General features: G+C 40.9%; 42 protein-coding genes and 1 pseudogene (1 of these 43 running past the window's edge). 16 read left to right on the forward strand and 27 right to left on the reverse strand.

Going from position 1 to position 57,671, the window contains the following annotated elements; all coding sequences use genetic code 11:
• Window positions 1-3,015 (forward strand): non-ribosomal peptide synthetase (locus M595_RS17000; protein WP_023067603.1); only part of this gene is annotated, 3,015 nt, incomplete at its 5' end.
• A 150-nt stretch (window positions 3,016-3,165) separates the two neighbouring features.
• On the opposite strand, the gene M595_RS17005 is transcribed toward M595_RS17000, so the two are convergent.
• The 4 genes from M595_RS17005 to M595_RS17020 form a co-directional block, all read right to left on the reverse strand.
• Window positions 3,166-4,476 carry a dihydrolipoamide acetyltransferase family protein gene (locus tag M595_RS17005; RefSeq protein ID WP_040484256.1) on the reverse strand — a complete coding sequence of 437 codons (1,311 nt, stop codon included), beginning with the start codon at window positions 4,474-4,476 and terminating at the stop codon, window positions 3,166-3,168.
• Window positions 4,477-4,811: 335 nt separating this feature from the next.
• On the reverse strand, window positions 4,812-5,261 hold the full coding sequence (locus tag M595_RS17010; RefSeq protein ID WP_023067624.1) for a YlqD family protein: 450 nt from the start codon (window positions 5,259-5,261) through the stop codon (window positions 4,812-4,814).
• Between the two features lie 451 nt (window positions 5,262-5,712).
• Window positions 5,713-7,659, reverse strand: a complete 1,947-nt coding sequence (locus M595_RS17015) for an AMP-dependent synthetase/ligase (RefSeq protein ID WP_023067609.1) — start codon at window positions 7,657-7,659, stop codon at window positions 5,713-5,715.
• A 181-nt stretch (window positions 7,660-7,840) separates the two neighbouring features.
• The gene (locus M595_RS17020) at window positions 7,841-9,181 is read right to left on the reverse strand and encodes a dihydroorotase (protein WP_023067592.1); all 1,341 of its coding nucleotides are present in this window, start codon (window positions 9,179-9,181) and stop codon (window positions 7,841-7,843) included.
• Window positions 9,182-9,527: 346 nt separating this feature from the next.
• On the opposite strand from M595_RS17020, the gene lepB reads away from it, so the two are divergent.
• Window positions 9,528-10,154 carry a signal peptidase I gene (gene lepB / locus M595_RS17025; RefSeq protein WP_023067593.1) on the forward strand — a complete coding sequence of 209 codons (627 nt, stop codon included), beginning with the start codon at window positions 9,528-9,530 and terminating at the stop codon, window positions 10,152-10,154.
• A gap of 30 nt (window positions 10,155-10,184) precedes the next feature.
• On the opposite strand, the gene M595_RS17030 is transcribed toward lepB, so the two are convergent.
• The 6 genes from M595_RS17030 to M595_RS31870 form a co-directional block, all read right to left on the reverse strand.
• Window positions 10,185-11,717 (reverse strand): diguanylate cyclase domain-containing protein, encoded by a 1,533-nt coding sequence (locus M595_RS17030; RefSeq protein ID WP_023067616.1) that lies wholly within the window; start codon window positions 11,715-11,717, stop codon window positions 10,185-10,187.
• Window positions 11,714-15,493, reverse strand: a complete 3,780-nt coding sequence (locus M595_RS17035) for a PAS domain S-box protein (RefSeq protein WP_023067621.1) — start codon at window positions 15,491-15,493, stop codon at window positions 11,714-11,716. The genes M595_RS17030 and M595_RS17035 overlap by 4 nt, the downstream gene beginning before the upstream one ends.
• A gap of 117 nt (window positions 15,494-15,610) precedes the next feature.
• Window positions 15,611-16,936, reverse strand: coding sequence for a dihydroorotase (locus tag M595_RS17040; RefSeq protein ID WP_023067584.1), 1,326 nt, complete (start codon window positions 16,934-16,936; stop codon window positions 15,611-15,613).
• A gap of 82 nt (window positions 16,937-17,018) precedes the next feature.
• Window positions 17,019-18,377, reverse strand: coding sequence for a histidine phosphatase family protein (locus M595_RS17045; protein ID WP_023067594.1), 1,359 nt, complete (start codon window positions 18,375-18,377; stop codon window positions 17,019-17,021).
• 166 nt (window positions 18,378-18,543) lie between these two features.
• Window positions 18,544-19,563, reverse strand: a complete 1,020-nt coding sequence (locus M595_RS17050) for an AI-2E family transporter (RefSeq protein WP_023067627.1) — start codon at window positions 19,561-19,563, stop codon at window positions 18,544-18,546.
• 182 nt (window positions 19,564-19,745) lie between these two features.
• Window positions 19,746-19,895, reverse strand: coding sequence for a hypothetical protein (locus M595_RS31870; RefSeq protein WP_023067607.1), 150 nt, complete (start codon window positions 19,893-19,895; stop codon window positions 19,746-19,748).
• A 503-nt stretch (window positions 19,896-20,398) separates the two neighbouring features.
• On the opposite strand from M595_RS31870, the gene M595_RS17055 reads away from it, so the two are divergent.
• The 4 genes from M595_RS17055 to M595_RS17070 all read left to right on the forward strand — a co-directional run bounded on the left by M595_RS17055 (window position 20,399) and on the right by M595_RS17070 (window position 24,738).
• Entirely contained in the window at window positions 20,399-22,030 is a 1,632-nt protein-coding gene (locus M595_RS17055) for a BON domain-containing protein (protein WP_083492836.1), read from the forward strand.
• A 212-nt stretch (window positions 22,031-22,242) separates the two neighbouring features.
• Window positions 22,243-22,488 carry a DUF3134 domain-containing protein gene (locus M595_RS17060; RefSeq protein ID WP_023067599.1) on the forward strand — a complete coding sequence of 82 codons (246 nt, stop codon included), beginning with the start codon at window positions 22,243-22,245 and terminating at the stop codon, window positions 22,486-22,488.
• Between the two features lie 128 nt (window positions 22,489-22,616).
• Window positions 22,617-23,732: a phospho-N-acetylmuramoyl-pentapeptide-transferase gene (gene mraY, locus M595_RS17065; RefSeq protein ID WP_023067581.1), complete on the forward strand. Its 1,116-nt coding sequence runs from the start codon at window positions 22,617-22,619 to the stop codon at window positions 23,730-23,732.
• Between the two features lie 79 nt (window positions 23,733-23,811).
• Window positions 23,812-24,738 carry a glycosyltransferase family 2 protein gene (locus M595_RS17070; protein WP_023067606.1) on the forward strand — a complete coding sequence of 309 codons (927 nt, stop codon included), beginning with the start codon at window positions 23,812-23,814 and terminating at the stop codon, window positions 24,736-24,738.
• 175 nt (window positions 24,739-24,913) lie between these two features.
• On the opposite strand, the gene M595_RS17075 is transcribed toward M595_RS17070, so the two are convergent.
• The gene (locus M595_RS17075) at window positions 24,914-25,438 is read right to left on the reverse strand and encodes a dihydrofolate reductase family protein (protein ID WP_023067597.1); all 525 of its coding nucleotides are present in this window, start codon (window positions 25,436-25,438) and stop codon (window positions 24,914-24,916) included.
• A gap of 190 nt (window positions 25,439-25,628) precedes the next feature.
• Between M595_RS17075 and M595_RS17080 the strand changes: the two genes are divergently transcribed.
• The 3 genes from M595_RS17080 (at window position 25,629) to M595_RS17090 (ending at window position 29,476) form a co-directional block, all read left to right on the forward strand.
• A complete protein-coding gene (locus M595_RS17080) occupies window positions 25,629-26,627 on the forward strand; it encodes a zinc-dependent alcohol dehydrogenase family protein (protein ID WP_023067588.1) in 999 nt (332 codons plus the stop codon).
• A 106-nt stretch (window positions 26,628-26,733) separates the two neighbouring features.
• Window positions 26,734-27,249 (forward strand): GNAT family N-acetyltransferase, encoded by a 516-nt coding sequence (locus tag M595_RS17085; RefSeq protein ID WP_023067617.1) that lies wholly within the window; start codon window positions 26,734-26,736, stop codon window positions 27,247-27,249.
• A complete protein-coding gene (locus M595_RS17090; protein ID WP_083492837.1) occupies window positions 27,215-29,476 on the forward strand; it encodes a pentapeptide repeat-containing protein in 2,262 nt (753 codons plus the stop codon). Before M595_RS17085 ends, M595_RS17090 begins: the two co-directional genes overlap by 35 nt.
• 4 nt (window positions 29,477-29,480) lie before the next feature.
• Here the strand turns inward: M595_RS17090 and M595_RS17095 are convergent, their stop codons facing one another.
• Window positions 29,481-30,152: a phosphoribosyltransferase family protein gene (locus tag M595_RS17095; protein WP_040484257.1), complete on the reverse strand. Its 672-nt coding sequence runs from the start codon at window positions 30,150-30,152 to the stop codon at window positions 29,481-29,483.
• A 319-nt stretch (window positions 30,153-30,471) separates the two neighbouring features.
• Here M595_RS17095 and M595_RS17100 point away from each other — a divergent pair, with 319 nt between their 5' ends.
• The 3 genes from M595_RS17100 (at window position 30,472) to M595_RS17110 (ending at window position 33,249) form a co-directional block, all read left to right on the forward strand.
• Window positions 30,472-31,581: an S-(hydroxymethyl)glutathione dehydrogenase/class III alcohol dehydrogenase gene (locus tag M595_RS17100; protein WP_023067600.1), complete on the forward strand. Its 1,110-nt coding sequence runs from the start codon at window positions 30,472-30,474 to the stop codon at window positions 31,579-31,581.
• 213 nt (window positions 31,582-31,794) lie between these two features.
• The gene (locus M595_RS17105) at window positions 31,795-32,727 is read left to right on the forward strand and encodes an NAD-dependent epimerase/dehydratase family protein (protein ID WP_023067618.1); all 933 of its coding nucleotides are present in this window, start codon (window positions 31,795-31,797) and stop codon (window positions 32,725-32,727) included.
• 63 nt (window positions 32,728-32,790) lie between these two features.
• The gene (locus M595_RS17110) at window positions 32,791-33,249 is read left to right on the forward strand and encodes a KGK domain-containing protein (protein ID WP_023067608.1); all 459 of its coding nucleotides are present in this window, start codon (window positions 32,791-32,793) and stop codon (window positions 33,247-33,249) included.
• 90 nt (window positions 33,250-33,339) lie between these two features.
• Here M595_RS17110 and M595_RS17115 read toward each other — a convergent pair whose 3' ends face one another.
• Window positions 33,340-34,017 carry a class I SAM-dependent methyltransferase gene (locus M595_RS17115; protein ID WP_023067623.1) on the reverse strand — a complete coding sequence of 226 codons (678 nt, stop codon included), beginning with the start codon at window positions 34,015-34,017 and terminating at the stop codon, window positions 33,340-33,342.
• A gap of 119 nt (window positions 34,018-34,136) precedes the next feature.
• Window positions 34,137-35,654, reverse strand: a complete 1,518-nt coding sequence (malQ, locus tag M595_RS17120; RefSeq protein ID WP_040484258.1) for a 4-alpha-glucanotransferase — start codon at window positions 35,652-35,654, stop codon at window positions 34,137-34,139.
• Between the two features lie 436 nt (window positions 35,655-36,090).
• Here malQ and treS point away from each other — a divergent pair, with 436 nt between their 5' ends.
• Window positions 36,091-39,423, forward strand: a complete 3,333-nt coding sequence (gene treS / locus M595_RS17125) for a maltose alpha-D-glucosyltransferase (RefSeq protein WP_023067615.1) — start codon at window positions 36,091-36,093, stop codon at window positions 39,421-39,423.
• Window positions 39,424-39,625: 202 nt separating this feature from the next.
• Here treS and M595_RS17130 read toward each other — a convergent pair whose 3' ends face one another.
• Entirely contained in the window at window positions 39,626-40,090 is a 465-nt protein-coding gene (locus M595_RS17130) for a hypothetical protein (protein WP_023067580.1), read from the reverse strand.
• A gap of 376 nt (window positions 40,091-40,466) precedes the next feature.
• Entirely contained in the window at window positions 40,467-41,315 is an 849-nt protein-coding gene (locus tag M595_RS17135) for a M48 family metallopeptidase (RefSeq protein ID WP_023067613.1), read from the reverse strand.
• Window positions 41,316-41,974: 659 nt separating this feature from the next.
• Between M595_RS17135 and M595_RS17140 the strand changes: the two are divergent.
• Window positions 41,975-42,235: pseudogene (locus M595_RS17140) on the forward strand (EAL domain-containing protein); the annotation flags it as partial.
• Window positions 42,236-42,252: 17 nt separating this feature from the next.
• Here M595_RS17140 and M595_RS17145 read toward each other — a convergent pair.
• The 3 genes from M595_RS17145 to M595_RS17155 all read right to left on the reverse strand — a co-directional run bounded on the left by M595_RS17145 (window position 42,253) and on the right by M595_RS17155 (window position 45,254).
• Window positions 42,253-43,011, reverse strand: coding sequence for an ABC transporter ATP-binding protein (locus tag M595_RS17145; protein ID WP_023067590.1), 759 nt, complete (start codon window positions 43,009-43,011; stop codon window positions 42,253-42,255).
• Between the two features lie 421 nt (window positions 43,012-43,432).
• Window positions 43,433-44,680, reverse strand: coding sequence for an FtsX-like permease family protein (locus tag M595_RS17150; protein WP_023067582.1), 1,248 nt, complete (start codon window positions 44,678-44,680; stop codon window positions 43,433-43,435).
• A gap of 277 nt (window positions 44,681-44,957) precedes the next feature.
• A complete protein-coding gene (locus M595_RS17155) occupies window positions 44,958-45,254 on the reverse strand; it encodes an SH3 domain-containing protein (RefSeq protein WP_023067628.1) in 297 nt (98 codons plus the stop codon).
• A gap of 432 nt (window positions 45,255-45,686) precedes the next feature.
• On the opposite strand from M595_RS17155, the gene M595_RS17160 reads away from it, so the two are divergent.
• Entirely contained in the window at window positions 45,687-47,648 is a 1,962-nt protein-coding gene (locus M595_RS17160) for an ABC transporter ATP-binding protein (RefSeq protein WP_023067595.1), read from the forward strand.
• Window positions 47,649-47,666: 18 nt separating this feature from the next.
• Here the strand turns inward: M595_RS17160 and M595_RS17165 are convergent, their stop codons facing one another.
• The 7 genes from M595_RS17165 to M595_RS17190 all read right to left on the reverse strand — a co-directional run bounded on the left by M595_RS17165 (window position 47,667) and on the right by M595_RS17190 (window position 55,775).
• Window positions 47,667-50,441, reverse strand: coding sequence for a hybrid sensor histidine kinase/response regulator (locus tag M595_RS17165; RefSeq protein WP_023067612.1), 2,775 nt, complete (start codon window positions 50,439-50,441; stop codon window positions 47,667-47,669).
• A gap of 382 nt (window positions 50,442-50,823) precedes the next feature.
• Window positions 50,824-51,567, reverse strand: coding sequence for a WecB/TagA/CpsF family glycosyltransferase (locus M595_RS17170; RefSeq protein ID WP_023067625.1), 744 nt, complete (start codon window positions 51,565-51,567; stop codon window positions 50,824-50,826).
• A 143-nt stretch (window positions 51,568-51,710) separates the two neighbouring features.
• Window positions 51,711-52,799: an N-acetyltransferase DgcN family protein gene (locus M595_RS17175; RefSeq protein WP_023067591.1), complete on the reverse strand. Its 1,089-nt coding sequence runs from the start codon at window positions 52,797-52,799 to the stop codon at window positions 51,711-51,713.
• 307 nt (window positions 52,800-53,106) lie between these two features.
• Window positions 53,107-53,406 (reverse strand): hypothetical protein, encoded by a 300-nt coding sequence (locus M595_RS17180; RefSeq protein ID WP_023067619.1) that lies wholly within the window; start codon window positions 53,404-53,406, stop codon window positions 53,107-53,109.
• 221 nt (window positions 53,407-53,627) lie between these two features.
• Window positions 53,628-54,245: a Bpu10I family restriction endonuclease gene (locus tag M595_RS17185; RefSeq protein ID WP_023067604.1), complete on the reverse strand. Its 618-nt coding sequence runs from the start codon at window positions 54,243-54,245 to the stop codon at window positions 53,628-53,630.
• A 3-nt stretch (window positions 54,246-54,248) separates the two neighbouring features.
• Window positions 54,249-54,539 carry a hypothetical protein gene (locus M595_RS31875; protein WP_023067585.1) on the reverse strand — a complete coding sequence of 97 codons (291 nt, stop codon included), beginning with the start codon at window positions 54,537-54,539 and terminating at the stop codon, window positions 54,249-54,251.
• Window positions 54,540-54,575: 36 nt separating this feature from the next.
• Window positions 54,576-55,775: a TRM11 family SAM-dependent methyltransferase gene (locus M595_RS17190; protein ID WP_023067586.1), complete on the reverse strand. Its 1,200-nt coding sequence runs from the start codon at window positions 55,773-55,775 to the stop codon at window positions 54,576-54,578.
• Window positions 55,776-55,978: 203 nt separating this feature from the next.
• Between M595_RS17190 and pap the strand changes: the two genes are divergently transcribed.
• Complete coding sequence (gene pap / locus M595_RS17195; protein ID WP_023067589.1) at window positions 55,979-57,478, forward strand: polyphosphate:AMP phosphotransferase; 1,500 nt, start codon at window positions 55,979-55,981, stop codon at window positions 57,476-57,478.
• A gap of 90 nt (window positions 57,479-57,568) precedes the next feature.
• On the opposite strand, the gene M595_RS29370 is transcribed toward pap, so the two are convergent.
• Window positions 57,569-57,671: part of an IS200/IS605 family transposase coding region (locus tag M595_RS29370; protein WP_023067626.1), annotated on the reverse strand (this coding region is incomplete at its 5' end). Its footprint extends 100 nt past the window's final position; the window shows 103 of its 203 annotated nt.

Raw genomic sequence — 57,671 nt, forward strand, 5'->3', positions numbered from 1 at the left:
GAACAACCTTTTCAAGTTATTTATCGACAGGTGAACTTACCTTGGCAACAACAAGATTGGCGAAATTTGTCACCCGATGAACAGCAAGACTTATTAAAAAATCTGTTAAAAACCGATAGCCAACAAACGTTTAATCTGAAAAAACCTCCTCTCATTCGACTGAATTTAATACAACTAACTGACCAAACTTATAAACTGATTTGGACTCAACATCATTTGATTCTTGATGGTTGGTCTGCGGGATTAGTGATTAAAGAAGTGTTAGATGTTTATCAAGCCTTATCCGTTGGAAAACAGTTTTCCTTACCGAAAATCCGTCCCTATGGCGAATATATTGCTTGGCTGTACAAACAAGATTTATCAACCGCTCAACAATTCTGGAAAGAACAATTAAAATGGTTTACAACTCCGACATCTTTAAGAATAGAGAAAAATTTAAACTCTATTTCTCACGAAAACCAACCCGAAGAACAACAGGTAAAACTTTCTCAAACGACTACATCAACATTACAATCATTTGCTCAAAAAAATCAACTGACTATAAACACCATTATTCAAGGTGCTTTTGCAATACTTTTGAGCCGTTATAGCGGTGAACAAGATATTTTATTTGGTGCAACTTCTTCGGGTCGTCCGGTTGGGTTAACCGGAGTAGAATCAATGGTTGGGTTATTTATTAATACTCTACCTGTTAGAATCAAAGTTCCCGGTCAAGCGGTTTTAATTTCTTGGTTAAAAGAACTCCAAAACCAACAATCTGAAGCGTTACAATATGAATACACCTCTTTATTAGAAATTCAAAAATTGAGCGATATTCCAGCCGGTTTACCTTTGTTTAAAACCCTTTTAGTCTTTGAAAATTATCCGATAGATAAAACTTTAACACAACAAAATAAAAGCCTAAAAATTCAAGAGGTAGATTCGGTTGAATGGACAAACTTTCCCCTAACAATATTAGTCGGACTGGGTTCCGAACTTTCGATTAAACTTAAATATTCTGGTCATCTTTTTGAACCGAAAACTATCGGCAGATTTTTAGAACATTTCTGCATATTACTCGAACAAATAATAGCAAATCCTCAGCAACCCTTGGGAGAATTGAACTTCTTAACCCCAACCGAACACAAACAGCTATTTATTGACTGGAATAACACTCAAATTGACCATCCGAAAACTTTAACTATACCCGAATTATTTCAAACACAAGTTGAAAACACTCCCGATGCGATCGCACTGGTTTTTGAAGATCAATCTTTAACCTATCAAACTCTCAATTCTCAAGCCAATAAACTCGCACATTATTTACAAAAACGGGGAATTACATCAGAATCTTTGGTGGGGGTTTGTGTCGAACGTTCTCCAGAAATGTTAATCGCAATTTTAGCCATTATCAAAGCCGGAGGCGCATACCTTCCTCTCGATCCCTCTTATCCCCAAGACAGATTAGAATTTGTCCTCAAAGATGCTTGCGTTTCTACTCTCCTCATTCAAGAAAATCTTTTAGATAAAATCTCGAATACCCAAGCAAATATTATAGTTTTCGACGACAATTTAAAAGCCAAAATTGCTCAACATCCATCCTCTAATCCTCCGAACACTATCACCAACCAAAACAGCATTTATGTGATCTATACTTCCGGTTCAACGGGTAAACCGAAAGGAGTTATTAACACCCATCAAGGATTATGTAATCGCTTATTATGGATGCAAAATACTTATCAATTAATGACCGGCGATCGCATTTTACAAAAAACACCTTTTAGCTTTGATGTCTCCGTGTGGGAATTCTTTTGGCCCTTGCTGAATGGCGCTTGTTTAGTAATGGCTAAACCCGAAGGTCACAAAGATAGTTATTATTTAGTAAAATCAATTATTAATCAACAGATTACCACACTACATTTTGTTCCGTCAATGCTGCAAGTATTCTTAGAAGAAAAGAACTTGAAACAGTGTAAATCAATCAAGCAAGTTTTCTGTAGCGGGGAAGCTTTAAGCATTGAACTTAAAAACCAATTTTTTGAACAATTTGAAGCCAAATTACACAATCTTTATGGCCCCACAGAAGCCGCAATTGATGTCACAGCTTGGACGTGTATTCGTAATAATAACTTATCTACAGTTCCCATTGGTTATCCCATCGCAAATACTCAAATCTATGTGCTGGATTCTCATCTACAACCCGTCCCCGTTGGAGTACCCGGAGAATTACATATCGGCGGTATTGGACTGGCGCGAGGCTATTACAATCGTCCCGAATTAACGGCTGAAAAATTTATTCCCAATCCTTTTAATTCTCAACAAAAATCAGATCGTTTGTACAAAACAGGCGATTTAGTGCGATATCTTTCCGATGGAAAATTAGAGTATTTAGGAAGACTAGATTATCAAGTCAAAATTCGCGGACAGAGAATAGAATTAGGAGAGATAGAAGCGGTATTACAACAACACCCAAAAATCAAATCCTGTCGAGTAATCGCTCAGAATAATCGCCTAAACGATCAATATATTGTGGCTTATATCATTTTACCAGAAAAACCGAGTCAACCCGAAAATTTACATCAAAAACTACATAATTTTTTAGCAGAAAAATTACCAGAATACATGATTCCCAGTCATTTCATCACTTTAGATGACTTTCCTTTAACTCCCAGTGGAAAACTCGATCAACAGTCACTTCCTAAAGCTGAAAACCCCAATCAAAGAATATCAGTGTATGTTCCACCTCAGAACCCAATAGAAGAAAAAATAGTTACAATTTGGCAAGACGTTCTAAAAATAGAAAAAATCGGAATACACGATAACTTTTTTGAACTCGGAGGACATTCATTGCTGGCAACTCGGGTTAATTCTCGTTTGCGAGAAACCTTTGAAATGGATATTCCTTTACGCACTCTATTTGAAAAACCGACAGTCTCCAGTTTAGCCCAACGAATTTCTACCATGCAAATGACAATTCAGCAGTTTTCACAGCCTTCTACGGTTCAAGAAGAAACTCGAAAAGAAATGGAAATTTAGTAGGTTACTTAATATGAGTTCCCCCTCACCAGCTTGGAAAGGGGGTTAAAGGGAGAAATTAAAACGCTACGCACTGAGAGGTTAGGACATTTCTCAATTCTGAAACCCTTTTACAGTTTCCTATTCCCTAACCCATAACGCGATCAAACCTTACATCGTCAAAGACTGAGGATTGGTTTCAATTAAGGTGGCTAAATCTTGCAAGAAAGCCGCAGCATCCGCCCCATAAATAATCCGATGATCGCAAGTAATATTAACCTGCATTTGCCGCTTAACACCCATCATTCCGTCATCTGTCGCCACCACTTGCGGACGAGAAGCGCCAATTGCCAAAATCGAACCTTGACCAGGGGGTAAAATCGCATCAAAGCGATCCACTCCAAACATCCCTAAGTTCGATAACGTGAATGTTCCGCTATTATATTCATCCGGTTGCAGTTGTTTCGCCCGTGAACGTTCGACCAAATCTTTCCAAGTGCGAGACAGCGAATAAATATCCATTTGATCCGCATTCTTCAACACCGGGGTAATCAGTCCGCCATCGGCCATTGCCACCGCCACAGCAATATTAATACTACTACTGTATTGAATCCCCGACTCCACATAACTGGCATTTACTAATGGATGCTTCTGCAACGTTACCGCCACCGCCTTCGCCAACAGTGCCGTCATCGTCACACCTTTAGGCTTGATTTGCTTATAAAGCGCATCTAAACTGTTTGTGGTGATCGTATACCCCACATGGAACGAAGGCACTTGCAGACTCGCCATCATATTTCGCACCACTGCATTTTGCAGCGAGTTCATTTGAGCGACCTGACCCGGTGCTGCCGCTTGAGCGGGTTGAGGTGCAGGAGCGGGTGCGGGTTGCATCTGAGGCTGATGAGACACTCCAGGAGAAGAAGGAGCCGGAGTTGGTTGTTTTTGAGCCGTCTGAGACGATTTACCTGCCGCAGCTTCCACATCTTCGGCGACAATTCGACCATGAGGGCCAGAACCATTGAGTTTACTCAAATCAACCTTTAACTCTTTCGCCCGTTTCCGAGCGCGAGGAGACACCACAATACGACCATTGCGACGGCTAGGACTTTGAGCCGTTGTCGTGGCGGAGGCGGAGGCGGCTACAGGTTCAGGAGCAGGTGTCGGGGCTTGAGCCGGACTCGGAGTCGATGCAGCACTACCACTACTCGGGGCTTGCTGTTTCGCCTCCTCAATTTCGGCTTCTGTTTCCGCAATCAAAGCAATCGTATTACCCACGGCGGCCATTTCACCTTCGGGTACGAGAATCGTCGCCAAATAGCCCGAATAGAAGGCTTCTACATCCATATCTGCCTTATCGGACTCCACGACCAAGACAGTTTCTCCTTTCTCAACTTGATCGCCAGGAGCTTTTTGCCATGAAACAATTTTACCCTCTGTCATGGTTGAACTTAGGGCAGGCATGAAAACTTCGTGAATCATAGGTGTGTGGTGTTCTAGATAGTTAAACTAGGAGCAGGGAAAAATTTTCAAGGGGTGCGCTCAGTTTGTTGTCAGATGAAAACCCAACTCTCAGCACTGAGAAACCGATCTTGCGATCGCAGAACAGATTAAGTCCAGACATTTGATGCAACGTCTGATGCAACGTCTCTACAGTCCACCTCAACTGAGACTAAGGTACTGAGTAAAACAGATTGAGTCAAACCGATCTTTTGACCGCAGAACGGATGGGCGTTAACGCCTCCTCAGACGAATAAATCTATTCTGCCTAGTCTAAAGTGAATCCGTTCGCGCTCTATCTGTTGTCGTCAATTGAATTAAATCTCGCCGCGAATATCTTCAATTACGCCATCGCGCAACAAGACTTCGACCTGCATTTTCTGAATGAGATTATCACCCTTTGCTACTGCAAATACACTTTCAATTTGCCCCTGACTCACTTCTTGTTCAAGTTCAAAAGTTTGAATTTGTTGCAGTTGTTGTAAGCTCTGATTTTTTTGATCAAGAAACTTACTTTTCTGCTCATTAATCTGAAGTTGAATACTCTCAATTTGCTGCATTACTTCCGGGCCAGGAGGCTGAATTGTCTGTTTTTTTAATTCACCAATCGCCCGTTGTCCTTGCATTTCGAGCTGCTGCAACTGACTATCGAGTTGGTTAATTTGAGCTTGAAGTTGCTGTTGAGCTTCTTCTTTCCAGCGAGGGGTAACAATCGCTTTGATATTAATTGCTCGTTTGAGAAGAAGTTGATTGTTCGAGATATCCATGAGTATGTTGCCTGTCTATTGTCCTTATCCCACGAATTGATTCTCTACCTATCGGGTCAACTTAGTAATGGCTTCGGTGAAGCCTCACGGGATGTTAAGCCCTACCCTGATATGATCCTCGACTTTGCGTGGTTTTTGCGATGTGCTATGAGGTGTCATTGATCACGGATAGTCACTCGAAAAACAGATTCGCTTCCTTCTAGGCAGTAAACATTTATCTGTCCTATCGTCAGTGTCAGCCGTTTTTCAATCTAAATATCCGTTTTGATCGGGAGTATAAACGTTCAGTCAGAACGTAGGTGCAGTTGTCAGGGATGAACCGTCAGTTGCCTGTAGTCAAGGGAAAAAGCGCTTTTGTGTGAGACTCTAACCTCAGAGACAACAAGACTCAGCCCTATTGACATTGGGGACTCCCAACTGCTGACAACTTACAATTGATCCCTGACACAGCTTAATACATTGCGTTAATCATATCGCGGTAACGTTCCATTACGACAGGACGCTTGATCTTCAGAGTTTGAGTCAGCATTCCATTTTCCATCGTGAAGGGTTCCAAAATCAAGCGAAACGGCCCGATTCGATCATCAACCCGATAACTCGGACGGTTTTTCACCTCTCGGTTTAACTCTTTACGGAATAAATCCTGAACCGGAGCGCTTTCGAGATCCAATCCTTCACCGTCATTGACTAACTCAGAATGGGGTAATTTCAGCTTCAGATTTTGACTAGCTGCCCATTTTTCCAACCCCTCAAAGTTCGGCACAATTAACGCACCCAAGACTTTTTGATCTTGACCCACCAAAATCATTTGGTCAATATACGGACTGCGAACACAAGCATCTTCAATCGGTTGCGGTTCAATATTCTCCCCATTACTCAAGACAATCGTATCCTTGGCTCGCCCCGTCAACACCAAATCATTTTGTCGGCTTAACCAACCAATATCTCCAGTATTAAACCATCCCTCGGGATCAATCGCTTTCGCCGTCGCTTCTGGGTTCTCAAAATACCCCTTCATAATCTGTGGCCCTCGTGCCAACACCAAACCCTTTTCGAGTCGAGAAAGCACTCGCCGAGTTTCGAGATCAACGATGCGAATTTCAGTTTGAGGAATCGGTTTTCCGGCTGATCCTCGCAGGTTATGGTTTGGACGCCGAGCCGTTAACACCGGAGAAGTCTCTGTTAACCCATATCCCACCAGCAAATCAACCCCGACAATCTCATAAAACGTCTCTAGGTGCATCGCTAGAGAACCCCCCCCACTAATCGCAAATTTAAACATCCCTCCGGTAGCCGCTCGAATTTTTTGATAAACTAACCGATCCGCTAACTGATGTAAGGGAGTCAACAGCAGCATTTTTAGACGAGCGATCGCTTTTTGCATTCCCCCAGGCGATTGCCCATCGAGGGTTAATCCTTGAACAACTCGACGGGCTAATACATACTGTTCACTGACGCTAAAACAGAACTTGGCAATCTTTTGACGACTGGCAGGTTGTTCGCCTAATTGCTTTTGAGCGGCTTCATAAATCGATTCCCAAATCCGGGGAACACTGGTCATATAACGGGGCTTAAATTCTTTGAGATCTCGCTTAAAATAGCGAATACTACTATAAACCTGAGTACAGCCTCGCGACAGCAAGAAATATTGTCCGATGCGTCCGAAGCTATGCCAAGTCGGGAGTAAACTCAAAACATTGTCTCCGATTTCCGGTTGTACAACATCGGGAATGGTATTGAGTTGATGCACTAAATTACCATGAGTTAACATCACTCCTTTCGGTTTGCCTGTCGTTCCCGAAGTGTAGAGTAATGTCGCTAAACTCTGTTGACCATAAACCGCAGGTCTTCTGAGGGTAAAATCTCCACCATGATTGAGGAGTTGGGTAAAGTTCAGTACGGGTAAAGTTGGAATTTCACTAGAGTCGGGTTCTTCATCCGACAACAATATAATAAACTTGATCGGCAGATCTTCAATACTCGATCGCAGACGCTTGAGTAAACTGAGATCGGTAACCACTAACCCCACACTACCGCTATCTTTGAGGATATAAACTAACTCAGCCGGATCAGCCGTTGCCCCTCGTACCACATCAGCCGCCCCTGCGGTCATAATTCCTTGATCGGCGATGATCCAACGGGGACTATCATCTGCAAATAAGGCAATACGAGTCGGTAAGGCTTCTTCATGAACTGCTTCTACTCCTAAAGTTTGCAGTCCGGCGGCAAATTGTTGAATCTGAAGCCACAAATCACTATAACTGAGGATGACTTCGGGTTGACAGTGGGGATCATGCAGGGCGATCCCTTGACCCGCTTTTTTGGCTAAAATTGGCCAGATTTCAGGCAAGGCGCTAATCGAAGTATAGTTGAGATCAGATGAGGAGGATTTATTCATAGAGACTGTTTGTAATAGATAAGTTGATTTCGCAGGTCTGTCGTCAGGAGTTAGGAATTCAAATTTAGACTCAAAGAATTGGCTTGTCTTGAGTAGGCAATTGACAATTCCAGTCTTCCTTTCAACTATCCTATCTCTACTCTCAGATCAGTCTTAACCCGAACAGACAGATTTTTGGCTGTCAGTCTGTTTGGGCATCAAATCTCAAGGCTTGGCCTCGGACTTCGGTGTTTAACTGACCTCGATCATAAACCACTTGACCCCCCACCATTGTCACAACAGCCCATCCGGTAAGGTTCCAGCCTTCAAACGGACTCCAACCACATTTTGTTAACAGTTGTTCGGCTAAAACGGGACGATAGGTGTTTAAATCAACTAATACTAAATCTGCATCATAACCCGGAGCGATCGCCCCTTTATTGGGTATTTTATAATGTTTGGCAACCGCTGTAGACATCCAGTTAGACACTTGAGCGATTGTACAACGTCCCTGTTCTGCTTGAGTTAACATTAAGGCTAATGAGGTCTCAACTCCGGGCATTCCCGAAGGGGAATTGGGATAGGTTTGGGCTTTTTCTTCGAGGGTATGGGGAGCGTGATCGGTGGCGATAAAATCAATCACTCCATCCTGTAAGGCTTGCCATAAGATTTGATTGTCTTGGGGCGATCGCAAGGGGGGATTCATTTGGGCTTTTGTGCCAATCTTTTCATAGGCGCTGGTATTGAGTAATAGGTGTTGGGGTGTGACTTCTGCGGTGATCCAGGCGGGTTTTTCTTGGCGTAAATATTCGGCTTCCTCTCCGGTGGAAAGATGTAAAATATGCAGTCTACGTTGATACTTTTTAGACAATTTACAGGCGAGTTTTGTCGCTGATAATGCGGCTTGATTATCTTGAATTTGAGAATGAATTGCTGGATCAGAAATCCCGGCAAATTCTTGACGACGTTGGTTAATTCGAGCCTGATCTTCAGCATGAACGGCTATTAAGCGATCGCCTTGGGCAAAAATGGGTTCTAAAGCGGTTTCTTCATCGACTAAAAGCGGCCCTTTCATCGACCCCATAAAGATTTTAATCCCGCAGGTGGGATTCACCGTTAATAAATCCTCTAAATTTTCCCCCGTCGCCCCAATAAAAAAGCCATAATTGACGAGACATTTTTGACTAGCTCGTTGTAACTTATCGGTTAAAGCGGCTTGATTTGTCGTTAGAGGGCGAGTATTCGGCATTTCCAAAAAAGAAGTCACACCTCCCTTTGCACAAGCACAACTGGCGGTAAATAAATCTTCTTTATGTTCTAACCCCGGTTCTCGGAAGTGAACTTGGGGGTCAATCACTCCCGGTAACAATGTCAACCCTTGAGCATTAATTTCTATCGTTTCGGCGGAATCTGAATCAACAGAAAGATTTGCCCCCACTTCAACAATTTGTGAACCTTGAACCTTGACATCTCCTAACAAAAATTCACCAGTCGGGAGGAGAATTGTAGCTTGACGGATAAACAAATGAGTATGATTAGACATGGCTTTAAATAATCATCAGTAAATAGTGTAAGGGCAAGTCAAAGCAATTGATCAATTGCTGACCCGTAAACAGTGAACTGGAACCTTTGCAATCTGTTACAGTCAAGGGGCTATAGGCGATCGCCTGATCAATTTGGTACGATGGACTACATCACCTAACTAGATTGAGGTGTACAAGAGACAATAAAGACGATTGGGTTTCTCAAGAAGCTATGCTGCGATTAAGTCCAGATTTCGACAAAGTGACAATTTCTGCACTATAATTCAAGGCACACCTCAAATTATTAATTTAGAGTTTCTTGTCCGCGATATCAACCTTTCTTAAAATTGCTTGCACATACGGCCTATGAGTAGCCTTCCAAATCAAGAGCCACACAATAATCATTCACCTCAAGACCATTCAGAAAATGCCTGGGTTGAGGGGTTTAAAACGATTGGACTCAGTATTGTTTTAGCGTTGGGGATTCGTACCTTTGTGGCAGAAGCCCGTTATATTCCCTCGGGTTCAATGTTACCGACTTTAGAAATCAATGATCGCTTGATTATCGATAAGTTGGGGTACAAGTTTCAAAATCCTGATCGCGGAGATGTTGTGGTGTTCTCTCCGACTGATCAACTCAAAACCCAGTATAAAGACGCTTTTATCAAACGGATTATTGGTTTGCCGGGTGAAGAGGTTGAAGTTCGAGATGGACTGGTTTTTGTCGATGGTCAACCCTTAGATGAAAAATACATCGCTGAAGAACCCCAGTATAACTGGGGGCCGGAGGTGGTTCCCAAAGATAGCTACCTGGTTCTCGGAGATAACCGTAATAATAGCTACGACAGCCACTATTGGGGATATGTGCCTCGCGATCATATCATTGGCCGAGCGATCGTTCGGTTTTGGCCACCTAACCGGGTGGGTGGGCTTGATGAAAGTCCGTTGTATGCGTCTCCGTCTGCACCCCAACCTCAACCTCAACCTCAATAAGCTCTACTCGCTGAAATGGGTTTGTTGAACTTAAATAGCGGGCGCCACAGCATAGGTATTGCGTCCGCTTTGTTTTGCTTGGTAGAGGGCTTCATCGGCGAGTTGGATGAGGGATTGAGGAGAATCAGTAGAAGTCGGAATCAGACTACTCACCCCCAAACTAATTGTCACAATCGGGCTGATTTGAGAATCTGCATGGGGGATTTGTTGCTGTAACACTCTGGTGTGAATTCGTTCGGCGACAGAAATGGCTCCTTGGGTATCGGTGTAGGGTAGAATAATCGCAAATTCTTCTCCCCCGTAACGGGCGACAACATCTGCTGCTCGTTGGATAGACTGATAAAGGATGTGAGCGATTTGTACTAAACAATCATCTCCGGCTAAATGACCGTAACAATCGTTATATCGTTTAAAATAATCAACGTCGCACAAAATTAATGATAGAGGTAACTGGAGTCGTTGCATCCGTTGCCATTCTTGTTGTAACCGATAGTCAAAATGCCGACGATTGGCGATTTGAGTCAACCCATCAAGATTGGCTAACAGTTCGAGTTCAAGGTTAGCCCGTTGAAGTTCTTGTTTGAGTTGGGCTTGTTGGAGAGGAGAACTTAACTGAGTTGCTACGGCTTGGACTAATTCAACTGTCCGACTTTGATAGGGAACAGCTTGGGTTTGATAAAAGACTAATATTGCCAGCAACTTTTCAGACTCGACAACAGGGACACCAAAAACGGCTTTGAGTCCAGCATCGACAACCAGTTGAGTTCGCAGATAAACAGTTTCTGAACAAGTCGAACAATCTTCTATCCATTCGGGTTTATGAGATTGCCAAATTCGTCCCGGTAATCCTTCACCAGAGGCAAAAGTAATCAAGCGACTTTGCTCTTGAAATCTCCCGAAAGCAGCAGAACAACTTTTAAACTGAGGAATATATTCTAATACATCTTTGTCTGGGTTGGGTAGCCAACCCTCGCCATAGTCCCAGCCAATATTTTGACAGATGACATCTAAAATACTACTAATCGCTTCTTCGAGGGTGTGTGATTTTTCTATCGTCCAAGTTGCTTCGAGTAAAAGTTTGGTTTCATATTGCGCCTTTTGTAATTGTTTGTTTTGCTGAATTAACTCTTGATTTTTGTGTTGAAGTTGCTGTTGTAAAGATTTGAGAGAAACTTGATAACGAATCCGGGCGAGAACTTCTTCCGCGATAAAAGGTTTAGTAATATAATCACTTCCACCAACTTGAAATCCTTTGACTTTATTGGTGCCATCATCCAACGCACTCATAAAAATTACTGGAATATTTTCAGTTTCAGGATTTGCTTTTAACTGTTGACATACCGTAAAGCCATCTATATCTGGCATCATAATATCAAGTAAAATTAAGTCGGGCTGAAAACGGCTTAAACTTAATATTGCTAATTTTCCACTATTGGCAAATCGGACATTATAGCCCTGTTTAACTAACATCTCTTGCAGTAGACGTAAATTTTCAGGTAAATCATCTACCACCAGAATTTTTATGGTTTCAGACTTATTTGAAGGTTCACTTGGAGGTGTCATAAATTGTTCTCCTGGGTTTCGAGTAGTTTAAGAATGGGTTCATAGTTGAAGTTTTCAGTATAAAATTTTAGATAGTTTGCTAGTTTTTCGTGTTCGGGTAAAATTTCTTGGATGAGTTGATTAATTGCTTCTCCATCGAGTGAGAGTACCGCTTCCTCTAGCCGGAATTTCCACTCGGATGATAATGTTGTCAATTGAGACTGAATTTGTGATAAATCATTTTCCCCATTCACGGTTGGGGATGCCTGCTCAATTTTTTGATAAAGATACTGTACTCCCAAATATTCTGTCATTTTATTGAAGATCAACGTAACTTGTAAAGGCTTACAAACAAAGTCATCACAACCTGCTTCTATGGCAGCCTGTTTTTGTTCGTTAAATGCACTCGCAGTTAAAGCAATAATCACCGTTCGGGAGGAAGCAGAAGCTTGATTTTGTTGTTCAAGTTGGCGAATTTGCCGCGTTGCTTCATAGCCATCTAGAACAGGCATTTTAAAATCCATCCAAATCAAATCAGGTTGAAATGCTTGCCATTTTTCAACGGCTTCTAACCCGTTGTTGGCGATTTGTACTTCAAACCCCACGGGAGTTAAAATTTGCTCGAGAAGTTGACAGTTATAGGGTTCATCGTCTACGATTAAAATTCGATAGACAGGTTGATGGGGTTGTAAGCCAATCACTCGACTGTACAAAGAATTTTCGGGAATAACCTCTGCAAACTCAACAGGTAAAGCGGGCATCTGACAATCAAATGTGGTTCCGAGTTTGGGCTGAGAATAAACTTCTATTTTACCCCCAAACAGTTTAATATAACCATTACAAATTGCTAAACCTAAACCTGTTCCTTGCTGAGATTGAATTCCAGATTGAGTTTGTACAAATGGACGGAACAAATCATCGATTTCGTCAAGTTCGATGCCAACTCCAGTATCACTGATCCGAAAATGTAATTGCACCTCTGATGTGTCAGTTTTACCCGTCAAATCAACTGAGAAAGTTTCTCTCACATCCGCTTCAAAGCGAACACCACCTTCTTTTGTAAACTTGATCGCATTACTGAGCAAGTTTGTTAAAATTTGACGTAACTTCACCCGATCACTTTGAATATAACGAGGGAGGTTAGGGCTAATTACAAATGTTAATTGTAAATTTTTTTGAGACGCTTTTATTGTAAATATATTTTGGAGTTCTTCAATTAAATCCCACAAGTCAAAAGCTTCTTGGATGAAAATACTCTGTCCAGATTCTATTTTAGATAAATCCAGAATATCATTAATTAAACTTAAAAGATGCTCGCCACTACGTTGAATAATATTCAGATTATTTTGTTGCTGTGGTGTTAGGTTAGAACTTCCACTGATAACTTGAGTAAAACCAAGAATGGCATTGAGAGGAGAACGCAATTCGTGACTCATATTTGCCAGAAAAATACTTTTTGCTTGGTTGGCGACTTCAGCCGCTTCTTTGGCTTTCACTAATTCTGCTTCAGCTGCTTTGCGATCGCTAATATCAATTGCCACCCCAACAACGCGAGTGACTTCACCCTGATCATTAACAACTGCTTTCCCTTTAGCCAACATCCAAGTATTTTCAGCAAAGCCTATCAAACGATGCTCAACTTGAAACTCTCCTCTATTTTTGATCGCATTTTCTTTTGCTTCTACAGCCCGAACGCGATCTTCAGGATGAATACCTTCATGAGCAAATTCTAAGGGAAATTCCCAAAAATTTGCAGTCCAATTTTCCCCGATATTGTTACCCCAACCTCTGACTTCTTGACTGATTAAATCTTCTTCCCAACAAATAATTCGTCCGGCTTCTAGGGTGCGGTAAAGTCTTTCTTGACTGTTTTGCAAATCTATTTCAGCTTGTTTGCTAGCGCTAATATCAAGAATCACACCATCCCAAATTATTTCTCCATCGTCACGGTGTCTAGGACGTGCATTATCTAGAACCCATCGAACTTGACCGGACGGTAAAATATATCGCCATTCTTCAGAAAATGGAGTCAGGTTTTGTTTACTCATCGTAGCGGCTTGATTATGTTTTGGCAGATCTTCAGGATGAATTTTATTCAGGATTCGGTTTGCATTTGCGATCGCATCTTGGGGTTCCATTCCAAACAATTCGCGACAACCTTCACTCAGATATTCAAAAGTAAATGTACCGTCTAATCCTTCAACTAAAGTATACATCGCCCCAGGTATATTGCTAGCAATTAATTGAAGTCGTTCTTCACTTTCGCGTAGGGCTTCTTCTGCCTGTTTGAGTTTGGTGAGGTCACGAATACTGACAACAATACCTGTAATCTCTTTATCCAATTCGCGGTAAGGAGTATAGGTCAGACTAATAAATTTTGGTTGATCTTCTGAACTGTAAAACCATCTTTCATATTGAATAACTTCACCCTTTAAACAAGCTTCAAACTTAGGCTGTATGAGTTGTGTAAATAGAGGTTCTCCGATAATGTTGTTAACCTTATTTCCCACAACTTCATCAAGATATTTATGATAAAACTTGAGATAAGTAGGGTTGACCAGCTGATAAGTATAATTACAATCTACTAAACAAATCCCATCAGAGGTTGCTGCGATAATCCGTTCATATTGTCGTAGATTTTGTTCAATTTTTTTGCGTTCATTAATATCTTGAATTTGAGCAATAAAATAAAGTGGCTCTTGCTGTTCATTCCGAACCAATGAAACATTAAGTAATATCCAGATAGATTTTCCGTTTTTATGAAAATATCGCTTTTCCATTTGATAGGTGCGAATTTGATCAGCAATAAGTTGTTTAGCATAGTTAAAGTCTATTTCAAAATCTTCGGGATGAGTGATTTCTTGAACAGAGAGTGAGGCTAATTCAGATGGACTATAACCTGTGATTGTACACGTTGCCTGATTGACTTTTAACCAATTTCCTTCTAGAGAAACAATCGCCATACCAATGGGTGCATAATCAAACGCGCTGCGAAAACGTTCTTCACTTTCCTGTAGTTTTTGTTCGGCTTGTTTTCGTTCATTAATATCAGTTGCAGTTCCAATAATTTGTTTGATATTGCCTTGGGGATCTTTTAAGGGTGTTAAAGTTGTTAAAAACCAGCTTTTTTTACCTTGAAAAAATAAATATTCTTCAAAGGTAACAGTTTTTTTAGCATCTAAACAGGTTCGTAATTGATAATTACCCTTATTTGCCACGGCGGTTGGCATAAATTCATCTGCTGTTTTTCCTTTTATTTCTGAACTTGAAAAGCCGGAAAATCGTTCAGCCGCAGGATTATAACTCACATAACGAAATATTCCATTTTCTACTACATCAAGTACAAAAATTGCTTGTTCAACCCCTTCATAAATACTCTGTAAAAATTGTGTTTTTTCTGCTAATTCTTGATTGAGTTGTTGAAGTTGGGTTGGATTGGGTAAAGCTAACGCTTGAGGAATAATCGAGATTAACTGAAATGCTGTTATCATAGAAACAACAGCAGTTAAGGCTTTGGTTAATCCTGAAATCCAATAAATCGGATACCAGAGTGTAATAATACCGAGAAAGTGAGTAGTACCACAAGTAATAATAAAAGCTGCAAATAAAAACCAAACCACTCGAAAAGGTGTATCTTGGCGTTGGTTGAGTAAGCGTAGTAAAGCAATGGGAATGAAGTAATAGCTTAAACTAATCAAAGCATCTGAGATCAGATGTAAGCTAACAAGGGAAGGTTGCCAAAGATAACAATGCCCATGAGGAATATAGAGGTTAGATAATAGAATAGAGTTAAACATTATCTGACGGGTAATGATGGGAATTTAAACAAAGCACTTTTGTCTATCATTATAGATCAGAAATATAAATTCATCATCAAATAAATTTTTGTTGATAATTTTTTACAAATAAATATATTAATCAATTCTGAACATCTCTGAATCTAGACCAAAATCATTGCGGTAAGTTTTTAAGACTTTACCTGTAATGTCTTGTCTCAACCAAGATGTATTTATTGATAGAGAGTTTAGAGTTTTTGCTTCAACCTTCCAAGGAGTTTGAGGAGAAAATAACGTTAATTCCGCAGGTTTACCGTTGGCAATTCTTGTTGGTTTTTGTCCGAGACATTTGAGGGGTTTGGTACTTAAAGCTTGCCACAATTCTAACGCTGACCACTGACCCGAACTCACAAAAGTTTGCCAGAGTAACGGTAGCGCTAATTCTAGCCCAATAGAACCTGCTGGCGCATCGGCAAAAGCCACTGTTTTTTCTTCGTAGGTGTAGGGTGTGTGATCGATAGCGATCGCATCAATTACGCCAGATTTCACCCCTTGAATTAAAGCAATTTGGTCTTCAATATTTCCTAAAGGTGGATCGAGGTTTAAATTAGGATCGTAAGGGATCATTGAAAAAGGTAAACTCTTATTTTTACCACTAATAGCTTGAGTATTGAGTAATAAATGTAGCCAAGTGGTACTAGCGGTAATCGGTAATTTTCTGGCTTTAGCCTCTCGAATTAATTCTACACTTCGAGCCGTTGAAACTCGCATTAAATGAACTGGAGTTTGAGTCGCGGCGACGATTTCAAGAATTGTCGAAATAGCGGTTGTTTCTGCATAAGCAGGAATTCCGGGTAAACCACTCAAAATTGATTCATTTCCCTCTCGCATCACTCCATTACTCGCGAGTTGGCGATCGCAACCATACAAAGCAACAGGCTGATTTAATGGCTTTAAATATTCAAGTAATCGTCGTAATAACATTAAATCTTGAATCGGTTTACCATCAGCAAAACCAATAATTTTTGTAGTTGCTAATTCCGCCAATTGACTCATTTGTTTTCCGGCGACACCTTGCGTTAAAGCACCCCAAAGATAAACTTGACAAGAGGATTTTGTTTGGGCGAGACGATCAATTAAACTCACCGTTGCGGGATTGTCAACAGGCGGAATAGAATCGGGTAAAAGAGCGATGCGAGTAAATCCTCCTGCGGTGGCGGCGTCAATTAGAGAAGAAATTGTTTCTCGTTCTTCAAAACCTGGTTCTCCGGTGTGGCTATATAAGTCTACTAAACCGGGGCCTAATATTAAACCTTTGGCGTCTTGAACTTCAACATCAGACGAGGGAGAAAGATTCGTTTGAATTGCGTTAATAACACCCTCTTTAATTAAAATATCGGCAATGGTATCGGTTCCGGATTCTGGGTCAAGTATTCTAACATTTTGAAGCAGTTCATGGCTCATAATTTAAGTTTAGAGTTTAGGTTTAGAGTTTAAAGTTTGAAGAAAGAGTTTTGGGCGCAAGCCTTGCGCCCCTACGAAGATTTTATAATGCTCCGGCGGCGGTTTTATCCAAAATTCCCTCAAATAAATGAGTGGTAATATTAGAAGCTTGTAAAACCGGATCACCGTTAATTCCATTCGGATAGTCAATCACAGTTACCGCCCCATTTCCTTGTTTAAAGTTCCAAAAATGTTGAGGAGGTAAGTTAAAAACTTGAGCAAGAATGGCTTTATTAACCGCATCGTGAGCGACCACAAGTCCGGTAACAGGTTGTTGATCATAAGCTTTGACAATACGTTTCCAAGCGATTTCTACCCGATCCCAAACTTGTTTTAAATTCTCTCCTTCTGGCATTTGAACAGTTTCAGGAGCGACTTTCCATTGTTGCAAAAGTCCGGGATAAAGTTGTTCAATTTCGGCTTCAAATTTCCCTTCCCATAAACCGTGACTAATTTCCCACAAATCTGCATCAAGTTGTAACTCAAGATTAGGATGATGTTGGAGAATAATTTCAGCCGTTTCTTTCGGACGGAGTAACGGACTACTGAAGGCAAAATCGAGTTTAACAGTTTTGAGAAATTCGGCGGCTTTGCGGGCTTGTTCTCGACCGTTATCGTTTAAAGGAATGTCAATTTGTCCTTGAAATTGTCCATTGCGATTCCACTCTGTTTCCCCATGTCGAACTAATAAAATTCTCGGCCCTTGATGTTCAGGTCGAACCGAGGGAAATTGGTTTCCAACATGATTGGTGAGGTTCAGAGACTGAAGTTGAACTGAGGCGGGTTGAGGAAGTTCTCCTGGTGTAACTTCAGAAAAGTTCAAGACACTAATTCCACAGTTAGATTGTTGAATAGATTGATAATATTTGGCTTCTATTCCTAAAGCGGTAGCAATTAATGACCGATTAATTCCATTATGAGCGACAATTAAAACAGTTTGATCCTGATGACGAGTTAAAATTTCTCGCCAAAATTTTCGGGCTTGTTCAAATATTGCTAAGACTGGAAAATGCTTTCGTTCTCCTTCGGGTTCAGAAAGAACCATAAAAAATTCGTGAGGACGTTCGTGCCAACATTGATAGTCTTGGGAATATTTTTCAATCACATTTTGACGAAATAAACCCTCCCACAACGGCAGATCAATTTCCATCAAAAGTTCAGTCGGTTGTAGTTGCGGAGGTGTTTTTAAGTGGGACACCACCAGTTCAGCCGTTTGTTTAGCACGTTTGAGAGGGCTACAATAAATCGCATCAAATGTTAAATTTGCGAGAGTATCTCCCACTTGATTTGCTGCATTACAGCCTTTTTCTGTTAAAACAGAATCATCAAGGCGACCTTGAATGCGGTGTTGAGCATTGTAGGTACTCTGACCATGGCGAACAAGAATTACACGGGTTGTCATTACTCTAGATGTGTGGATGTGTGATGGTTGAACAAGGAAAGCCGATTAAAGCCAGAAGCATTTTACCTTGTTTTTGTAACTCGCTCACATCTAAAGTTCAACTCAAAAATCCGGGTACTTCTAAAAAGCAGATTTTAAAACGGATTTTTCTGAATTTGGGATTTTATTATTGATATTGATTCATCACATCTTTAACTAACATTTCTCTAAACCAAACCTGTAAGACTGCGATGAGAGGAATGGCTAAAAGTAGACCCAAAGTTCCAAAGAAGATGGTAAAGATGACTTGAGATAATAAGGTAACAGCCGGAAGTAGAGAAACCTCGTGTTTCATCACAAGAGGCGTTAAAATATTACTTTCAATTTGTTGAATGGCGATATAAAGACCAATCACCGCTAGGGCTTTCCAGGGGGCATCCATCAGGGCGAGTAAAGCGGGTGGAATCACACTAATAGTTGGGCCAATATTAGGAATAAAGGTTAAAAATCCGGCGAGTAAAGCATTGACTAAAGCCAGTCTAACGCCGAGTATCCATAAGCCAATACCACTTAGAAGTGTAATCACGGTCATATTAAATAAAAGACCGACTAAAGCACCGACTAAGTTTTCTTCACACTCATTTAAAATCTCATTAACCCGAGGGCGATAAAAAGCCGGAAATATTAAAATGAAGTTACGTCGGTAGGGCACGGGATCACTCAAGAACATAATTGTCACCGCAATTACAAGCACAACGTTTAAAGTAATTCCTAATGAAGTTGAAAATAAGCTAAAAACGTTATTAAATAATCCAAAACCCGGATCGGGTATTTGTTCAAGCAAACGTTCAGGACTTTTTAAATCACCAAAAATTCGGGAAGGAATGAGATCTTGTAAACCCAGATACCAAGTTTTAAGCTGTTCAAATCCCATCGGAACTTGTGTAATTAATTCTTGCCATTGATCTATTACTGGTGGTACAATAACAGATATAAATCCAGCTAAAACCAAGAAAATAAAAAACACAGAAATACCGACAGCTATACCTCGTTTCATTCCCTGTTTCTGGAGAAGTTTCACAATCCGGTTAATGGATGTTGCCAAAATAATAGCAGCAAACGCAAGTAAGATAACTTGTCTAATTTTCCACAAGATATAGAGGGAAATTAAGAAGCAGATAATTCCAATAGTTTTCCCAAATGTCACAGTTTCACCCTTCCCCACTCACTAAATAGTATTAATTTTAAGATAAATTTAGGGTTTTAGCCTAAATGATAAATAATCTAGAACTTGATTAAACTCATGACTCAATCAAACTAAAATCTATAAGAAAAGGAGGAAGTCACTTCAACTTAACAGTCATCGTTCTTCCTCCGCCTTGGGATAAATTATTCAGCATTGCTTTTATTCGCTGAATCTCCCTCGTAGGGTTGAAATCCGGTTTGTGGATATTGATCCGTATTACTGCTAAAGATTCGTTTTGCGCCTAACCAGATATATTCAAATACTTCCTGAAATCGTCGAGTTATATTACTCATTTTTGTATTCCTCCATTTTTAAATAATCAATCCTTCTAAATTTGTTTCTATTTTTAGGATTAAAACAAACTTTATTTAAATTCACTAAGTCAACTTAAAATAAAATCTATTTCAAACCGATAACTGACAAATCTAGAATATTTTTCAAGATTGATTTCATCATCTTTAATAACTATATTATAAGGGGTGATCGCTTTCAATTCATCTATCGAATGATAGACTTTACTCAACTTTTGACTAAAATTGAGAATACAAGTCAAACTCAGAATGCCTAAATCTGAAAATTTGCTCTTGTTTTTCTGTGAAGTTCATCGAATATTTGATAGCGTTTCAGTCCCGGTCTGAGAACTCTTTCTAGGGATAGAGGAATTACGGCGACTGATTTTTATAAGATAGAGATAAGCTGCAAGTAAGTCTATAAATTTTATTATTCTAGTTTAGTTTTTAAATTTTTCAAAGTTTTACAAGCTGCAAAAACCTGTTCAATTTAGTTGTCGGAGATTATGATGCAATTTTCAATAAACAGAACTTCTCAAAAGCAAATTTTTAGATTATTTTCTGCGGGGATGTTAGCAACCGTTTTTTCTCTCGGAATGACAGGTTGTCAGTCTCCCAGCCAAACTCTGACCAACTCCGATAACGAAGTCTTAGAAACTGAACCTGACATCAATGATACCGAAATGGTGGTGAGTGAAGATCCCTTTACCGATGCAGAAATCACAGAAGCCATTGAACGCGAGTTGGAAATTAGTCGGGGGATTTCACCTGCGAGTATTTTGGTGGCTACAAATGAAGGAATTGTCACCTTATCGGGTTCTGTCAATAATATTTTAGCTCAAGAACGAGCGGAACGAATTGCCAGTATGATTAAAGGAACCCGAGCAGTTATTAATGAGATTAATGTCGAACCTGTTCCCCGTACTGATGCCGAAATTTTAGAGAATATTAACAGTGCTTTAGTCAATGATCCCGTCACAGAAGTCTGGGAAATAGAACCCGTTGTTAATAACGGAGTCGTGACTTTAGGCGGTGAAGTTGATTCTTGGCAAGAAAAACAACTAGCCAGTCGAGTTGCGAAGGGAGTTGCTGGGGTTAAACAAATCGATAATCAAATCTCAATCAATTACAAAACTCAACGCTCCGCCCCAGAAATTGAGCAAGATATTCAGTCTGCCCTACAATGGGATGCACGAGTTGATAGTCGATTAATTAATATCGAAGTGGATGGAACTCAGGCAATCTTATCAGGAATTGTCGGTAGTGCGTTTGAGAAATCTTTAGTCATTACCGATGCTTATGTGATTGGTGTGATGTCAGTTGATGCAAATGACCTCGAAGTTGAACCTTGGGCTGATGAAGAACGGATGAGAACAGAAATCGTTCCTGAGTTGAAAGATACAGCCATTCGAGACGCAGTTCAAGATGCTTTACTCTATGACCCGCGCGTGGCGGCATTTAACCTCAATGTCGCCGTAGATGAAGGGGCGGTAACGTTATCCGGTACTGTAGATAATCTTAAAGCCAAACGCGCCGCCGCCCAAGATGCGAGAAATACAACTGGGGTTTGGCGAGTTGAAAGCAATATTAATGTACAACCCCAAACCGAACTCACAGACAATGAAATTGTTGAGAAGATCATCACCCGACTCCAACGAGATCCCTATGTCAACCGTCAAGAGATTGGAGTAACGGTGGAAGAAGGTATTGTTAGGCTCAATGGTAGTGTAGAATCTTATTTTGAAAAATGGCAAGCCGGAGATGTAGCCGCCTTAGCCCAGGGTGTAACGGGTGTGATTAACCAGTTGGAAGTTGACTATAACTTACCTGCGGAGGAAACATCTTTTTATGATTGGGACCCGATCACCGAAGACTATGACTACAATTACGACAACTCGGTTTTCTCAGATCGCAGTGATGAAGCCCTCGCCACCGCCATAGATGCTCAGTTATTGTGGTCTCCCTTTGTAGATGAACAACAAGTAGAAGTTTCCGTCGATGATGGAGTCGCCCGTTTGACTGGAACCGTTGACAGTTGGTATGAATACGCCCAAGCCACAGAAGAAGCCTATGAAGGGGGTGCAGTAACAGTGATGAATAATTTAGAAGTTTCGCCAAACTCCAACCCATTAAATTGAGTTGATTGATAAGTTGTCCGGAATTTCTTCAAACTTTCAACCACCACTTGATCGATCCCTGATCCAGTTGTGCTAATTTATGGTGGGATCGTTTGTGTGTTTTTGCAGGTTGGCTTGGTATCCATCCGGTTTTACTCTCGTCTGTGAGTAGAAAGCAATAACTACAAACCGTCTGACTGTTTACGTCTAATATTTGACATCAAATCGGATCAATGACAGAAAACAATCCTTCCTTACGCAAAATTCCCGTCCATGAACCTGCTGATGTAATTCCCTCAAAGCAGCACGTTTCCCTGTTAGAGTGGCTACAAGCAACGGGTCGTTTGATTCCTCGGGATATTGTTCAAGAATCTAGCACTAATTATGTCAACCCCGAAGAGGAGATCTCAGCATTGATTGTCGATGAGAATTCCTACGATGACGATGACGACGATGATGATGATGATCTCGATGATTAAAAAAAATCGAGTTTAGCAGGCGTTGCACTTCCGCAGTATTATTAGGATGCAACAACCGCTAGGGGTAGTCATCCAAACTTAAACTCCCGGTTTGTAGTTGGTGTTGAGGATTAATTTTATTTATTTCCGTGGATAGTTTATTTTCACCAATTCGCTCATCAAACTTATCAGGACGCCATCTCTGGGCGTTGCTGACTCTAGGGTTGAGTGCTTTGGCGATCAGTCTGGATATCACAGCAGATCGCTTTCTCAATCCTCAAACTTCTCTGTTTTTTCCTTTAGTCGTCTGTGGGTTGATCACTGCGGCTTTAGGGCATTGGGTAATTCCTCTCCTGGTTCGGATTAAAGCCGGACAATTTATCCGAGAAGATGGCCCACAAGCACACCTCAAAAAAGCAGGTACTCCCACCATGGGGGGGATCTTTTTTATTCCGGTTGGGGTAGTTGGAGGTTTAATCTGGTCTGGATTTGACCCGAATGTAATTGCTATTTCTACTTTAACCTTAGCTTACGGATTTATCGGTTGGTTGGATGACTGGCAAATTCTCAGACGAAAATCCAATCAAGGCATTTCTCCCCAAATGAAGTTAGCCTTGCAGGTGGGGTTAGCAACATTATTTTGTTTAGCATTAGCAACTCGGGGAGTGGGAAGTCTATCTCTCCAATCTTCTGAGATTTCGACGGTTGCTCTACCTTTTGGGTTAGCCTTACCTTTAGGCTGGTTATTCTGGCCATTGGCTGTTTTTGTTCCGGTTGCCGAAAGTAACGCCACAAACTTGACGGATGGTGTCGATGGGCTGATGGGCGGACTCGGGGCGATTACTCTTTTTGGGCTAGGGGCTTATCTCGCGCCGACTTCCCCAGAATTAATGGTATTTTGTGCTTGTCTGAGTGGGAGTTGTTTGGGGTTTGTCAGCCACAACCGCAATCCGGCTAAAGTGTTTATGGGAGATACCGGTTCACTGGCCCTCGGTGGGGCATTAGCGGCCGTTGCTTTACTTTCTAACACACTCTGGATGCTGCTGATTATCAGTGGGATTTTCTTAGTCGAAACGGTGTCTGTTATCGCTCAGGTAAGCTACTACAAGGCAACGAAAAACCCCGATGGCATTGGTAAGCGTCTATTTAGAATGGCACCGTTGCATCATCATCTAGAACTCTGTGGTTGGTCAGAAACTCAGGTCGTCGGAACGTTTTATTTGATTAATGTGATTTTGGTGTTGGTTAGTTTGGTTATAGCTTAGACCGTGAAACGTTTAGCGGGTAAAGAGGTTAGAATTAGACTGAAGCATACTTTCTTTCTCGAAAGAGCCAAATCTAAACATGATTAATGTTTCTGTCGTCGTACCGATTTATAATGGCGAGGCAGATCTACCGGATTTAATTCAATGTCTGCGATCGCAAACTTATCGGCCCGATCAAGTTGAGTATTTATTGGTGGATAATAATAGTCGCGATCGCACCGCTGAGATGTTGCAAGCCTTCGCAACCGATACCATTCGCCCTCTCTGGGAAAATCACATTCAGAGTTCCTACGCCGCCCGCAACCAGGGAATTCGCATCGCCCAAGGAGAGATAGTCGCGTTTACCGATGCTGATTGTCGTCCCGAACCCCAATGGTTAGAAAAATTGGTCAAACCGTTTGAGGATGCGACGATTGGAATTGTAGTTGGAGAAATTGTCGCCTTACCCGGTCAGACGTTACTGGAAAAACACGCTGATCGCCAAGATACTCTCTCCCAAAAGCATACTATTACTCACAAGTTTTTTCCCTACGGTCAAACCGCTAATCTGGCAATTCGTCGCCCTATTTTTGAACAGGTGGGTTTATTTCGTCCTTATTTAACTACTGGAGGAGATGCCGATATTTGTTGGCGAATTCAACAGCAAACTGAATATCAAGTCTATTTTGCCCAAGACGCCATCATCAAACATAAACATCGGGAAACATTGCGACAATTACGCAGTCAATGGCGACGTTATGGCGAGTCAAACCGCTATTTACACGAACTTCATGGGGTTGAGTTGATGAGAGATTTTACCCCTCAAGATTATCTCTATCGACTGGGACGTTGGTTGTTAAAAGAAATGCCCATTAACAGTATAAAGGCAATTGCTCAAAAAGCTGATTTAGTGGATTTGGTGAAAACTCCCATCGATTTATTGAATGTACAAGCCCGTTCACAGGGGCAAAAACAAGCTAAACTCTCTGAAAAAGCCAAAGAAATTGCACACCTCAAGTCATCTTAACTCAGCGAGTGATGAGTTTTAGCGTGATAGAATGAAGCAAAAAGCAAAAGCGAACAGACATTCTGTGAAACGCCTAACGGCGATTAAAGGATAGGTACAAATGATTTGTTATACAAAGCCATTGTTTTGAGATACTCGGATGTAATCATGGGTTTCAAGTTTTCCAATTTTTAGTTTAATTTTTTACCTGATAATACAAAAATACAACACCACTCTCATAAATTTTTCTGTGGGTAAGTTCTAAAGCCGTTTGTTGAATTTTACCGGAAAACAGAGGAATTCCCGAACCCATCAGAAAAGGATTTAATTTGATAATCACTTCGTCAATTAAATTGGCGGTGAACAGGGTTGTCGCTAAATTTGCACCGCCACAGAGGTAGATATCTTGACCTGTTTCTTGCTTTAAACTTGTGACAATTTCAATAATATTTTCCGAAACAATCTCAACATTTTCGTCAGGCTTTTCTTTAATTGTTCGCGAGAAAACATAACTTTTCATCATCGGGTAAGGGTTCGTTTTACCTTCTTTTAACCCAACTTCATAGGTTTTCCGTCCCATCAACACAATATCAAAGTCTTTCAATGAGTTTAAATAATCGCTGACCTGTTCACCTTCAAACAGAAAACCATCAAATGAACCATCTTCGTGTGCAATAAATCCATCCAGACTCATTGCAACATAATATTTCAATTTTCGCATTTTAAAACCTCTCCTATCAAGCTTAGAAATCTTGACGATGAAGGATGATTTCCTCTCCAATTATACTACATTAATATTACAAGCTATTTTCGACTGACTCACAAATTTTTAGTGGGAGTCCCCTCTACAGGACAGCGAAAAAGCGGTAGATTAATTCTTAGGTATTGCTCAATCAACAGATAAAATCGTTATGAAAGCCATTGTGATGACCCAACCTGGGGGGCCAGAAGTTCTCAAGCTGAAACAGATCTCAGAACCGAAAATTAAAGCGGATACAGAACTTTTGGTTCGCCTAAAAGCCGCAGGAGTCAATCCCATCGACACGAAACTCCGCAGCCGAGGAACATTTTACCCGGAAAAAATGCCCGCTATCCTGGGATGCGATGGGGCGGGTGTGGTGGAAGCAGGGGGTAAAGGAGTCGAAAAGTTTCAAGTCGGAGATGAGGTTTATTTTTGTGACGGTGGACTCGGAGATGAAACGGGAAACTATGCGGAGTTCACTGTTGTTGATGAAAAGTTTGTCAGCAAAAAACCACAATCATTGAGTTTTGCAGAAGCGGGGGCGGCGCCTTTGGTTGTCATTACGGCGTGGGAATCTCTTTATGATCGCGGAAAATTGCAACCCGGACAACGAGTTTTAATTCATGCAGGTGCGGGTGGTGTGGGTCATGTGGCGATACAATTAGCAAAGTTACAAGGGGCTGATGTGGCGACCACTGTTTCGCCGGAAAATGCCGATTTTGTGCGTCAGTTAGGTGCTGATTTAGTGATTGACTACAAACAAATCAATTTTGTGCAGCGAGTGTTGGACTGGACGGATGGCGAAGGGGTTGATTTAGCGTTTGATACAGTCGGGAAAGATACTTTTTTTAAAACCATAGAAGCGGTAAAACTTTATGGGGATTTAGTCACGATTTTAGAACCGGATACAAATTTAGGAAATTTGAAAGAAGCCCGCAAACGAAATCTAAGAATTGGTTTGGAATTAATGCTAACACCGATGTTACAAGGATTGGTTGACGAACAAAAAGATCAAGCGAAAATTCTTCAGCAATGTGCGCGTTTAATTGATGAAGGAAAGCTTAAAGTTCATGTGAATCATGTTTATCCCTTAGCGGAAGCGATGAAAGCCCATCAAAATTTGGAAGCGGGAGGAATGACTGGAAAGTTTGTGTTAACAATGGATTGATTTTTAGATTTAAACTTCTTGACGTGTTTTTTGTAAATCATTCAATTGTTCGGGGAGCGAGGAGATCGAAATTCACGCTCCTTTTCTAGTCTAGGAGAACAAATAGATGGCTCAAATATTAGTCACAAGTTATTTAGAAATGACTGATTTTGCGGAATTTAAACCTGCTATTCTTAAAGATCTTCTAGGAGTTGCTATCTTTCCCTTAGAAACACCCGATATTCAATTTTATCGCTTTTTGTACCGAGAAGTGGGGAAGGCTTGGCGTTGGCGAGATCGGTTATTATTGAGCGATGGAGAATTAACTGATATATTGGCTAATGCGGGTACAACGATTGATGTTTTATATGTCAATGGAGCGCCAGCAGGTTATATTGAACTCAGTCAGTGTGGAGTATCTACGGAAATTGCTTATTTTGGTTTACGTTCGGGTTATTTTGGTCGCGGCTTGGGGAAATATCTACTGAGTTATGGTATTCATAAAGCTTGGACTCAAAATATACAACGTCTTTGGGTGCATACTTGTAATCTTGATAGTGTTTATGCTCTTGATAATTATCTTAAACGAGGATTTAAAATCTATAACATTGAAGAACAACCTATGCCTAAACAATATCTTTAGTTCTACTCAATTTCGTGCTATTCGTCAAGGGATTAAAGTTGGAATTTTAACTTTAATGACTTTTTTGGTGTTATGTTTTCCGGTTCGGGCTGAAAGTTCGTCAACAGGACAAATTCCTTTAACGCTTGAGATCTTACAGGAAAAAGTTAAAAATCCAGTTAAGCAAGATGGTTTTTATTTTATTGATCTGCAAAACTTTATCATTGATTTACAACCCGAACAGGTAGAATTTAGTCAACAATTTTATCAACAAATTCAAGCCGCACTTAATCCATCTGAAAAATCTGAAGATACAGTGGGTTTAAATCTGAGTAATTCTCTGATCAAAGGAGATTTTATTGGGAGTAAAATTGGGGTGAGAGTTCCTTTACTTAAAGAAACATTTTTATCTGTTTTTTCTGCCGATGAATTAAAAATACTCACTTCAGAACAGTCTCAACTTTCGCTGCGAAATCAATCTCCTGAAAATACGGCGGTAACTATCCCTAAAATTACTGTGATTCGAGGTCGTTTTAAATGCAAAGATACTGAGTTTCAGGGAAATATTGATTTTAAAAAAGCTTTTTTTATCCGAGGTTTAGATGCTCAAGAGGCAATATTTAGCCAAAAAACAAATTTGAATGAAACTATTTTTAATGAAGTTGCTAACTTTAACAACGCCATATTTAAAGATAAAAGTAACTTTAGTTATGCAATATTTTTAAGCCCAGCAAAGTTTAATAAAACAAATTTTCAAGGATTTATTAATTTTGAGGATAGTCATTTTAATGAGGTTAGTTTTAATCAAGCTCATTTTCAAGAATTTGCTAATTTTAAAAGTATTACTTTTGATGGAGAAACTGATTTTAGTGAATCTTGGTGGCAAGGAAGAACTGTTTTTTCCAAGTCTAATTTGAGTCATTCTATTAGTTTTCAACAGGCTATTTTTGAAGAATCTGTTGATTTCCGGGATACTCGGTTTAACCAAGGGCTTAGTTTACGAGAAGCCAGTCTTCAAAGTGCAATTGATTTTAGTGATGCAGGATTTGGTCGATTAACAAAAATTAATTTTTCTGACTTCATGTTTGATTCAAATTCGGCTCAAATTATGGGCGATCCGGGTATTATTGGTACAGTTATTTCTGTGAAAACATTACAAGGAAATGAAAACTTACTTCGCAATTTAATTCAAAACTTTCGTCAACAAGAACAGATTGAGGATGCTAATAAAATTGAATACCTCAGAGCGCAGTTAATGCTGAAACAATTTAAGCGAAATATTTTTGGAGTAGACTTAAATACTGCTTCTATGTCTCGATTAATTTATGCTGGATTTACTCGAGAACAAGCAAATGAAATTTTAAATTTAAGAATCAAACAACCTTTTCGGAACTTAACTGAAATTTTAAAGCTAGATAAAATTGATTTGGCAACCTATATTAAAGTTTATGATCGTGTGGTTGCGAATCGTTACCAGGGAGAACAAGACAAAGATACAAAAACAGGATGGAAAAAAGTTGTTTTTGATAATTATATTATTCCATTGTTCAACAGTATTAATACGGCTTTACATTGGCTTGAATTGAGTGTACTTTTACTCTTGAGTGGTTATGGAACCCGTTTTGAATTAGTTGCGGGAGTCGGTATTGTTGCTATTGCTTATTTTGGCTTAGTCTTTTGGTTTGTAGATCGAGTTCGGCGACAACATCCCACACCCATTTTACCCACATCTTCAGAAACAATTTGGATGTTAACCAGTTATGGAATATTAACTTCTATTGGTTTAACTCAAATCTTTAGGGGATCGAGTCATCCAATTTTAACCTTACTCTGTTTAGCTGTTTTTATTGTTCCGATTCCCGGTTTTTTAGTTGGATTTCTGTATTACCGAGGGCGTCATCACAACTTATTAGATTCATCTTATCTTACAGAAGATGCTAGCCAGCGACAACTGCGATTAATGATTGGGCGATTACCCTTAATGCCACGATTTATTTTCTTTCGCGATCGCTATATGCCGATTCTTTGGGATAGAGGTTGGAGTTGGTTAAATTATTATGATTTCAGCCTGAATAATTTTCTCAAATTTGGCTTTAATGATCTCCGCCTCCGAGATGAACACCTACCGGGAATAATCGCTAATTTAGTCTGGTATCAGTGGAGTTTAGGGGTTCTTTATCTGATTCTTATATTTTGGACACTTTCTCGTACAATTCCGGGATTAAATCTCCTAATTTATCTCAAGTAATCATCTAGTTTAAATGAGATAGAGTAGATAATTCTTGCTGAGATTTTGAGAGGAGTTCTTGCACTTCTACATCTGAAGTTTGAGAAAAATCTTCATACCAAAAACTAATCGCTTTTAGCAATTTTGGTTGAACTAAACAGATCACTTGACTGACTTGATATTCCAACTGTTGATAAGTGCTTGGAGGGGCGACAGGAACCGCGACAACAATTGCTTTAGGGTGATGCGATCGCATCACTTCAATTGCTGCAAAGAGTGTGGAACCCGTCGCGACTCCATCATCAACTAAAATTACAATTTGATCTTCTACATTTAAAGGTAAATCTCTACCCCGATAAAGATGATAACGTCGTTGTAATTCTTGTTTTTCTGTCGCTAAAACTTGCTCAAAAGCAGGCTGAGAAACATCCCAAGACTTAATAATTTCTGGATTGAGTTTCATTGCATTTCCTTGTCCAATCGCACCCATTGCCAGTTCTTTATGTGCAGGAACTCCTAGTTTACGAACTAAACACACATCCAAAGGAACATGAAGTGATTTGGCGATTTCATAGGCAACTGGAACCCCTCCACGCGGCAAACCTAAAACGATTACATCAGAACGATTTGCATATTTTATCAGTCGAGATGCGAGTAACTGTCCCGCTTCAGTTCGATTTTTAAATTGCATATTCATATTGACTCACCTCTAAGTTGATCTCTATTCAATATTAAATTTTTTAGAGTAAATATTTATTGATCTACCAACCGATAGATGACAAAATTCTAATCAAGTTATAACCAGCAATTCAAAATAAACTTGATGTAGCGTATAATAACTTCACTCTATCTCTAGATTTTATTTTAACAAATTTCATCATCTATTGAGTGGATAATCAATAATCTCAACTCATTAACCCCGTTTCTCAAACCAAATTTTAAGTTTTTTAAACTCATCTTGCCATTGAAGCAAGTAACCCAGTTCCCTATAATCAAAATGCAGCAAAAAATTGATTATGGATGTAAAAGCCGCCATTGCTTGGGAAGCGGGCAAACCGTTAAGTTTAGAAACTGTTCAACTCGAAGGCCCCAAAGCCGGAGAAGTTTTGGTCGAAATTAAAGCCACAGGTGTTTGTCATACCGACGCCTACACCCTCTCCGGTGCCGACCCTGAAGGGCTATTTCCGGCGATTCTCGGCCATGAAGGGGCAGGAGTTGTCGTCGAAGTCGGGCCTGAAGTCAAAAGCCTCAAACCGGGTGATCACGTTATTCCTCTCTACACACCCGAATGTCGTCAGTGTGAGTATTGTCTGAGCATGAAAACCAATCTTTGTCAAGCAATTCGTTCAACTCAGGGTAAAGGATTAATGCCCGATGGAAGTAGTCGGTTTTCGATAAATGGTCAGAAAATTTATCACTACATGGGAACTTCTACCTTTTCAAATTATACCGTATTGCCAGAAATTGCAGTGGCAAAAATTCGGGAAGATGCCCCTTTTGAGAAAGTTTGTTATATCGGTTGTGGCGTAACCACAGGAGTCGGCGCTGTTGTGAATACGGCTAAAGTTGAACCGGGATCAAATGTCGTTGTTTTTGGGCTGGGTGGGATTGGTTTAAATGTAATTCAAGGCGCGAAAATGGTCGGGGCGGATATGATTGTTGGCGTTGATCTTAACCCCGGAAAACGAGAAATTGCTGAAAAATTTGGCATGACTCATTTTGTAAATCCCAAAGAAATTGAAGGGGATTTAGTGCCTTATTTAGTAGAGTTAACTCAAGGGGGTGCTGACTATAGTTTTGAATGTATTGGCAATGTTAATGTCATGCGTCAAGCCTTAGAATGTTGTCATAAAGGTTGGGGCGTTAGTATCATTATTGGTGTGGCAGGTGCAGGACAGGAAATTAGCACTCGACCCTTTCAGTTAGTCACCGGGAGAGTTTGGAAAGGTTCAGCTTTTGGCGGGGCGAGAGGACGAACAGACGTTCCTAAAATTGTCGATTGGTACATGGATGGGAAAATTAATATTGATGATTTGATTACCCATGTTTTACCCATTGAACAAATTAACGATGCGTTTGATTTGATGCACAAAGGCGAATCAATTCGGACTGTTTTAACCTTCTAAAAAAAGATTCATTTCCCTAAATTTCCAACCCCCGTGACCCCGCCCCCAAACCCCAAAAATTTGATGTGTAGGGAGGTAGGGAGATAGGGAGGTGGGGAGGTTAGAAGATTTTTATTAACAATAGGAGAGATAAAACATTAGTCGCAAATAATTTAAGGATTTCATAGTAAAATCAACACAGACCCAAAAACACAACACAAACAGGACATCAAAATGCGAATTTTAATCATGGGTGGAACCCGTTTTATCGGGGTTTACTTAACTCAAATGTTAGTCGAACAAGGTCACGAAGTCGTTTTATTTAACCGAGGAAACAAACCCGCACCTGTGGACGGAATTAAACAAATTCATGGGGATAGAACCGACGCAAGCCAAATCAAAGAAAAACTCGCTAATGAAAACTTTGATGCCATTTTTGATAATAACGGACGTCAACTCAGCGATACTCAACCCCTTGCAGATTTATTCAAAGGAAAAGTCAAGCATTTTGTTTATATGAGTTCGGCTGGAGTCTATTTAAAATCTCCTGAAATGCCTCATATTGAAGGGGATAAAACAGATCCAAAAAGTCGTCATTTAGGCAAATACGAAACCGAAACTTACCTACAAGAACAGCAATTACCCTGGACATCTATTCGCCCCACTTATATTTATGGTCCTCTAAATTATAACCCCTTAGAATCCTGGTTTTTTGACCGCATTGTTGCTAATCGTCCGATTCCTATTCCTGGTAACGGACTCCATATTACTCAGTTGGGTCATGTGAAAGATTTAGCAAAGGCAATGGTTGCCGTTTTAGGGAATGAAAACGCCATCGGTCAGGTGTATAATATCTCTGGCGAACGTTACGTTACCTTCGACGGTTTGGCGGGTGCTTGTGCGGTGGCTGCGGGGAAATCGGCAGAAGATTTAAACATCGTTCATTACGACCCCAAACAGTTTGATTTTGGCAAGAAAAAGCCTTTTCCGTTGCGGGTTCAACACTTTTTTGCAGGTGTTAACAAAGCGATGAATGAGTTAGATTGGCAACCGGAGTTTGATTTGATTTCGGGGTTGAAAGATTCGTTTCAAAATGATTATCAGACGACAGAAAAAGCTGAGGTTGATTTTAGTTTAGACGACGAAATTATCAAAGCTGTTCAATAGGTTGGGTTGATAAATTTAGGGCGCAAGCCTTGCGCCCCTACGGATGATTTTCCAGGGTTTAATATGAGTCAGTTTGAATTATTAAATGATGACACCGCTATCTTGATGATTTATCAGGATACTTTTACTGTTGCTAGGTTGAAAGAATTAGCTTCCAATAAACTTAATTCTTATCTGACAAAAAAATATGGAAATAGTGGTATTAGTCTTACCGATTTATTTTGCAATTCAAATCTTTCTATTATTGAAAGTGAAGTTAAAATTAGTATGAACGATATTCAACTGATATTTCCTACTGATGGGATAGAATGTAAACTATTAAATTTTGACACCAGACAATGGACAGCAGGTAAAATAAAAATAATAGCTGATGTAAAATTTTCTTCCAGTTTTCTTGGAAATGATCATTATAGAAACGTCAAAATCAACGAACTTAAACTAGAATTTGCAACAGACGAACCACCGCTATCAGACATCGAAACATCATTAGATGAATTTAGAAAACAAAACCAAGAATCATAAACCGTAGGGGCGTAAGGCTTGCGCCCTCTCCTTTTTGTTGGGCTTCAGCCCTATTTTTTAACCCTAATTTATGCGCTAAAGCGCAACAACTTATGAACGTTGATATTGTAGACGTAATTGTACAATTCCCGGTTTATCTTCTTCGATGAAAGTATCGCGGCGAATTTCTTCTAAACCTAACTGTTGAAACTGGGATAATTCCCCCTCCGATAACGGCCAGGGCGGGCCATCAGGTTCGGTTTCACTATCACGATAACGAGTAACAACTAATAATATACCCTTCTCCCCAACTAACGAAGAAATCACCTCAATCGTTTGCGATCGCATTTTCAAAGGTAAAGCTTGAATCGTGCGACATTCAAACACAAAATCAAAACTCTGTTGTAAACTAGAATCAAGGTTAAACAAATCCCCCACAAAATAATTAACCTCTGAATCAGGAAAACGTTCTTGACACCAAGAAATAGCAGTGGGAGAAATATCAAACGCAGTCACTTTAAAGCCTAATTTCGCTAAAGCTTCTGCATCATCGCCCAACCCACAGCCAATTACTATCGCCGTTTTTCCTTCGGTTTGGGGTGGATATTTTTCTAACCAATCTTGTAGATAAGGATGAGTGGTTGATTTCGCCCAAGGAACTTGAGAACTATCGCCTTTGGCGTCAGTATACACCGTTTCAAACCATCCCGTTGCATCATCTTTTTGTAGGGATTCGGTGGCGAGATCAACAATTTTATTTCTGAGGGTTTCGAGGTTATTTTCAGACATGATCGGTTAATACTCTTGGTGTTTTTATCCCCCCCTGGCCCCCCTTTGAAAGGGGGGTGATGTAGTTTCAAAAAAGGGGGAGAATTTAATACAGCCTGAATGAAAAATTGCAGACTGAATTATCGGTTATACGACTTCGTTAATTCCAGTAAGCGATCGCTAATTTGGGAAGTCAGTTGATCCGAACTTTGATAACGCCAACGCCAATTTCCAGCATTGATACTCGGATCATTCATGCGCCCGTTATTATCCAACCCGAACAAATCTTGGAGAGGAACAATCGCTTGATTCGCCACAGATTTTAAGGCTAAACGAATGAGTTCCCAATTAATTTCTTGAATCTCCCCAGGATGAGAATACCCCAGATATTTCGCAACGTGTTGTTTTTCCGGTTCTCCGGCACGATGCCACCAACCGACAGTGGTATCATTATCGTGAGTTCCCGTATAAACCAGACAATTTTCGACAAAATTGTGAGGAAGATAGGGATTTTTGTCATCATCTGCAAATGCAAATAACAAAATTTTCATCCCCGGAAAATCAAAGTGATCGCGGAGTTTTTCGACTTCAGGAGTAATAATTCCCAAATCTTCCGCCAAAACGGGTAAACTCCCTAAACCACTGCGAATGGCTTCAAAAAATTCCTGGTCAGGGCCTTTGACCCATTCCCCATTCATGGCAGTTTCTTCGCCGGCCGGCACCCGCCAATAGGCTTCAAATCCTCGGAAATGATCGATCCGGACTAAATCTGCGTAGGCAAGGGTGGCTTTAAAGCGTTCAATCCACCACTTGTAGCCCGTGCGTTTTAGCTCATCCCAATCATAAACCGGATTGCCCCAAAGCTGCCCAGTCTCACTAAAATAATCGGGCGGAACCCCAGCAATATAGGCAGATTCGAGCGTTTGAGGATCGAGTTGGAAAATATTCGGCTGCGCCCACACATCAGAACTATTGTGACAGACATAGATCGAGATATCCCCAATGATGGAAATGCCTTTATCATTGGCGTAACGGCGCAGATTTCGCCATTGTTCAAAAAACTTGAATTGAAGGAACTTATGATAGAGAATGCGATCAGCAAGTTCAGAGGATTTGGCTTTCATCGCCTCGGGTTCCCGACGAGCGATCGCGGAGTCCCATTTATTCCAGGGTAAGCCGTCATAGGCTTCTAACAAGGCCATAAATAGGGCATAATCTTCTAACCAGGCTGATGTCTCCTGACAGAAGGATGTAAACTCCGGATTAGCATTGCCAGACAGAGACTCCCGAAAGCGTTCAAAAGCCCGTTGAAGAAACTGTGTCTTATGGGGGATGACACGATCAAAATTAACCCGGTTGGGGACAACATCCTCACTGGGGGGTAAGGGGGTTAATTCATCCGCATTCAGTAGCCCTTGTTCGACTAACTGATCCAAACTAATCAGTAAAGGATTTCCAGCAAAGGTGCTAAAGTTCATAATATAGGGGGAATGCTCATACCCTGTCGGGCCAAGCGGCAAAATTTGCCAAAGCGTTTGACCGCTTCTATCCAAGAAGTCGATGAACTCATAGGCAGATTGCCCTAAATCGCCGATCCCATACTGACTGGGTAAGCAGGTCGGGTGCAATAGAATCCCACTTGCACGTTTAAACGTCATAACTAAAATACTGAGTTTGGATTATTTCAACATCATATATACTAAGCTCCTTTGAACGGTATATCCTCAATAAAAAAATTTGGGAAAAATCCTAATCCTTTTTCCCACTTTTTCCGAGAATCCCAACAGTTCTAAAGGTCATCGCGAATGAGGAATGAAAAATTGAGCGGAGTGATTTGATCCAGACTGAGGACTTTAATCTGATGTTGATTGTAATCAACAAAGACTTTTCTCAAAATCTATCTTAAGTTAGAGGAAAGTTAGCGCAAACGATGATGGAACCACACCTACGCCCTATGGGTGTATAACTTCAGGTAAGTGCAGTCAAACAAGCGCGAAGTCTCAGTAGAGGCATCTAAACATTTGTGACTTTGTGTTTGTCCAATGGCTTTTAGATGATTGTGTGATTTGTAACTCAGACTAAATATTCGAGAATATGCAACATTCCAAACTTAGTAACGATCCCCTCTGGTTTAAAGATGCCATTATTTATGAGGTGCCGGTTCGCGCCTATGCTGATAGTAATGAGGATGGTATTGGTGATTTTCTGGGTTTAACCGAAAAGTTAGACTACCTACAGGATCTAGGAGTCACTGCCATCTGGGTACTGCCATTTTTCCCTTCACCGTTGCGCGATGATGGGTATGACATCTCCGACTACATGAATGTCAACCCCATTTATGGCACCTTAGAAGACTTTCAAACCCTGCTGGATGCCGCCCACGAACGGGGAATTCGGGTGATTGCAGAACTTGTTGTCAATCATACTTCCGATCAGCATCCTTGGTTTCAACGGGCCAGACGAGCGCCCAAAGACAGCAAAGAACGGGATTTTTATGTTTGGAGTGATACCCCGGACAAATATTCAGATGTTCGGATCATCTTCCAAGACTTTGAAACGTCGAACTGGGCATGGGACCCGGTAGCCAAAGCCTATTACTGGCATCGGTTTTATTCTCACCAACCCGATCTCAACTACGATAACCCCGAACTCCAAAAGGCGGTATTAGATGTTCTTGACTTTTGGATGGAGATGGGGGTTGATGGAATTCGTCTAGATGCCGTGCCATATCTGTTTGTTCGCGAGGGAACGAACTGTGAGAACTTACCGGAAACTCACGGGTTCCTCAAAAAACTACGGAGTCATCTCGATTCTAAATTTGACAACCGGATGATGTTGGCAGAAGCCAACCAATGGCCAGAAGATGCGGCTTCCTATTATGGGGAGGGAGACGAATGTCACATGAACTTCCACTTCCCCCTGATGCCCCGTCTGTTTATGTCATTGCGGATGGAAGACTGTTTCCCCATTATTGATATTCTTAACCAAACTCCCGCGATTCCCTCTAACTCTCAGTGGGCGTTGTTCCTACGAAATCATGATGAACTGACTTTGGAAATGGTCACAGATGAAGATCGTGATTATATGTACAAAGTCTACGCCCAAGATCATCAAGCTCGCATCAACTTAGGGATTCGTCGTCGGTTAGCCCCCCTACTCGGCAATGATCGCCGTCAAATTGAGTTGCTCAATAGTTTGCTGCTCTCGCTGCCCGGAACGCCTGTATTGTATTATGGCGATGAAATTGGCATGGGAGATAACATCTATATTGGCGATCGCAACGGGGTACGGACACCGATGCAGTGGAGTCCAGATCGTAATGCCGGATTTAGTCGCGCCAACCCGCAAAAGCTTTATCAACCCGTTGTTGTAGACTCAGAATATCACTTTGAAGCCGTTAACGTCGAAGCCCAAAGCGCGAACCCCAACTCGTTGCTGTCGTGGATGAAGCGTCTGATTGCCATGCGGAAGCGGTTTCAAGCTTTTGGTCGGGGAACCTTTGAGTTATTGCACCCGGAAAACCGTAAGGTGTTGGCGTTTATTCGGACTTATAGCGGTGAACATATTCTCGTTGTGGCTAACCTGTCTCGGTTTGTCCAAACAGTAGAATTGGATATGTCTGCCTTTGTCGGCATGGTACCGGTGGAAATTTTTGGTCGAACTCAATTTCCTCGGATCGAAAAGTCGCCCTATTTCATCAGTATCAGTCCCTACGGCTTTTTCTGGTTCATGTTACAACTCGATCCGAGTGTTCCCAAAGAACCCCTACCGCAGAAAAAACTGCCTGCTTTAGCGGCCGTCTCTCAAAGTTGGAAACAAGTCCTTGAGCGTTCTGAGTATAAAAGCCAACTCGAAGCGATTTTAACCGAATATCTGCTCAGTTGTCGCTGGTTTATGGGCCGTTCTCAAGTGATCCAGTCGGTTCATATTAGAGATGTTATTCCGATTCTGCACCAGGAAACAGAAGCGGTAATTTCTTTAATTCAGGTTGAATATACCGAAGGATTTCCCGATACCTATGTACTGCCTCTGAGTTACGCAACCGAAGAACAAGCTGAAGAAATTCAGGAGTCGATGCCCCAAGCGGTTGTGGCGTCGCTGAAAGTTGATGATCAAGCCGGAATTTTGTTTGATGCGATCGCATCGGAGAATTTCATGGGTGCCTTGCGACAGATGATTGTCAATCGAGGCACTTACCCCGGCAAGAAGGGTCGTCTAATTGCCACCAGCTCTGATTTGATTAATAAAGAAGGTGATACGCTACAAGGCAGCTTTGAGACTTCTCTGGAAAAAGGCAATCGGATTAATACGCTCGTTGTCTACGGAGGACGGTTTGTGTTTAAACTGTTCCGGCGTGTAGAAGAAGGGATTAACCCAGAACTAGAAGTCCGTCATTTCCTCGGAACTCGCGCCCCTCTAGCTCATATTGCTCCTGTTGTGGGAGGGTTAGAATACCATCGTCAACGCTCAGAAGCAATGACCATTGGGGTTTTACAGCCTTATATTCCTGATGCGACCAATGCTTGGACTTTTACTCTTGATATTCTCCGAGATTATTTTGATCGCGTCGGTGTTGAACAAGCGACTTTAGAAGAAATTCCGCTTCCCACCGAAGAATTAGTTGATTTAGTTGAACAATCTGTTCCAGAATTAGCCGCCCTCACGATTGGTTCCTATCTCAGTAATGCCGAACTTTTGGGTCAACGAACGGCAGAAATGCACATTGCATTATCGGGTGATTATGAAAATCCTGACTTTTCACCTGCCCCGTTTACCTCTCTCTACCAACGTTCGATTTATCAATATTCTCGTAACCTCACCGGACAGGTCTTCCTGCGGTTGAAAAAGCTGCTTCCGACTCTCCCCCAGACGACTCAAACCCTTGGGCGTCAATTACTGACTCGCAAAGACTATTTACTCGCCCGACTGCGACAAGTCCTCGATCTCAAGATTACCGCCATGCGAACTCGCTGTCATGGAAACTATTGTCTTGATGAGGTTCTGTTTACCGGGAAAGATTTTGTCATCCTGGATTTTGAGGGAGAAGCCTACCGCACTTTAAATGAACGTCGGATGAAGCGTTCACCCCTGCGAGATGTTGCCGGAATGCTACTTTCGTTTGATTATGCGACTCGGGTTGCTTTACGCAATGAAGTCGAAAATGGCACGATTCGTGAAGAAAATCTCTTGCAAATGCAGGAATGGGGACAGTTTTGGTCGGCTTGGGTGAGATCTGCTTTCCTCAAGAGTTATCTGGAGACTGCCGCGAAAGACTCATTTCTTCCTAGCATTCGTAATGAATTGGAGGTGTTATTAGAGTGTTATCTGCTTGAAAATGCCATTCAAGATTTAGGTAATGATCTGCAAGAATCTAACGATATGCTGGATATTTCGATTCAGCTTTTGATTGATTTAGCTGCGACTTAATTTCTTGACTGTAGAAACCCGATATCTCCCATTAATCGGGTTTCTCGGCTAGGGTTTAATCTATTTAATCTGAAATGTTGATCAGCCGTTGACCAAAAACTTAGCGTTTTTTAGCTTGAATATTCTTTCCCTTTTCACAAATCTTTTTTAAGTTTCGATTCAGGGGGTTAAAATAAAATATAGAGTCGTTTAAGTCTAAAGATTAGAATTCGTCTGTAAACTCAATTCCACTCAAAGCAAAACTAAAAAAATCGGGAGCTAAACGAACTAATTGTTTGATCATTTCGTCATTAACCCAGAGAACAACCGGAAACCGGAAGTGACAAAACTCCTCCCGTACATAGTTCGTCGCAATCAAAAGTTGCTGGAGATGACGAACTGACTCGAAACCATCAACCATAACCGCATCCGGGGAGTTGTGGCTAAAATGACGAGCAATTGTGCTGTAGAGGGTTTCCGTTGAACAATCTAGGGTGAGTTCTTCGAGGTGAACCGAACACAATTGATGTAGCTGCTTGATCATCTGGTGTCGGAGTTCGCGACGGTTACAACAGGCTAAAATCAAGCAAAATTCACCTTGAGACAAGGTAATCGAGCGAGCAAGTTGTTTTAAAGAACTGACGTTCTGGGGGTTAAGAAGTTGAGTTACAGAAGCAGAAGTGACCATCGGTATAGATCTCCTAGTCCAATCCAATACATTTATATCTAGAGATAGAGCCAGCCTGAGAGTTTCAAGGGGTAAACTTCTCTATAAGTAGAATATCAAGACACAGAGCGCTCAGACATCGCCCCAGAGAGTGGATCGTATCAACCGATAGTCTACTCTGAGCTTAATTTATAGAAATATCAAACCTAATAGTAGTCTACCTTTTAACAAACTTTTTGAACAGATCGTATTTATACAGATGCTCTGGGTAACACCGTAATTAATATTTTCTGTAAATTTTCTGAAGTTGCTCAGTAGATATTCCGGGCTATGGATACACTTAGACAATAAAATCGGGCGAGTATGACCTCACCCGAGTAATTTTTTGAGCTAATTGTTAAGATAATAAACGTTGCATCTTCGACTGATAAGCGGCGTTATCCATCCCGGAACCGTTATTAGCGAAGCTCGGATTGATCATGGCTTCGAGGGCAGAAATCCGGTTATTTGTGGCGGGGTGAGTGCTTAAAATCGTGGGAACAGAACCCCCTTGCAGGAGTTTTTCCATAAAGTCAACTGCTGCTCTTTGATCATATCCCGCTTTTCCGAGATTATTAATCCCAAACTGGTCGGCTTCGTATTCTGCTTTACGACTATTCGGACGGCGGAGAGCTAATTCTACCCCAATTTGAATGGCGAGGCTTTGATCAAGTCCAGCAGCGGAGGCTACCCCTTGCGCCACAGCCATCTGACGCATTTGTTCAACGGAGTGACGCCCGACAATATGACCAATTTCGTGGGCAATCACACTGGCGAGTTCCGCTTCATTATCGGCGGTTTCCATTAACCCGGTATTGACATAAACAAAACCCCCCATTGTCGCAAACGCATTAATACTCGAATCATTGACGACTTGAAAGGTGTAGGGAATATTAGAACGTTCGCTAACTTGGGCTAAACGTTGACCAATTTGATTAATATATTCTGTGGCTTCTGGGTTGCGAAGGAGTTTAACTTCCTTTTTTAATTGTTCATTAATCTGACGACCGAGCGCTACTTCTTGTTGATTAGAAAGCGTTGTCAGTTGAATAACTTGAATCCCTCGAAAGATCAAATCTCGCCAAGAAATTGCCTGAGTAGCCGGGGCGGAACTAATCCAGAGACTAAAAGCAACGGTAATTGAAATCAGGGGATAAAACCAAGAACGAGAGGAACGTCGATGTATAAAGGAGAAAGATTTAAACATAGTCAACGGGTGTGAAAATCGTGATTAAAGCAGGCTTAGAAACGACCTGTGATTGGATTGATATCCTGTGTTAAATCTGTAGACGTATTTTGTTGCCTCGAAGTTCGGGCAGTATTACTATTACATACCGATCTCAACAAAGCCATCCCGGAAAGTGCGACTCATATCAGTTTTTTAATCAATCAATCTGTCAGTTGACCTGCTTGCTTGCCTCACTCCCCTAGAGTCAATGATTCACAAGCTTTCATCTCAGACCAGTATAGCGACTTTTTCCGATGATCTCCAGTCTATGCGATTGTCTGACCTTTGAATGTTAATTGCTTAAACGACAGGAATAGAAAGGTTTGACCATTCGTTGTTAACTGAAGATGAGGTTAGAGTCAGGAAGTTTTGAGGAAGTTTTGAGAAAAATATTAAATAGGTTTATAACAATATGAGATCATAAATAACTATTCGGGTGAGGGGCAAATTGATAGTAAAGCCAACTCCAGAAACCTAAAATATTAGGGATTGCTTGTTTTTGTAAATCGTCTAGACAATCGGAGATTATTTCAAGTTATTGGATAGATTGTTAAAATTTTAAATAATAATTTTTTAAAAAATAACTAAAAAGACAGTGTTGATCATAAAAGTTATTAGTCGTTTACAACTTACATCAATTTCCTGTAGATATCCTGAAAATTGATCGGTCTTTTGTGCGTCGTCTTGAGGAGTCTCAGAAAAATCATGAAATTGTCCGAACGATTATTGCTTTAAGTCATAATATGTCTATTGCGGCGATCGCTGAAGGAATTGAAACCTCCCAACAACTGGCTCAACTCAGAAATTATCGCTGTGAATATGGTCAAGGATACTTTTTTGCTCGACCCTTAGATGCAGTTGCGGCGACTGATTTCATTGCTCAGATGCGTCAATGGTAGCTTGAAGCGTTTGAAACTTATTCCGATTTGATCATGCCATCTTCAAGCTCAAGAATGCGATCGGCAACATCGACAATACGAGGGTCATGCGTCACCATCAACACCGTTGCGCCTTCTCCTTTTGCTAGTCCTTTCAGCAAATCAATCACCGCTCGACCACTACTGGAGTCTAAGGCAGCCGTGGGTTCATCAGCCATAATCAGAGGAGGATGGCCTGCCAAAGCCCGAGCGATCGCCACCCGTTGTTTTTGTCCACCGGACAGGTCACGAGGAAGATGCTTACCCTTTTCGCCCAAACCCACCTGTTCAAGCAAATAGACTGCTTCCTCTTTCGCTTTGCTGCCCTTAATGCCCTTAATATTGAGAGCCACTTCAATATTTTCAATAGCATTCAATGCCGGAAACAGGTTAAACCCCTGAAAAATAAACCCAATATTACGAAGTCGGAAATTGGCCAACTGAGAACGAGACATTTTGGTGATATCCTCTCCTCTGAGGAATACCTGTCCACCCGTTGGCGTGAGGAGTCCAGCCAGAATCGAGAGTAAGGTTGTCTTCCCGGAACCACTAGGCCCCATCAACAGTTGAATATCACTCTGTTGTACCTGCAAGTCTATCCCTTTGAGAACCTTAAAGCTTTGACGCCCAGATTGATAGGTCATTTCCACTCCCAAGCCCTCAATTGCAATCGGCTTAACTGGGGCATAAACTGAACCATCCACTGCGTGAGTGGGGGTTTTCTTGAGGTTAGCCCAGTTCATTTTTGAACCTATCATATTTTTATTATCGTCTGATGGGGGCATAAAATTGCAAGCCAGACTAAGACTTCTCGCGATAATTGACAAGCATATTATCACTTCCAATTCTAGTTTGATTTTGTGTGGCTTGGGAATCAGCCTTGTGAGTACCGAAGTACGATTGAGGCGGTCGAGGGAAATACTCGCTCAAAAGAAAGACTGGGGAAGTCAGTTCAATGCGATGGCACGAACCCCAGGAATCAGCAACAAAATCGCCCGTGAATTTAGGGGTTTAGCCGTTCTTTGGCTTGAAATTTGTCAACACCCTAGCACACACCTCTCAATGATTGGTGAAAAATCGCCTGAGAAGTTTGGCTCAAGCTTCTGACTTTTTCTAATCTACAATCGAAATTCAAAAATGCCCAACGTCCTCAAATCCCATCGGGTTGAGTTGAATAACTTACGCTTTAAAGACGATCGCGGGATCAACTTGAGTAACCTTCTGAATTGCAAAGATCGCCGATCCCGCACACATGATCACCGTTAACCCAAACACCATCACAGCAGAAGTCGGTGTAATCAAAATTAAAATTCCTTGAGTCGCCGAAGCCCAGTTCGTGACCCCCATACACAACGCCATCCCCGGAATATAGCCGAGTAATGCCATCCAGAGAGATTGTTCTAAAATCACACTATAAATCACTTTATCGGGCGCTCCCATCGCTTTGAGCGTGCCAAACTCCTTCAAGTGATCGGAGACAGACGCATAAAGAATTTGAGCCACCACGATCATCCCCACCAAAATTCCCACGCCAGCACCCAAACTGAGAATAAATCCAATTCCGGTGCGTTGCTTCCAATAAGATTGAGTTCGCTCAGACATTTCTTCGCCAGTATAGGTCTTAACGTTGGGTAAAGTTTCCTCTAGGCGTTGTCTGAGTTCATCGATATCTTGACCCGGTGCCACTTCAATCAACACAAATGAGATCGGATCAGTCAGGGTTAACTGTTTAGGCGCTGAAGAAATCACCTGCTTCTCTGCGGGGTTTGTATCATCGAAGATATTGACACATTTCAAGTCACCGTCTTCTAACTTACAACGGGTACTCGTTTCTAAACGCGCATTCACATAGGCGTTAGCATTTTTTAAGGAAGTAAAAATTAATTTATTATTAATAATCGGTTGAGTGCCTTCAACCACTCCGACCAAACGCGCCTCCAAACCCCCCAAAGTGGAAACATCTCCCAGTTCAGTCACGCCCAATGACTCTAAATTGGTTTCATCTATGATCACCCCATAGGGTTCTTTGAGACTACTAATTTCTCCTTGAATGATATTCCAAGGTGCGAAAAGTGTTCCCTCTGGGGTGGAACCTACCACTGTTACCGCATGAATTTGACCCGATGGATCTCGCCAACGCGCACTGCGAAAAATCAGGGCTTCTGCTCGTTTGACTCCCTTGACTTCACGGGCTTGCACCATATACTCTAAAGGCAAAGGCATAGTCAATTCCATGTGGATCATATCCGCAGAAGCAACCCAAAGTTCGGCACTTGAGTTGTCAATCAGTAGAGAAGAAGACTTAACAAACCCATTGAGAATACCGTTTTGAATCGTTACGAGACTGACCGCGAACATAATACCAGCCTGCGCTGCAATAAAACGGGGAAGATCTTCAAACAGGTTCTTGCGGGCGATAGAAGCCATAACGACTCAATTGTTATGTAATCAGACTTTAGATGCTATCATACCCTAGATATAGATTCGGGTTTAGTTCACCATAGACAGTGAGCGCTAACCAAAAGAATTGATTTTATGGATAAATTTCGTGAAGAATCTTCATAGAGACGTGCAGGTTTGATCGAGGTAATCTTGAAGATAGATGTCTAGTATTTAGTCTCAAAAGCTAAATATTTAAACAACAAAAAACCCCCTTTTTGCAAGAGAGGGGGAGAGAAGAGATTAAAATAATAGTTACATAAAGTTACTGGAAATATAGAAAGTCCGCACGAACCCAACCTTCAGCATTAGATTGATAAAATCGAACATAATACCAAATATATCCATCTCCTCCGTCAGAGGAATTCAACACCTCTACCCAATCTCCCTCTACGCCATAATGAGGAGCATTAGCTTTAGTCGTTGGTGCAGTCCGAACGTTAATTTGAGAACCCGGATCACTTGCCGTTAAACGAGCAGAAGTCGCCAGTCCAGGTAATGCAGTCGCCGCACATAAGCTAACAGCAGCAGTGAGAGTCAACACAATTTGCTTTAATTTCATGGGTTTATCCTAATGTTAAATTAATGATTTTGGTTCAAGTAAATTTTTTTTTAATTTGGAAGCAAGCTCGATATTTTTTTGTTAGTTTTTTTATATATTTTTGCTTCCTTAACTTCATTATGGCCTCTAGAAACAGTAATGTCATCAGTAGTTATTCGGAAAAACAAAAAACATTTCTTTGATCAAGTTCAGTATTTACACTGAGGTCAAATCCAATAAAAGTTTGCGATCGCCTCACCCCAATATCAAAATCCAACTTTGTACAATAGGACTCATGACCTCTCAACACCCGTAACCGCGCCTTTGATCGCAGTGGAAACCCCATATCCTTCAACTCCCCAGTCAGTTAAGCTATTGTGTAGTCAATGATCTATCTCTACGACCGTGGGCTGATAGAATAAATAAAATTTATAGGTTGAGTTTTAAGTCTTCATGGAAAATCTTGTTTTAGATGTCAAAAATCTGCGAGTTCAGTTTGAAAGTGACGAAAAAGTTGTTCAAGCAGTTAACGATATTTCTTTTCAAGTCAAACGCGGACAAACACTCGGTATTGTGGGTGAATCTGGTTCAGGAAAATCAGTCACCTCTCTGGCGATTATGGGATTGCTTTCTCCCGATACCTCTCAAGTCAGTGGAGAAATTTTATTTCGCTTCAGCAACAATCTCAACGAATCTCAACCTGATTCTAAACTGATTAATTTACTTCAACTGTCACCTCAAGAGAAACAAGAATATCGAGGCGGACAAATTGCTATGATTTTTCAGGAACCGATGAGTTCTCTTAACCCAGTTTATACGATTGGGTTTCAACTGATAGAAGCGATTAAACAACATGAACAAGTTTCTCCTCGACAAGCAATGTGGAAAGCAACTTCCCTACTTCAAGAGGTTAAACTTCTCCCTTCAGATGAAGAATTACTCGCCCGCGTAGAAACCGAACTTGCTGCAACAAATACAGCTAATAATATTCAAAACATTACTCCAGAAAAACGGAATGAAAAACGAGAAGTAATGCAGCAGGTTAATGATCAAAAACGAGCCATGCTTGATCGTTATCCCCACGAACTTTCTGGCGGTCAACTGCAACGGGTAATGATTGCGATCGCCATATCTTGTAACCCCACTTTATTAATAGCAGATGAACCAACAACCGCCCTTGATGTGACCGTTCAGGCGACCATTCTGGATTTATTACGAGAGTTATGTAGTCGTCGCGGAATGTCGATGATTTTTATTACCCATGATTTAGGAGTTATTGCTAAAATTGCAGATACAGTCGCCGTTATGTATCGGGGTAAAATTGTTGAATATGGTACAATTCAAACTCTGTTTTTAAAGCCCCAACATCCCTACACTAAAGGTTTATTAGCTTGTCGTCCTCCTCTTGATATTCAAGTTGAACGTCTCCCGACTATTTCTGATTTTATGGAAGTCGAAACAACAGCAACCGGAGAGTTAGAAATTCGTGAAAAGAACATTAATATTAATGACATTCAAGCCTCCAGTTCACCGACCCCCGAGAGACAACCTTCGACAACGGCTTCACTCTCTGTTGAACATCTGCGAGTCGGCTTTAAAGTTTCGGGAGTATTTGGGGAAACAAAACGTCTATTAATGGCGGTGAATGATGTTTCTTTTGAGGTGTATCAAGGTGAAACTTTAGGGTTAGTCGGAGAGTCTGGTTGTGGTAAAAGTACATTAGCTAGAGCGTTATTACAACTTATTCCTGTCGTGAGTGGAAAGGTGACATTTGAAGGCGAAGATATTACAAAACTTTATTCACAAGCGTCTACATTTGAGAAAATCAAAAATTATAAAAAGCACAAACAATATCATCAAAAGCGACAAGAATTAAGACGAGAAATGCAAATTATATTTCAAGATCCCTTTAGTTCTGTCGATCCTCGGATGACAATTGGGGATACAATTATGGAACCCATGTTAATTCATGGAGTCAGTAAAGCCGGAAAAGAACGCCGCGATCGCGTTGCTTATTTATTAGAACGAGTGGAAATGAAACCGGACTGGATGGGACGTTATCCCCATGAATTTTCCGGTGGACAACGACAACGAGTTTGTATTGCGAGATCTTTGGCTTTAAACCCTAAGTTTATCATTTGTGATGAATCTGTTTCCGCTTTAGATGTTTCGGTTCAAGCCCAAGTTTTAAACTTATTAAAAGAACTTCAAGCAGAATTTGGATTAACCTATATCTTCATTTCCCATGACTTGAGTGTGGTCAAATTTATCAGCGATCGCATTATGGTAATGAATCGTGGTAAAATCGAAGAAATTGGTCAGGCTGAAGATATTTATCACCGTCCCCAAACGGAATATACTCGTCAGCTTATTGCTTCAATTCCAACAGGAAATATTAAACCAATCGCCAGTTAATTTCAGGCAATTTTTCCATCAAACTTTATGCTTAACTTGAATAAACTGTTCAGTTAATTTCAGCAATTCTCGTTCTTGAAATCCGTTAGCCAGTTTTTCAATTTTTTGGGCAAAAGGTACATATTTGGGATCAAGTTGCTTAATCGTATTAGCCTGTTTGAGAATTCCCCTAATATGACCTTGCATGACTAAATTGTATAATTCATCTAACTCTTTTTCAGGAGGAGGAATCAGATCGGCAGTTGCGCTCAAATCATTTGACGGTTTTGAAACTGTAATATCTTCATAAATCCACTCTAAATTGAGATGTTTTTGGAGTTGTTGCATTAACTCTTGTACTTGAACAGGTTTCGGTAAAAAGTCATTTGCTCCGACATCTAAACTCTGACGCTGATCAGACTCAAACACACTGGCAGAGGATGCAATAATGCTTAAATCATTGAAGTGCTGAGAAGATCGAATTCGTTGAATAAATTCAAATCCATCCCACTTAGGCATGACTAGATCTGTAATCACTAAATCGGGATAAAAAGTTTTAATTTTGTTCCAAGCTTCCCAACCATTACTCGCTTCTTCGATTTCAAATCCAATGGGTTTTAATAAAGAAATAATCACCGAACGGTTTTCCCAACGATCATCAATAATTAGAATTTTAGGCGTAGATCCTTTAATTCCAATAATATTGTTTTGAGGCGCATTCTGTTGAACTGGAATTTGTTGGGTAGCGACAGGTAAATCTAAATCCATCCAAAAAATACTACCCTTTCCCTTTTGACTCACCACTTGAATTTGACTTCCCATCAAGTTGACAATTCTCTGACTAATTGCTAATCCTAGTCCTGTTCCTTCGCTGTGTTGTTTTCCAAATCCCACCTGTTCAAAAGCTTGAAAAAGACAAGATTGTTCTTCTGGAGTCATCCCCACACCAGTATCTTGAACTTCAAAGCGAATTTGAGTTGAAACCGTTTGAGTTACCTTAAAAGTCACACAACCTTCTTGAGTAAATTTGATAGCATTACTGAGCAAATTAATTAACACTTGTCGTAAACGTTTTTCATCGGCTAGAATGCCCAGAGGTAAGTTACTATGGGCTTCATAAATAAAGGAAATTCCCTTAAACTCCGCTTTGATTCTGCACATCTCCACGACACTTTTTAAAAAGCTCGGAAAATAAAATTCTGTTTGATTCAATTCCATCTTCCGAGCTTCAATTTTTGACAAATCTAAGATATCATTAATTAGGGTTAGTAAATGAGAACCACACTGATGAATAATCTCAATTTTATTTAGATCAACTTGATTTATCGTTTGAGAACGTTGTAGAATTTGAGTATAGCCTAAAATCCCATTGAGAGGGGTTCTGAGTTCATGGCTCATATTAGCGATAAATTCACTTTTAGCTCGATTTGCGACTTCTGCTTTTTCTTTTTCACTCGCCAGTTCAGTTGTCCGTTTTTCTACTCTTTTTTCTAATTCAATATTGGATTGTTCAAGAGAATTAAAAGAAGTTTGGAGTTGTCGAGCCATATAATTAAAAGAGTTAGCCAGTTGTTCTATTTCTTGAAAACGACCATAACCTTGAACCGTTTTATCAAATTTTCCTTTGGCAATTTCTCTAGCTGCTTTATTCAGTCTTTCGATGGGTTTAGTCATCCACCGAGCAGTCAGAAGACCTGCAACGGTAGCCCCAGTTAAGGCAACTGCACACAGCCAAAACGTTGAACGAGCATTTTGGTTAATTTCTGCCATAAAATCGGACTCGGGAATAACAACTGCAATCAGCCAATCAATTCCCCGCTCATCTCGAAACGGTGTAACCTGTAAAAATTGCGGTTTCCCTTTTAAGTCAAATTTTAACTGTTCAGCTTGATTAATCTGAGTAAAACTATTAAACCTATTCTGTAAGTTTTGAGCAGCGGCTGCAATTAATTGAGTTGAACTTTGAGTTGCTTCTAGTCGAGATTTCTGGTTGTTTTCTAGTTTAATAGGATCAAGCCCGTCAGAACTTCCAATTAATTCGCCTGTCCGCTCAATAATAAAAACCTCTCCCGATTTACCCACTTTTAAACTCTCTAAAAAGTGACTGATTTCATCTAAATTCAGAATAATCGTGGCTATTCCTTGAAGTTGACCTGACTGATCATAAATCGGATGAGCAACAGTCGTAGCTAGAGAATCATTTGAAGAATGACTAATTGATAAATAAATTTCACTAAAAATAGGCTGACCTGCGGCTTTAGCCGCTTGATACCAAGGTCGCTGACGAATATCTAAGTTAGGAACTCGCAACGTGGAGTTAAGTCTACGCCTTTGTTGATCAACTTGATTACTATAAAAATCTCCTTTTGTATTAGAGTCCGCATATTCAATAAAGTATTTTTTTTCATTATTAATTTGATCGGTTGTCACCGCAATCACTGAACCCGATGACTCGCTACCAAATCCAAAACCTGTGATCGAATGATAAACTTGTAATCGATCCCAGAGTAAAGCTTCTAAAGTTCTAACATTATTGAGATCGAGATTTTCTCGTTTGATAGCAGCAACCGTATCTTGATTAATCTTAAAAGGTTGATCAATAAATGATTTTAATTCACCGTTAACTCTAGCTGTAATTTCTTGTTGTAATTGTCCTGCGAGGTCATTCACCGCTCGTTGACTATTTTTAAACGAGAGATATCCGACCCAACCAACTGCAATCATAATTTGCACAACAAATGGTGTTACAATAATGATGTGTAAGGGAATTCGAGCTAGAGAAAAACCTTTAGATTGACCAGAAGAATGAACCATAAATCCTCTTTCTTTAGTAGCAATGAATACCTCACCGAGCCTCATGCCGTCCGGCGAGATTTTTCCCGGCTATTGTATTCAAAATGATTGCAACCCTGCACATAACATCGTCTAGTTATACTGTAACGTTTTTATTCGATTTCAAAACACGCTTTGCAACAGAACTTCATAGTGCTGTTTAAAAATGTAAAGTTTAAGATTTTTTTAACTTTTTTTTAAAGAATGTGTAATCTTGAAAAGAATATACAAAATTTATTTTTTAGGGAATTTTAACCCTCACTTTTTGATCATCAATTCATCATTCATAATTTATAGGTCTGGATCAATAGAATAGGCTGTTGTAGCTTGGCAACCACTCCAGCCTTTCTTTCGACCCCTTAAATTAACTCAGTAAAGCCTTTAACGCAAACTGAGGTAATGCCAACATCCTTTTCCATCGCCAAGGCTCTTGATAGAGTCGATAAAGCCACTCTAAATGATTGTCACAAAACCAAGCCGGCGCCCGTTTTTTTGTCCCTGCCCAAATATCAAAACTTCCACCCACTCCAATCCAAATGGAATTCGGACATAAATGACGATTTTTAGCAATCCATAACTCTTGACGCGGTACTCCTAAACCCACAAAAATCACTGGGGGTTGTAAATCTTTGAGTGAATCTTTTAACTGTTCTTCTTCAGAAGCCGAAAGATAACCATGATAAGAGGCGATCGCTAAATTGGGAATTTTTTGTTGAAATAAATCAGCCGCCCGTTGAGCAATTCCCGGTTTTCCTCCATAGAAAAAAACCAGATCTGAACAATTTTGTTGACCTATTTTTTGTAAGAAAGACTCAGCCAGTTCAATCCCTGGACAACGTTGAGTTGGCTTTCCCTTCAGCCGCAGATAAAGAACAATTCCCGCCCCATCTGGAATCACAAGTTCAGCCCCCCGAATCACCTCTGCAAGATGACGATCGCGATCGGCTTGTATTGCCATTTCAGCATTCAAAGTAATCACATGAGTTCCTAACCCTTTATATAGACGGTTAAGCAACCAGTTATGATAATTATGATGCAGATGAACAGGAAGTCCTAAAACTGGAAACCTATTAGCCGTAGATTCACCCAATAGCATCACATCATTCATAAGATTTTTTTAACCACCTCACACACACTACTATTGAGACTAACCGATCTGGTATCGATTGGCTAGCATAAACGGGTTTATTGTTGGGATAGGAGAAGGGCAAAAAGCAAAAGTTCACTCTGACGGGCAATATGGATAACTGTTCACGGTAAACTGATTAATAGTGCATCCAATAAAATATCCGCCCCAAACCGAACCGTATCCGTACAGGGTAAACCCGTTTCAAGTTGAACTTGCGCGATCGCATCCTTAGCTACATCTTCCGCTAAACCATAAGTATTCAGGCTAATTCCGACAATTTTTGCAGATTCCATCGCGCCGCCCACACTGGCAACATTTTCGTATAATTCAATCACTTGAGATAGAGGAGGAATAACGACATGAGGATGATTGCGAACATGAGTTTGTCCGGCACGATGGGCTAAAATTAAATCAGTCGGTTGACTTCCTCGCAACAACGGTAAAGTCGCAGTTGAACCCGGATGAATCAGCGAACCCTGTCCTTCAACTAGAAGTAAATCACAATCTGTTCCACACCGCATCACCACCTGTTCCACCGCACCCGCGGCAAAATCGACCCGTACTGAGTCTAAAGGAATGCCATCTTCTCCTAACATTACCCCGCCTTGACCTGTGGCGATAAATTTAGACCGAATTCCCCGTTGTTTTGCGGCTTTATTAAGTTCTAAACCCGTTGACATTTTACCAATAGCCATATCGGTTCCTACGGTTAAAACTCGCCGACAACTGAGTTGACGCGCCGCAGCACTAGCAATTTTTAAACCCGGTGGTTCTTGACGAATATCCCAAATCCATTGTTGAGGTTGAAGAAATTGGTTAATATTGGTTTGATGGCGTTGTTCAACTAAAGGAATTAATTGGGTATGTAACCCATTCACAATCGATAATTCTGCTTCTAACGCCCCATCAAGATCAACCCACCATTCCTCGGGTAAAGCCCCCCCTGGCGGTGCAATTCCAATCATGAGAATATTGGGATGATAGGCTAAAGCGTCTTTAACAGAAGAAACAATCGGTATCTCTCGGTTAATTCCCGTGAGTTCAGAAAGGGACTGTCCCGCACAGTCGCGATCGATGACTGCGACAATATTAGCCTGAGAGTAGCGCAGCAAAGACAGTCCCGTTTTACCTGTCGCACCGAGAATACCTCCATGTAACAAGATGGCTAACCGCCCCGCTTGGATTTGAGATTGGGGATTTTCAGGGGTCATATCTTTGAGTTTTAAATAACTAGCGATCGCTTTAATATAGTTTCGGATCGGTTGAACTTAATCATACCGCTTGTTTGGAAGTCTGCGATCGCATATTTTACAGTTTTAGCCCGATCAAATTTCTCAGTTTAACTGACCCCAACTCGAGAATGCTAACTGTTGTCAAAAAAATCCCCGGCTTCTTTGAATCGGCCGGGGGTATCAACCCCTTGATTTCACAAATCCAATTGAAACCCAAAGTCAAGTCAATGATATGTTCTGCGGTTTCAAACAATAGAATAGTTTTGCATAAGTTTGAGGAATATTCCTATTTACAAGCGGCTGCACCATCAGCTTTTGTGATTGAAAACGCATCAAATTCTCCATCCTCAAATTCGCCCACGACAGTCACCTGCTCCCCGGCTGACAGATGACGACTCGTATTATCTCCGCAAACATCCCAAGAATCAACGGTAATTGTCCGGCTGTCACTTTGCAAGCGGAAACCATCTTCCCAAACCTGTTCGATAGTACCCGAAAAAGAATCATTATTTGCTTGAACAGCAGAAGGAAAAACAGTCGCCGCAACAATACCAAGTACAATTGTGCCGATGATTTCTAATTTCACGGGAACTCTCCAAAAAAGAATAATTTTAAACAGATGTATTGGGAAGCAGACCGTTAAGACTGGCTAACTTCTATGGTTTCTACAATATCCCGACAAGATGACAAAAAAATGACAGGCTTAAAATATTTTTCGATTTTGGGTAAAATTCGGACGGTTGGCGATCGCTTATTTTGAATTATTCGTTAACAGATCGATACCATTTAAAAAGTCTTATATTCATCTTAAAAATGTCCCCGGTTTAACACGTTCTCTATTGATGGACTGGTGTTGTCAATCAAAGCTTTAATTTTATTTATCATTCTTTGAAAGACATCGGGATAATACTGGGAAGCATCCAAAAAATCTACATATTCTTGCCGATGAAGTTGTCTGTCCTGTGACGTTCGATATTTTTGTCTAATGTTAGAAGGTAGACGTTTAGTTTTTCGCACAATCAAAACATCATCAATTTGAGTGGAAATTATGGAAACCGGGGTCATATCTAGAAATTCACAGATTAAAAAGTACAAAGAACCAGGAACAGCTATTTTTAAATCTCGACTGGTTGCTACCGCCTCTTGAAACATCGTTTTGTCTAAATTCGTTTTACATTCTGCACAGACATATCCTAGATGTGACTGAATCTGTTTATCATCTTGAAATTCTGGATCAAAGGATGATTTTAAATACAGTCTTTTACCCAGAATAAAATCTTGATTTTTCGTTCTAATCGTTGGTTCACCACCGGAACCCGGATTTCCAATAGAGGATAAAAAACTGAGTCCAGAAAATGTATCTCTTGGCCCGAGTTCAAAAGAATCATCTATTCCTCTTAGGCTGCGAAAAACGAGCCGGGGCAAGAATTATTCTAAAATGGTATTATCCAGCTTTAACTGCCCCTTCTGTCTGTATAAAAAATTTTCTGAGCTATCAAATATTAGGTCGAGTTCAATAAAACGCTTATATCGGTTTGTTGCTTCAACTAATTTTTCGACCGTATTTTCTTGACCCGGCTCAATTTCCTCTAATTCTGCGATCCATTGATGGTATTTTTTAAGAGCTTCTTGAACCCGTTCTCGATCCGCTTTAGGTAGTCGAGGATTATCGATACAGGCTGTTAGTTTATCATAATGAGGGCGGGAAAATTCGGGCATGGTTTGAGTTGATTTTCAGGGGGTAGAACTTGCGACTTAGAAAAGCGTATCGGGTTGGTATATGTCGGACAGATTATCCAATATCAATGTTCTGTTAATCTCCTGAACTTTGTCAACTGCATCTTCCAAATTTCCAAGATTTTTTGGAGATACATGAAAAAGCCCGTTTCTCAGCACGTCTAACGCTACTTTTCTGGCAACCCGTTCTGTTGTTTCTTGGTGACACCGATCTTTCAACTTACAAAAGTTAATTATATTTTCTCTAATTCGTTTTCCAAATTTGTTTTTAAACTCCCGTTTTTGTCTTAAAACCGGATTAAATAAACCCGTTTTTATCGCTATTTTATCGATAATATCGGCGTTAAAAAAAGGCACGCCAAGAACCGTCGATTCGTAGCCGATAACAAATACAACTCTGGCCCCGTCTTTCGTGACTCTGGAAAGTTCCCTCAAAGTATCTGCCATATCCAAACAATATTGTACGACCGTGTAAAAACGATTGCCTCGGTTTGCCCGGTTAGAACCAATTTCCGACTTGGCTATTTTGAGGATATCCCACCCGAGGATTTCGGCAGATTTTCGATAATTTTGATGGTAGTTAAAAACATTAATATAAGGTGGAGACGTAACAACAAAATCAATAGTTTTATCGGGTAAAGGGAGAGAGCGGGCATCGGATAAACCGACTTTGATGTTTTTTTCAGAATCGGGAAATTTATCGATAGCGTTTACCAATTCACCAAACTTTGCCTGTACAAACTCGTTGGTAATTGTGTTGTTCGCCACATCCAGCAAAATCACCAAAGCATCAAATAGCTTGATGGCTTCCGGGTCGAGCTTAATTCTGATTTTTCTTAACTTTTCAGCCAAGTTTTCAACGGGACTACCGGGGGAGAATAAAATAAAAGGAAATTCTGTATCGATTTTTTCTCTAACTTTTTTTACCGTCTCTTTTCTTTTGGGATTGTTAATCAATTCGTAGGTTCTACCGAGGATAAAAGCGGCCGGATTGATGTCAAAACCGTAAGCTTCCAGTCTCAAATTGCCCGCTTCCAACAGAACAGTTCCGCTCCCCGCAAACGGATCTAAAATAACAGAGTTGGGCGGACAGTATGCCGTTAATATCGCTTCAATAAGCTGGGGAGAAAACTGCCCCCGCCAAGCCAATCGGTTAGACCGGGTTTTCTCAACAATATTGAGGTGCGCTTGCGGAATAGGCCGATCAAACTGCTGCAACTGCTAAACGTCCTTATTTCTAAAGTCCTCTTTGCAAAACCCTGTATAGTTTAACATTTACCATACATCTTCACAGATTAATTGAGCGGGAGTTGACAATCTCGATAACCAACAAACCCCGAAATTGCAAAGACTTATTTTCAGTTGCCATTTTAGAAAATAGAGAAGTTAAACTAGACTGTTATTGTAACCCAGATTAATTCATGCTCGATACTCTCGATCTCAATTTATCTCTCGATAAAGAAACCTATCAGAGCCAGATAGAAAGTTTAATGCAAAAATTGCGATCGCTGCAACAAACTTGTTGGGAAAAAAAACTCCCAGCCATCATCGTCTTAGAAGGTTGGGCTGTCGCCGGAAAAGGGGCGCTGGTCAAAAAAATGGTCGGCTATATGGACCCGCGAGGATTTATTGTTCATCCCATTTGGCCACCAACCCGAGAGGAACGTCGCTATCCGTTTATGTGGCGATTTTGGCAAAAACTCCCCGCCCGAGGTCAAATGGGCATTTTTTACCACAGTTGGTATACCCACGTTCTCGAAGACCGACTCTTTGAACGACTTCCCTCAGCTGAAGTTCCGATGACGATGCGACAAATTAACGCCTTTGAACGTCAGATGGTCGATGATGGTGTTGTCGTTGCGAAATTTTGGATTCATCTTAGCCAAAAAGAACTCAAGCACCGCCTCAAAAAAGCCGCCAAAGACGAGTTAAAAGCGTGGCTGGTTCGTCCCGAAGATTGGCAGCAGGAAAAAAACTACGACACCTATTTAGCCTTCGCCGAAGATATGTTAATTCATACCAGCACAGGCGCGGCACCTTGGATATTGATCGAAGGCGATAGTCAACGCTATGCTCGGATTAAAGTTCTCTCGGCAATGGTTGCTACCCTCACCGAAGCATTAGATAGGCGACAGGTTCAGCTTCCGCCCATCAGAACCCCGCTACAAGACCACCTCGACCCCACTGAACCGAATCCTCTGGGACAAATTGATTTAACCCAATCTCTCTCAGAAGACGACTACAAACACAAACTTTCCCAACAACAAGCCCGTTTGGGTAAACTCCAAAGAGAAATTTATGAACAACAAGTCCCGGTGTTGGCTATTTTTGAAGGGTGGGATGCAGCAGGAAAAGGCGGAGCGATTAAACGGTTAACTGATATTTTAGATCCTCGCAGTTACGAAGTTCAACCCTTTGCCGCCCCGACGGATGAGGAGAAAAGCCATCATTATCTCTGGCGGTTTTGGCGACGTTTACCCTCTGCTGGGAAAATCGGGATTTTTGACCGCAGTTGGTATGGTCGAGTTCTCGTTGAACGAGTTGAAGGGTTTGCAACCGATGAAGAATGGCGACGGGCTTATCGAGAAATTAACGAATTTGAAGAACAACTCACCCGTGCGGGTTATGTGTTAGTGAAATTTTGGCTACATATCGACACCGATGAACAACTGAAGCGATTTCAAGCGCGTAAAGAGAACCCTTTTAAACAATATAAGCTCACCGATGAAGATTGGCGTAATCGGGAAAAATGGCCCTTTTATGAAGTGGCGGTTAATCAGATGATTCAACGGACTCATACACCGACCGCACCTTGGACTATTGTGGGGGCTAATTGTAAATATTCGGCTCGGGTGCAAGTGGTAGAAACAGTTGTAGAAGCCATTCAACGGGAGTTACAACGTCGCTCCAAGCAAAAGTAGTTCCCATGACGGGATCGTATTTTAGCTTTTAGCTTCTTCCGCAAGAAGCCTCACGTCTGACCCGACAGAGCAGCGTGAGATGAATTGCGGTCAGGGTTTATCGGAATTAGGTTTGTTCTGATTTTCGATATATTGTCGCCGAGTTGAAATAGTAACTCCGCCGCAACTAGCAACAAAGTAAGAGCCATTCCAT

The sequence above is a fragment of the Lyngbya aestuarii BL J genome (assembly GCF_000478195.2).
GTDB lineage: Bacteria > Cyanobacteriota > Cyanobacteriia > Cyanobacteriales > Microcoleaceae > Capilliphycus > Capilliphycus aestuarii.

Coding starts and splice junctions, on each gene's coding strand:
- M595_RS17020 (WP_023067592.1), bottom strand. CDS start 9,181: ATGTCTAATCATACTCATTTGTTTATCCGTCAAGCTACAATTCTCCTC.
- M595_RS31875 (WP_023067585.1), bottom strand. CDS start 54,539: ATGCCCGAATTTTCCCGCCCTCATTATGATAAACTAACAGCCTGTATC.
- M595_RS17175 (WP_023067591.1), bottom strand. CDS start 52,799: ATGACCCCTGAAAATCCCCAATCTCAAATCCAAGCGGGGCGGTTAGCC.
- M595_RS17145 (WP_023067590.1), bottom strand. CDS start 43,011: ATGATAGGTTCAAAAATGAACTGGGCTAACCTCAAGAAAACCCCCACT.
- M595_RS17155 (WP_023067628.1), bottom strand. CDS start 45,254: ATGAAATTAAAGCAAATTGTGTTGACTCTCACTGCTGCTGTTAGCTTA.
- M595_RS17070 (WP_023067606.1), top strand. CDS start 23,812: ATGATTAATGTTTCTGTCGTCGTACCGATTTATAATGGCGAGGCAGAT.
- M595_RS17075 (WP_023067597.1), bottom strand. CDS start 25,438: ATGCGAAAATTGAAATATTATGTTGCAATGAGTCTGGATGGATTTATT.
- treS (WP_023067615.1), top strand. CDS start 36,091: ATGCAACATTCCAAACTTAGTAACGATCCCCTCTGGTTTAAAGATGCC.
- M595_RS17170 (WP_023067625.1), bottom strand. CDS start 51,567: ATGAATGATGTGATGCTATTGGGTGAATCTACGGCTAATAGGTTTCCA.
- M595_RS17095 (WP_040484257.1), bottom strand. CDS start 30,152: ATGAATATGCAATTTAAAAATCGAACTGAAGCGGGACAGTTACTCGCA.
- M595_RS17130 (WP_023067580.1), bottom strand. CDS start 40,090: ATGGTCACTTCTGCTTCTGTAACTCAACTTCTTAACCCCCAGAACGTC.
- M595_RS17160 (WP_023067595.1), top strand. CDS start 45,687: ATGGAAAATCTTGTTTTAGATGTCAAAAATCTGCGAGTTCAGTTTGAA.
- M595_RS17015 (WP_023067609.1), bottom strand. CDS start 7,659: ATGAATAAATCCTCCTCATCTGATCTCAACTATACTTCGATTAGCGCC.
- M595_RS17010 (WP_023067624.1), bottom strand. CDS start 5,261: ATGGATATCTCGAACAATCAACTTCTTCTCAAACGAGCAATTAATATC.
- M595_RS31870 (WP_023067607.1), bottom strand. CDS start 19,895: ATGAGTAATATAACTCGACGATTTCAGGAAGTATTTGAATATATCTGG.
- M595_RS17115 (WP_023067623.1), bottom strand. CDS start 34,017: ATGTCTGAAAATAACCTCGAAACCCTCAGAAATAAAATTGTTGATCTC.
- pap (WP_023067589.1), top strand. CDS start 55,979: ATGCTCGATACTCTCGATCTCAATTTATCTCTCGATAAAGAAACCTAT.
- malQ (WP_040484258.1), bottom strand. CDS start 35,654: ATGACGTTTAAACGTGCAAGTGGGATTCTATTGCACCCGACCTGCTTA.
- M595_RS17110 (WP_023067608.1), top strand. CDS start 32,791: ATGAGTCAGTTTGAATTATTAAATGATGACACCGCTATCTTGATGATT.
- M595_RS17005 (WP_040484256.1), bottom strand. CDS start 4,476: ATGATTCACGAAGTTTTCATGCCTGCCCTAAGTTCAACCATGACAGAG.
- M595_RS17105 (WP_023067618.1), top strand. CDS start 31,795: ATGCGAATTTTAATCATGGGTGGAACCCGTTTTATCGGGGTTTACTTA.
- lepB (WP_023067593.1), top strand. CDS start 9,528: ATGAGTAGCCTTCCAAATCAAGAGCCACACAATAATCATTCACCTCAA.
- M595_RS17085 (WP_023067617.1), top strand. CDS start 26,734: ATGGCTCAAATATTAGTCACAAGTTATTTAGAAATGACTGATTTTGCG.
- M595_RS17060 (WP_023067599.1), top strand. CDS start 22,243: ATGACAGAAAACAATCCTTCCTTACGCAAAATTCCCGTCCATGAACCT.
- M595_RS17150 (WP_023067582.1), bottom strand. CDS start 44,680: ATGGCTTCTATCGCCCGCAAGAACCTGTTTGAAGATCTTCCCCGTTTT.
- M595_RS17040 (WP_023067584.1), bottom strand. CDS start 16,936: ATGAGCCATGAACTGCTTCAAAATGTTAGAATACTTGACCCAGAATCC.
- M595_RS17035 (WP_023067621.1), bottom strand. CDS start 15,493: ATGTTTAACTCTATTCTATTATCTAACCTCTATATTCCTCATGGGCAT.
- M595_RS17045 (WP_023067594.1), bottom strand. CDS start 18,377: ATGACAACCCGTGTAATTCTTGTTCGCCATGGTCAGAGTACCTACAAT.
- M595_RS17135 (WP_023067613.1), bottom strand. CDS start 41,315: ATGTTTAAATCTTTCTCCTTTATACATCGACGTTCCTCTCGTTCTTGG.
- M595_RS17030 (WP_023067616.1), bottom strand. CDS start 11,717: ATGACACCTCCAAGTGAACCTTCAAATAAGTCTGAAACCATAAAAATT.
- M595_RS17100 (WP_023067600.1), top strand. CDS start 30,472: ATGGATGTAAAAGCCGCCATTGCTTGGGAAGCGGGCAAACCGTTAAGT.
- M595_RS17165 (WP_023067612.1), bottom strand. CDS start 50,441: ATGGTTCATTCTTCTGGTCAATCTAAAGGTTTTTCTCTAGCTCGAATT.
- M595_RS17055 (WP_083492836.1), top strand. CDS start 20,399: ATGATGCAATTTTCAATAAACAGAACTTCTCAAAAGCAAATTTTTAGA.
- M595_RS17080 (WP_023067588.1), top strand. CDS start 25,629: ATGAAAGCCATTGTGATGACCCAACCTGGGGGGCCAGAAGTTCTCAAG.